Origin of the sequence: Rhizobium sp. 57MFTsu3.2 (genome assembly GCF_012932765.1) — a bacterium.
Taxonomy (GTDB): Bacteria; Pseudomonadota; Alphaproteobacteria; order Rhizobiales; family Rhizobiaceae; genus Rhizobium; species Rhizobium altiplani.
Window position 1 is genome coordinate 1 of record NZ_JDWI01000031.1, and the last position, 56575, is coordinate 56575.

At 60.9% G+C, this 56575-nt stretch carries 56 protein-coding genes, 1 tRNA gene and 1 pseudogene (1 of these 58 cut by a window edge); 39 read left to right on the forward strand and 19 right to left on the reverse strand.

All coding sequences use genetic code 11. The features are described 5' to 3' along the window. The 10 genes from AF71_RS25235 to AF71_RS25280 all read left to right on the forward strand — a co-directional run. Positions 1 to 324, forward strand: a 324-nt coding sequence (locus tag AF71_RS25235) for a carbohydrate ABC transporter permease (protein WP_169680144.1), incomplete at its 5' end; no start/stop codon positions are given. A gap of 4 nt (positions 325 to 328) precedes the next feature. Further along, positions 329 to 1444, forward strand: coding sequence for an ABC transporter ATP-binding protein (locus AF71_RS25240; RefSeq protein ID WP_025660749.1), 1116 nt, complete (start codon positions 329 to 331; stop codon positions 1442 to 1444). Positions 1445 to 1466: 22 nt separating this feature from the next. Further along, on the forward strand, positions 1467 to 3002 hold the full coding sequence (locus AF71_RS25245) for a GMC family oxidoreductase (RefSeq protein WP_029792364.1): 1536 nt from the start codon (positions 1467 to 1469) through the stop codon (positions 3000 to 3002). 4 nt (positions 3003 to 3006) lie between these two features. Next, on the forward strand, positions 3007 to 4662 hold the full coding sequence (locus AF71_RS25250) for a GMC family oxidoreductase N-terminal domain-containing protein (RefSeq protein WP_169683743.1): 1656 nt from the start codon (positions 3007 to 3009) through the stop codon (positions 4660 to 4662). A gap of 95 nt (positions 4663 to 4757) precedes the next feature. Beyond that, on the forward strand, positions 4758 to 5927 hold the full coding sequence (locus AF71_RS25255; RefSeq protein WP_018858683.1) for a Gfo/Idh/MocA family oxidoreductase: 1170 nt from the start codon (positions 4758 to 4760) through the stop codon (positions 5925 to 5927). A 28-nt stretch (positions 5928 to 5955) separates the two neighbouring features. Beyond that, entirely contained in the window at positions 5956 to 8037 is a 2082-nt protein-coding gene (locus AF71_RS25260) for an FAD-binding protein (RefSeq protein ID WP_018858682.1), read from the forward strand. Positions 8038 to 8361: 324 nt separating this feature from the next. Continuing rightward, complete coding sequence (locus AF71_RS25265; protein WP_029792761.1) at positions 8362 to 8877, forward strand: dihydrofolate reductase; 516 nt, start codon at positions 8362 to 8364, stop codon at positions 8875 to 8877. Between the two features lie 153 nt (positions 8878 to 9030). Continuing rightward, positions 9031 to 10122: an FtsH protease activity modulator HflK gene (gene hflK, locus AF71_RS25270; RefSeq protein ID WP_018858680.1), complete on the forward strand. Its 1092-nt coding sequence runs from the start codon at positions 9031 to 9033 to the stop codon at positions 10120 to 10122. A 3-nt stretch (positions 10123 to 10125) separates the two neighbouring features. Next, positions 10126 to 11055 carry a protease modulator HflC gene (locus AF71_RS25275; RefSeq protein WP_018858679.1) on the forward strand — a complete coding sequence of 310 codons (930 nt, stop codon included), beginning with the start codon at positions 10126 to 10128 and terminating at the stop codon, positions 11053 to 11055. 189 nt (positions 11056 to 11244) lie between these two features. Next, on the forward strand, positions 11245 to 12840 hold the full coding sequence (locus tag AF71_RS25280) for a DegQ family serine endoprotease (RefSeq protein ID WP_018858678.1): 1596 nt from the start codon (positions 11245 to 11247) through the stop codon (positions 12838 to 12840). 109 nt (positions 12841 to 12949) lie between these two features. Here AF71_RS25280 and AF71_RS25285 read toward each other — a convergent pair whose 3' ends face one another. Both AF71_RS25285 and serB read right to left on the reverse strand, forming a co-directional pair. Then, the gene (locus AF71_RS25285) at positions 12950 to 13516 is read right to left on the reverse strand and encodes a GNAT family N-acetyltransferase (protein WP_018858677.1); all 567 of its coding nucleotides are present in this window, start codon (positions 13514 to 13516) and stop codon (positions 12950 to 12952) included. Continuing rightward, positions 13513 to 14403, reverse strand: coding sequence for a phosphoserine phosphatase SerB (gene serB, locus AF71_RS25290; protein WP_169683744.1), 891 nt, complete (start codon positions 14401 to 14403; stop codon positions 13513 to 13515). Before serB ends, AF71_RS25285 begins: the two co-directional genes overlap by 4 nt. On the opposite strand from serB, the gene miaA reads away from it, so the two are divergent. Next, a complete protein-coding gene (miaA, locus tag AF71_RS25295) occupies positions 14402 to 15295 on the forward strand; it encodes a tRNA (adenosine(37)-N6)-dimethylallyltransferase MiaA (protein ID WP_169683758.1) in 894 nt (297 codons plus the stop codon). The genes serB and miaA overlap by 2 nt on opposite strands. A gap of 17 nt (positions 15296 to 15312) precedes the next feature. Here the strand turns inward: miaA and AF71_RS25300 are convergent, their stop codons facing one another. Then, entirely contained in the window at positions 15313 to 17394 is a 2082-nt protein-coding gene (locus AF71_RS25300; RefSeq protein ID WP_169683745.1) for an ATP-binding protein, read from the reverse strand. 345 nt (positions 17395 to 17739) lie between these two features. On the opposite strand from AF71_RS25300, the gene AF71_RS25305 reads away from it, so the two are divergent. After that, positions 17740 to 19533, forward strand: a complete 1794-nt coding sequence (locus tag AF71_RS25305) for an acetolactate synthase 3 large subunit (RefSeq protein WP_018858673.1) — start codon at positions 17740 to 17742, stop codon at positions 19531 to 19533. 26 nt (positions 19534 to 19559) lie between these two features. Further along, complete coding sequence (gene ilvN / locus AF71_RS25310; RefSeq protein WP_018858672.1) at positions 19560 to 20132, forward strand: acetolactate synthase small subunit; 573 nt, start codon at positions 19560 to 19562, stop codon at positions 20130 to 20132. Positions 20133 to 20206: 74 nt separating this feature from the next. Here the strand turns inward: ilvN and AF71_RS25315 are convergent, their stop codons facing one another. After that, entirely contained in the window at positions 20207 to 21184 is a 978-nt protein-coding gene (locus tag AF71_RS25315) for a LysR family transcriptional regulator (RefSeq protein ID WP_018858671.1), read from the reverse strand. 85 nt (positions 21185 to 21269) lie between these two features. On the opposite strand from AF71_RS25315, the gene AF71_RS25320 reads away from it, so the two are divergent. Then, entirely contained in the window at positions 21270 to 22394 is a 1125-nt protein-coding gene (locus tag AF71_RS25320) for an alkene reductase (protein ID WP_018858670.1), read from the forward strand. A gap of 54 nt (positions 22395 to 22448) precedes the next feature. Here the strand turns inward: AF71_RS25320 and AF71_RS25325 are convergent, their stop codons facing one another. Then, positions 22449 to 23297: an aldo/keto reductase gene (locus AF71_RS25325; RefSeq protein ID WP_018858669.1), complete on the reverse strand. Its 849-nt coding sequence runs from the start codon at positions 23295 to 23297 to the stop codon at positions 22449 to 22451. Positions 23298 to 23458: 161 nt separating this feature from the next. Between AF71_RS25325 and AF71_RS25330 the strand changes: the two genes are divergently transcribed. The 4 genes from AF71_RS25330 to AF71_RS25345 all read left to right on the forward strand — a co-directional run bounded on the left by AF71_RS25330 (position 23459) and on the right by AF71_RS25345 (position 25797). Continuing rightward, positions 23459 to 24052, forward strand: coding sequence for a LysE family translocator (locus tag AF71_RS25330; protein WP_018858668.1), 594 nt, complete (start codon positions 23459 to 23461; stop codon positions 24050 to 24052). 95 nt (positions 24053 to 24147) lie between these two features. After that, a complete protein-coding gene (gene nthA / locus AF71_RS25335) occupies positions 24148 to 24783 on the forward strand; it encodes a nitrile hydratase subunit alpha (RefSeq protein ID WP_026371980.1) in 636 nt (211 codons plus the stop codon). Further along, on the forward strand, positions 24780 to 25439 hold the full coding sequence (gene nthB, locus AF71_RS25340) for a nitrile hydratase subunit beta (protein ID WP_018858666.1): 660 nt from the start codon (positions 24780 to 24782) through the stop codon (positions 25437 to 25439). The genes nthA and nthB overlap by 4 nt, the downstream gene beginning before the upstream one ends. Beyond that, the gene (locus AF71_RS25345; RefSeq protein WP_169683746.1) at positions 25426 to 25797 is read left to right on the forward strand and encodes a nitrile hydratase accessory protein; all 372 of its coding nucleotides are present in this window, start codon (positions 25426 to 25428) and stop codon (positions 25795 to 25797) included. Before nthB ends, AF71_RS25345 begins: the two co-directional genes overlap by 14 nt. Positions 25798 to 25800: 3 nt before the next feature. On the opposite strand, the gene AF71_RS25350 is transcribed toward AF71_RS25345, so the two are convergent. From AF71_RS25350 to AF71_RS25360, 3 genes are read right to left on the reverse strand one after another with little or no spacing between them, the layout of a single operon-like run. Continuing rightward, a complete protein-coding gene (locus tag AF71_RS25350; RefSeq protein WP_018858664.1) occupies positions 25801 to 26583 on the reverse strand; it encodes an anti-sigma factor in 783 nt (260 codons plus the stop codon). Beyond that, positions 26580 to 27095 carry an RNA polymerase sigma factor gene (locus AF71_RS25355; protein WP_113471414.1) on the reverse strand — a complete coding sequence of 172 codons (516 nt, stop codon included), beginning with the start codon at positions 27093 to 27095 and terminating at the stop codon, positions 26580 to 26582. Before AF71_RS25355 ends, AF71_RS25350 begins: the two co-directional genes overlap by 4 nt. A gap of 10 nt (positions 27096 to 27105) precedes the next feature. Then, a complete protein-coding gene (locus AF71_RS25360; protein WP_018858662.1) occupies positions 27106 to 27486 on the reverse strand; it encodes a hypothetical protein in 381 nt (126 codons plus the stop codon). A 146-nt stretch (positions 27487 to 27632) separates the two neighbouring features. Between AF71_RS25360 and AF71_RS25365 the strand changes: the two genes are divergently transcribed. Beyond that, positions 27633 to 28760, forward strand: coding sequence for an ATP-dependent RecD-like DNA helicase (locus AF71_RS25365; protein WP_018858661.1), 1128 nt, complete (start codon positions 27633 to 27635; stop codon positions 28758 to 28760). A 17-nt stretch (positions 28761 to 28777) separates the two neighbouring features. Here AF71_RS25365 and AF71_RS25370 read toward each other — a convergent pair whose 3' ends face one another. Further along, positions 28778 to 29467, reverse strand: a complete 690-nt coding sequence (locus AF71_RS25370; protein WP_018858660.1) for a MerR family transcriptional regulator — start codon at positions 29465 to 29467, stop codon at positions 28778 to 28780. Between the two features lie 426 nt (positions 29468 to 29893). Between AF71_RS25370 and AF71_RS25375 the strand changes: the two genes are divergently transcribed. Continuing rightward, positions 29894 to 30646 (forward strand): pyridoxine 5'-phosphate synthase, encoded by a 753-nt coding sequence (locus AF71_RS25375; protein ID WP_113471416.1) that lies wholly within the window; start codon positions 29894 to 29896, stop codon positions 30644 to 30646. 54 nt (positions 30647 to 30700) lie between these two features. Here AF71_RS25375 and AF71_RS25380 read toward each other — a convergent pair whose 3' ends face one another. Further along, entirely contained in the window at positions 30701 to 31588 is an 888-nt protein-coding gene (locus tag AF71_RS25380; protein ID WP_169683747.1) for an SDR family oxidoreductase, read from the reverse strand. 119 nt (positions 31589 to 31707) lie between these two features. Between AF71_RS25380 and AF71_RS25385 the strand changes: the two genes are divergently transcribed. Beyond that, positions 31708 to 32124: a helix-turn-helix domain-containing protein gene (locus AF71_RS25385; RefSeq protein WP_018858657.1), complete on the forward strand. Its 417-nt coding sequence runs from the start codon at positions 31708 to 31710 to the stop codon at positions 32122 to 32124. On the opposite strand, the gene AF71_RS25390 is transcribed toward AF71_RS25385, so the two are convergent. From AF71_RS25390 to AF71_RS25405, 4 genes are all read right to left on the reverse strand, one after another. Continuing rightward, a complete protein-coding gene (locus AF71_RS25390; protein ID WP_112661148.1) occupies positions 32110 to 33339 on the reverse strand; it encodes an MFS transporter in 1230 nt (409 codons plus the stop codon). The genes AF71_RS25385 and AF71_RS25390 overlap by 15 nt on opposite strands. A 66-nt stretch (positions 33340 to 33405) precedes the next feature. Next, on the reverse strand, positions 33406 to 34023 hold the full coding sequence (locus AF71_RS25395; RefSeq protein WP_018858655.1) for a TetR/AcrR family transcriptional regulator: 618 nt from the start codon (positions 34021 to 34023) through the stop codon (positions 33406 to 33408). A 61-nt stretch (positions 34024 to 34084) separates the two neighbouring features. Next, positions 34085 to 35002, reverse strand: coding sequence for a helix-turn-helix domain-containing GNAT family N-acetyltransferase (locus AF71_RS25400; RefSeq protein ID WP_018858654.1), 918 nt, complete (start codon positions 35000 to 35002; stop codon positions 34085 to 34087). 66 nt (positions 35003 to 35068) lie between these two features. After that, a complete protein-coding gene (locus AF71_RS25405; RefSeq protein WP_169683748.1) occupies positions 35069 to 35788 on the reverse strand; it encodes an aspartate/glutamate racemase family protein in 720 nt (239 codons plus the stop codon). Positions 35789 to 35948: 160 nt separating this feature from the next. On the opposite strand from AF71_RS25405, the gene AF71_RS25410 reads away from it, so the two are divergent. After that, positions 35949 to 36413 (forward strand): Lrp/AsnC family transcriptional regulator, encoded by a 465-nt coding sequence (locus AF71_RS25410; RefSeq protein ID WP_018858652.1) that lies wholly within the window; start codon positions 35949 to 35951, stop codon positions 36411 to 36413. A 129-nt stretch (positions 36414 to 36542) separates the two neighbouring features. After that, complete coding sequence (locus tag AF71_RS25415) at positions 36543 to 37814, forward strand: NAD(P)/FAD-dependent oxidoreductase (protein WP_169683749.1); 1272 nt, start codon at positions 36543 to 36545, stop codon at positions 37812 to 37814. A 46-nt stretch (positions 37815 to 37860) separates the two neighbouring features. Here the strand turns inward: AF71_RS25415 and AF71_RS25420 are convergent, their stop codons facing one another. Beyond that, positions 37861 to 38907, reverse strand: coding sequence for an NAD(P)-dependent alcohol dehydrogenase (locus AF71_RS25420; RefSeq protein WP_169683750.1), 1047 nt, complete (start codon positions 38905 to 38907; stop codon positions 37861 to 37863). Between the two features lie 189 nt (positions 38908 to 39096). Here AF71_RS25420 and AF71_RS25425 point away from each other — a divergent pair, with 189 nt between their 5' ends. The 3 genes from AF71_RS25425 to ilvC all read left to right on the forward strand — a co-directional run bounded on the left by AF71_RS25425 (position 39097) and on the right by ilvC (position 41876). Beyond that, complete coding sequence (locus tag AF71_RS25425; RefSeq protein ID WP_169683751.1) at positions 39097 to 40002, forward strand: AraC family transcriptional regulator; 906 nt, start codon at positions 39097 to 39099, stop codon at positions 40000 to 40002. A 143-nt stretch (positions 40003 to 40145) separates the two neighbouring features. After that, positions 40146 to 40811: a TetR/AcrR family transcriptional regulator gene (locus AF71_RS25430; RefSeq protein ID WP_026371979.1), complete on the forward strand. Its 666-nt coding sequence runs from the start codon at positions 40146 to 40148 to the stop codon at positions 40809 to 40811. Positions 40812 to 40856: 45 nt separating this feature from the next. Then, a complete protein-coding gene (gene ilvC, locus AF71_RS25435) occupies positions 40857 to 41876 on the forward strand; it encodes a ketol-acid reductoisomerase (protein WP_169683752.1) in 1020 nt (339 codons plus the stop codon). A gap of 48 nt (positions 41877 to 41924) precedes the next feature. Here the strand turns inward: ilvC and AF71_RS25440 are convergent, their stop codons facing one another. Together AF71_RS25440 and AF71_RS25445 are read right to left on the reverse strand one after the other, a co-directional pair. Continuing rightward, positions 41925 to 42512: a class I SAM-dependent methyltransferase gene (locus tag AF71_RS25440; protein WP_018858646.1), complete on the reverse strand. Its 588-nt coding sequence runs from the start codon at positions 42510 to 42512 to the stop codon at positions 41925 to 41927. Between the two features lie 91 nt (positions 42513 to 42603). Beyond that, the gene (locus AF71_RS25445) at positions 42604 to 42861 is read right to left on the reverse strand and encodes a GlsB/YeaQ/YmgE family stress response membrane protein (RefSeq protein ID WP_007534948.1); all 258 of its coding nucleotides are present in this window, start codon (positions 42859 to 42861) and stop codon (positions 42604 to 42606) included. A 152-nt stretch (positions 42862 to 43013) separates the two neighbouring features. On the opposite strand from AF71_RS25445, the gene AF71_RS25450 reads away from it, so the two are divergent. Next, positions 43014 to 43463: a YidB family protein gene (locus AF71_RS25450; RefSeq protein WP_018858645.1), complete on the forward strand. Its 450-nt coding sequence runs from the start codon at positions 43014 to 43016 to the stop codon at positions 43461 to 43463. A gap of 235 nt (positions 43464 to 43698) precedes the next feature. On the opposite strand, the gene AF71_RS25455 is transcribed toward AF71_RS25450, so the two are convergent. Then, complete coding sequence (locus AF71_RS25455; RefSeq protein ID WP_018858644.1) at positions 43699 to 44799, reverse strand: branched-chain amino acid aminotransferase; 1101 nt, start codon at positions 44797 to 44799, stop codon at positions 43699 to 43701. 222 nt (positions 44800 to 45021) lie between these two features. Between AF71_RS25455 and AF71_RS25460 the strand changes: the two genes are divergently transcribed. Further along, positions 45022 to 46242, forward strand: coding sequence for a PLP-dependent aminotransferase family protein (locus AF71_RS25460; protein WP_018858643.1), 1221 nt, complete (start codon positions 45022 to 45024; stop codon positions 46240 to 46242). A 26-nt stretch (positions 46243 to 46268) separates the two neighbouring features. Here AF71_RS25460 and AF71_RS25465 read toward each other — a convergent pair whose 3' ends face one another. Next, positions 46269 to 47327 (reverse strand): aldo/keto reductase, encoded by a 1059-nt coding sequence (locus AF71_RS25465; RefSeq protein ID WP_025661747.1) that lies wholly within the window; start codon positions 47325 to 47327, stop codon positions 46269 to 46271. A 163-nt stretch (positions 47328 to 47490) separates the two neighbouring features. Between AF71_RS25465 and AF71_RS25470 the strand changes: the two genes are divergently transcribed. The 11 genes and pseudogenes from AF71_RS25470 to AF71_RS25520 all read left to right on the forward strand — a co-directional run. Further along, complete coding sequence (locus AF71_RS25470; RefSeq protein ID WP_169683753.1) at positions 47491 to 48468, forward strand: ABC transporter substrate-binding protein; 978 nt, start codon at positions 47491 to 47493, stop codon at positions 48466 to 48468. Between the two features lie 17 nt (positions 48469 to 48485). Next, a complete protein-coding gene (locus AF71_RS25475; protein WP_169683754.1) occupies positions 48486 to 50180 on the forward strand; it encodes an iron ABC transporter permease in 1695 nt (564 codons plus the stop codon). After that, positions 50168 to 51196 carry an ABC transporter ATP-binding protein gene (locus AF71_RS25480; protein ID WP_018858639.1) on the forward strand — a complete coding sequence of 343 codons (1029 nt, stop codon included), beginning with the start codon at positions 50168 to 50170 and terminating at the stop codon, positions 51194 to 51196. The genes AF71_RS25475 and AF71_RS25480 overlap by 13 nt, the downstream gene beginning before the upstream one ends. A gap of 68 nt (positions 51197 to 51264) precedes the next feature. Then, complete coding sequence (locus tag AF71_RS25485; RefSeq protein ID WP_018858638.1) at positions 51265 to 52374, forward strand: endonuclease/exonuclease/phosphatase family protein; 1110 nt, start codon at positions 51265 to 51267, stop codon at positions 52372 to 52374. Next, positions 52371 to 53117, forward strand: coding sequence for an NUDIX hydrolase (locus tag AF71_RS25490; protein ID WP_018858637.1), 747 nt, complete (start codon positions 52371 to 52373; stop codon positions 53115 to 53117). The genes AF71_RS25485 and AF71_RS25490 overlap by 4 nt, the downstream gene beginning before the upstream one ends. 68 nt (positions 53118 to 53185) lie before the next feature. Next, positions 53186 to 54097 carry a PhzF family phenazine biosynthesis protein gene (locus tag AF71_RS25495; RefSeq protein ID WP_018858636.1) on the forward strand — a complete coding sequence of 304 codons (912 nt, stop codon included), beginning with the start codon at positions 53186 to 53188 and terminating at the stop codon, positions 54095 to 54097. Positions 54098 to 54221: 124 nt separating this feature from the next. Continuing rightward, positions 54222 to 54297: transfer RNA gene (locus AF71_RS25500), tRNA-Lys, on the forward strand. 191 nt (positions 54298 to 54488) lie between these two features. After that, positions 54489 to 54767 (forward strand): hypothetical protein, encoded by a 279-nt coding sequence (locus AF71_RS25505; protein WP_210258390.1) that lies wholly within the window; start codon positions 54489 to 54491, stop codon positions 54765 to 54767. A 487-nt stretch (positions 54768 to 55254) separates the two neighbouring features. Beyond that, a complete protein-coding gene (locus tag AF71_RS31890) occupies positions 55255 to 55437 on the forward strand; it encodes a hypothetical protein (RefSeq protein ID WP_082728602.1) in 183 nt (60 codons plus the stop codon). A gap of 174 nt (positions 55438 to 55611) precedes the next feature. After that, positions 55612 to 55823 (forward strand): annotated as a pseudogene (locus tag AF71_RS25515) (DUF1236 domain-containing protein); the annotation flags it as partial. Between the two features lie 392 nt (positions 55824 to 56215). Next, positions 56216 to 56575 carry the 5' portion of a BA14K family protein gene (locus AF71_RS25520; RefSeq protein ID WP_018858634.1) on the forward strand. 237 nt of this gene lie beyond the right edge of the window, so the window shows 360 of its 597 coding nt (coding positions 1-360); it begins with the start codon at positions 56216 to 56218; the stop codon falls past the right edge of the window.

A 56575-nucleotide genomic window follows, 5' to 3' on the forward strand; every position in this document is an offset into this window, starting at 1 on the left:
GCGCAGGTCGACGGTGCCAGCTTCTTCCAGATCTTCCGCCGCATCATGCTGCCGAACTCGCTGCCGATCATCGTCGTCACCGTCATCTACCAGTTCACCAACATCTGGAACGACTTCCTGTTTGCCTCGGCCTATGCCGGCACGGGCGATTCCATGCCGATGACGGTGGCGCTGAACAACGTNGTCAACACCTCCACCGGTGTCGTCGAATACAACGTCAACATGGCGGCGGCGATGATCGCAGCGCTTCCGACCCTCCTCGTCTACATTCTCGCCGGCCGCTACTTCGTGCGTGGCCTGATGGCGGGCGCTGTCAAAGGATAATCCAATGGCTTTCCTCGAAATCTCAGGTCTCAAGAAGCGCTTCGGCTCGCTGGAGATCCTCAAGGGCATCAACCTTGACCTGGAAAAGGGCGGCTTCCTCGTGCTCGTCGGCCCGTCCGGCTGCGGCAAGTCGACCTTGCTCAACACCATTGCCGGCCTGGAATCGATCACCGAGGGCGACATTCGCGTCGATGGCCGCAGCATTGCCGACCTGCATCCGTCGAAGCGCGACATCGCCATGGTGTTCCAGAGCTACGCGCTCTACCCGAACATGACGGTGGCCGGAAACATCGCCTTCGGCATGGAGATGCGCGGCGTGCCGGTCGAGGAGCGCAACAAGGCGATCGACAAGGTCGCCAAGGTGCTGCAGATCGGCCACCTGCTCAATCGCAAGCCGAGCCAGCTGTCGGGCGGCCAGCGCCAGCGCGTCGCCATGGGCCGCGCCCTGGTGCGCGACCCGAAGCTGTTCCTGTTCGACGAACCGCTCTCCAACCTCGACGCCAAGCTGCGCGTCGACATGCGCATCGAGATCAAGCGGCTGCACCAGGCGACCGGCACGACGATCGTCTATGTGACCCACGACCAGATCGAGGCGATGACGCTGGCCACCAAGATCGCCGTCATGCGCGACGGCGAGGTGCAGCAGTTCGGCACGCCGGCCGAGATCTACAACAACCCGGCCAACATGTTCGTCGCCGACTTCATGGGCTCGCCGGCGATGAACCTCCTCGCGGGGACGATCGAGAAGGGGGCGTCCGGCCTGACCGTGTCGCTTTCGCGTCCGCAGGGCGAGCCGATCCGGCTGCCTGTCACGGCGGGCAACGGCGCGCTCGAAGCGCATACCGGCCGCGAGATCGTCTTCGGCATCCGCCCCGAGGCGCTGACCGATCCTGACGGTGCGGACCGCAACGCCAAGGCGCTGGCCGAAAGCGACTGCCTGATCGAGGTGGTGGAACCGGCCGGATCCGACACCTTCGCGGTCACCAAGCTCGGCGGCAAGGAGGTCGTGGCGCGGCTCAGGGCCGACGCCCGCATCCAGGCCGGCCAGCACGCCCGCCTCGCCTTCAACCTCGACAAGGCCGTGTTCTTCGATCCGCAAAGCCAAACCCGCATCGCTTAAACCAGGAGCCAGGATTCCAAACATGAACAGCTCTCCTGATATCGTCATCATCGGCTCGGGCGTGGGCGGCTCCACGGTCGCCGCCGGACTGGCGGCGACTGGCGCCGATATCCTGGTCCTCGAAGCGGGTGATTTCATCGCCGATCGTCCTGAGAACCGGGATCAACGCGCGATCTTTCAGTGCGGCCATTTTCGGCCGAAGGAAACCTGGTACGAAGCCGACGGCACCGGCTTCAATCCGGGCAACTACTACAATGTCGGCGGCAACTCGAAATTCTACGGCGCCGTGCTCTCGCGCTATCGCCGGGAGGATTTCGAGGAGATGCAACATGGGGAAGGGGTGTCGCCCGCGTGGCCGTTTCCCTACGAGGTTTTGGAACCTTGGTACAGCCGCGCGGAAAGTCTGTACGAGGTTCGGGGAAATCTGGGAGATGACCCGACAGAGCCCGTTCACTCGGGCAACTACGCTTACCCACCGGTTCCCGACGAACCGCCGATTGCCGATGTCAGGGCGCGGCTGAAGGCCAAGGGCCTGCATCCGTTCTCGCTGCCATTGGGAGTGGATATCGACGCCTGGCTGTCGAAGGCGAGAACGCCCTGGGACGCGCATCCCAATTCCCGCGATGGAAAGATGGACGCCGAGACGGCTGCCCTCCTCAAGGCTCTGGAGTATCCGAACGTCCGCCTTGAGACGAACGCGAAGGTCACGAAGCTCGAGGCGGGCGAGAATGGCAGGATCGAGCGCGTCTATTACCGCAAGAACGGTGAGGACCTTACCGTTGCTCCGAAGCTCGTCATTCTCTCGGCGGGCGCCGTTCAGTCCGCTGTCCTGCTGTTGCGCTCGGCCGATGCGCGTCACAAGAATGGGCTCGCGAATTCCTCCGATCAGGTCGGGCGGAACTTCATGAATCATAATTCCTCGGCCGTGATCGCGGTTTCGCCCACCTACCGAAACACGTCGATTTACCAGAAGACGTTCGGATTCAACGATTTCTATCTGTCCGATGGAAGCGGCGGCCCGCCGTTGGGGAACGTGCAGTTGCTGGGCAGGATTTCGGCGAAGGTACTGAAGGGGTCGCTGCCCTGGGCTCCGGAATGGCTGTTGCACACCATGACAAGCCACGCGATCGACTTCTATGCGATGAGCGAGGACGTGCCGAACCCGGAAAGCCGTGTGATGGTCGACGGCGACCGCATCGTGCTGCAGTGGCAGCGAACGAATTGGGACGCGCATCTCGCGCTTGTCGCGAAGCTGAAGGCGGTACTCAAGTCGATTGGATTCCCGATCGTCCTTTCAAAGCCCTTCGACAAGCGCACGCCGTCGCACCAGTGCGGCACCGTCAGGATCGGGAATGACCCGGCGAACGCGCCGCTCGACCCATACTGCCGCGCCTATGATCACCGGAACCTCTTCGTCGTGGACGCCAGCTTCCTGCCGACGTCGGCTGCGGTAAATCCCGCACTCACGGTGGCGAGCCAGGCGCTGCGCGTGGCCGACCATATCGCATCGCAGGATTTGCAAGTCGGCCCATTGTTCTCTCGCATCCAACAGGATTAGCAAAATGCGTTTCGACTACATCATCACGGGAGCTGGTCCGGCCGGATGCGTGCTTGCAAACCGGCTGAGCGAAGACCCGAACGTCAAGGTGCTGCTGCTTGAAGCCGGCGGCGGCGATTGGAACCCGCTGTTCCACATGCCGGCGGGCTTCGCGAAGATGACGAAGGGCGTCGCCAGTTGGGGCTGGGAGACGGTTCCGCAGAAACACATGAACGGCAGGGTGCTGCGCTACACGCAGGCGAAGGTGATCGGCGGCGGTTCGTCGATCAACGCCCAGCTCTACACCCGCGGCAATGCGGCCGACTATGATCTCTGGGCAAGCGAAGACGGTTGCGAAGGCTGGGACTATCGCGCGATACTCCCTTACTTCAAGCGCGCTGAAGACAATCAGCGCTTCTCGGACGACTATCATTCCTATGGTGGTCCGCTCGGCGTATCCATGCCGGCCGCACCTCTGCCCATTTGCGACGCGTATATCCGCGCGGGGCAGGAGCTTGGTATTCCCTACAACCCCGACTTCAACGGCCGCCAGCAGGCGGGTATCGGCTTCTACCAGGTTACGCAGCGCGACCATCGCCGCTCCTCGGCATCCATGGCCTACATCTCGCCGATCAAGAATCGCAAGAACCTAAAGGTGCGCACCGGCGCGCGCGTCTCGCGCATCGTCCTGGAAGGCAATCGTGCCGTCGGCGTCGAGATAGCAAGCGGAAACGGTCCGGAGGTCATTCGCGCCGAGCGTGAAGTGCTTGTTTCCTCGGGCGCGATCGGTTCGCCGAAGCTGCTTCTTCAGTCGGGCGTTGGTCCTGCCGACCACCTGCGTGCCGTAGGTGTAAAGGTGCTCCATGATCTTCCGGGCGTTGGCGGCAACCTGCAGGATCACCTCGATCTCTTCGTCATCTCCGAATGCACCGGAGACCACACATATGACGGCGTCGCGAAGCTGCACCGCACCCTGTGGGCCGGGATGGAGTACGTGCTCTTCCGCACGGGGCCGGTGGCTTCATCTCTCTTCGAAACTGGCGGTTTCTGGTACGCCGATCCGGACGCCCGTTCGCCCGACATCCAGTTCCACCTCGGCCTGGGATCCGGCATCGAGGCTGGGGTCGAGCGCCTGAGGAACGCGGGCGTCACGCTCAACTCCGCGTATCTCCACCCGAGATCGCGCGGCACGGTCCGCCTGTCTTCGTCCGATCCCGCAGCGGCACCGCTGATCGATCCGAACTACTGGTCGGACCCGCGCGACAAGAAGATGTCGCTCGAGGGCCTGAAGATCGCTCGCGAGATCATGCAGCAGGCGGCGCTCAAGCCCTACGTTCTGGCTGAACGTCTTCCCGGTCCGAAGATCATGACCGATGAGCAGCTCATCGAGTATGGCTGCGCGAATGCCAAGACCGACCACCATCCCGTCGGCACTTGCAAGATGGGGACAGGCCCGGACGCCGTCGTCGGCCTCGATCTCAGGGTCCATGGTCTCGAGGGGCTGCGCGTCTGCGATTCCTCGGTCATGCCAAGGATTCCCTCGTGCAACACCAACGCTCCGACCATCATGGTTGGCGAAAAGGGATCGGATCTCATCCGCGGCCTGCCACCGCTTCCATCGACGATCTTCTCGTACGAGCGCAACGATACGCGTCCGAGGGCTCGGGCCGGCGTTCGGTAGGACGGCAAAACACGTCACGCCTGCGCGACAACGCGGAACAGTTGAAACAGCAGTGACCGGTCATGAACGGACCGGCTTTCAGGGGAGTTTTCATAATGGCCGAAGTCAGGGTAGCCGTGCTGGGCGGCTCCGGCTGGATGGGCAAGGTTCATACCATGGCCTACCAGACGTTTCCTCATTTCCTGGGGGTGTCCGGCGGGACCGCGCGCGTGGTCGCCATCGTCGAGGCCAATCCGAAGGCTGCGGAAGATCTTGCCAGACGAGCTCCCGGCGCCAAGATCCTGCAGGACTGGAAGCAGGCGGTAACCGACCCGGACGTCGATCTCATCGACATCTGCCTGCCCGACAGCCTGCACTACGAGGTGGCCAAAGCCGCCCTGATCGCAGGCAAGCACGTCTACTGCGAGAAGCCGTTGGCAAACACCGCCGCTGAGGCTCGCGAACTTGCCGACATCGCCAGGGAAAAGGGCGTCATCACCCGCGTTGGCCATGCGTTTCCTCGTAACCCAGTCCATGACCTCGCCAAGGAGATCATCGAGGCGGGCGAGATCGGCGAGATCAAGATGTTCAAGGGCTGCCAGCATGTAGACATGTATGGCGATCCCATGACGCCCTTCATGTGGCGCGCCGACGGAAAGCTTGCTCCGACGGGCATCGTCGGCGACACCGGGTCGCACATCTTCAGCTTCATGGAGTTTCTCGTCGGCCGCGTCAGCTCGCTGATTGCCGACAACCTGATCGTCACTCCCAAACGCCCTGTTGTCGAGGGGCTTGCCTACGGCGAACAGGTCAAGCTCAAGGGCGACGAGACGTGGGCTGACATCACCAATCCCGATGCCACGAACCTCCTTTGCCGCTTCGAGAATGGCGCAGCCGGTATCGTCGACTTCAGTCGTGTCGCCACTGGCCGCAAGTTCATGCAGACCTACGAAATCTACGGAACCAAGGGCAGCATCGCCTACACCTATGATGAGGTGAATCGGCTCCGCTTCTACACGAACGACGACCGCACCGGCCGGAGCGGATTTCGCGAAATCGACGTAGGCCCGGAAAACTCAACCTTCAGGGCATTCCTGCCGCTTCCGAACTTCGCACTCGGCTACAACGAGAGCAAGATCATCGAAGCCGCCGAGGTGGTGAAATCGATTACTACCAAGACTCCCATGTGGCCGACGTTCGAGGACGGCCATCACATCTGCCAGATCGTCGACGCGTGCATGGAGTCTTCGCGCCTGAGGCGCTGGGTCGACATCCCGCTTGTTTGATCGCACGAAGATCCCAAGGACCAGTCCAATGACCATCGATGTCCCGCAGCACATCCTCGACGCCCTGACTGACGTCGACATGCCTCGGTTGGCGCAGGAAGCCGCACCCTCGGAGACCATTCGGCTCGCGGGTATCGACGTGCCTGTCTACAGGGCGGGATGCGTCGTCGTTGGATCGGGGGCAGCGGGACTGCGGGCCGCCGTGGAGCTCAATCGCCGTGGAGACGACGTCGCAATCATGAGCCAAAGTGCATGGGGTGGGACCTCAGCCTGTTCCGGATCGGACAAGCAGACGCTCCATACGGCGAATACCGCGGATCAGGGCGACAATTACAAGGCGATGGCACGGGCGATCCGGGCCGGCGGCGCGATGGACGAGGACACGGCCTATGTCGAGGCCGTCGGATCGGGCCGAATGATGGCGTCCCTGCAGTTCCTTGGACTGCCGCTGCCGCAGGAGCCGCTCGGTGGCACCCTCCGCTATCAAACCGACCACGACGAAGTGGGAAGGGCAACGAGCTGCGGTCCGCGCACCTCGAGGCTCATGGTCAAGGTTCTGGCCGAGGAAGCCATCCGGCTCGACATCCCGTTCTATAACCATACGACCGCCGTCAAGATCCTGACGGAAGGCGAGCAGGGAAGCCGGCGGGTGGTCGGCGTTCTCGCCGTTCGGGCAAACGACCGGACCGAGACCAATCCGCTCGGCGTCGCGTTGTTCGCCACGGAGGTGATCGTCCTTGCCGCGGGCGGACCGGGCGAGCTCTACCGCGACAGCGTCTATCCGAACGGCTGTTTCGGTTCGCTTGGGCTGGCGCTCGAGGCAGGCGTCGACCTGGTGAACCTGACCGAGAGCCAGTTCGGCATTGGAACGCGCCGGGAAGGCTTTCCCTGGAACCTGTCTGGGACGTACGTCCAGGCCATACCGCACATCTATTCCGTCGATGCCGAGGGCACAGAGCATCACTTCCTCGCCGAATACTACCGGACCACGCAGGAACTGGCGTCGAACGTCTTCCGCAAGGGATACCAGTGGCCGTTCCACTCCACGAGGATGCTCGACTTCGGTTCGAGCCTCGTCGACCTCGCGATCTATCGCGAAACTGCGGCCGGTCGGCGCGTGTTCATGGACTTCAATCGGAACCCGCTCCCGGTGCCAGGCGACCTGCCTTTCGATCTCGAGCGCCTCGATGACGTTGTGAAGCGCTATCTTGGGAATGCGGCGGCGACCCAGGATCTGCCGATCCATCGTCTTCGCCATATGAACCCGCTCGCGATCGAACTTTATCGCCGCTACAAGGTCGATATTGCTGCAGCCCCGCTGGAGTTTGCCGTCAACAACCAGCACATGAATGGCGGCATCATGGTTGACACCTGGGGGCGCAGCAGTCTCGCGGGGTGCTACGCGGTCGGCGAGGCGGCGGGTACGCACGGAGTGACGAGACCAGGAGGCGCGGCCTTGAATGCGGGGCAGGTCTTTGGGACGCGCGTTGCCGAGCATATCGGCGCAAGTGGCAGGGCTAAGAAGGCTCTCTCGAGCGACCTGCGGGTTGTCGCAGGCGCCGGCATCTTCGAGCTGCTGGGGATGCTGAAGGGCGACAGGCCGCTGGCCGCAAAGGCAATCCGTACGGAAGTTCAGGCGCGGATGAGCGACAAGGCTGGCCTGATCTGCGACGGCGAAAGCGTGGCCTCGGCCTTGGTCGAGGCGCGGCGGCTCAATGCCGAAATTCGGGCCAAGGGCATTGCCTACGAGCGCGCTGCCGAGGCAGGGCGGGCACTTCAATGGCGGCAGATGGCGCTCGCCTCGGAAGCCGTGTTGGCCGCGTTGGATTATTTCATTCGAAACGGCGGCGGGAGCCGTGGTGCGCGCGCGATATGCGATACTACGGGAGAGTCGCTTCCGCTTTCCAATGCCGGCCCGCTGGAGGAGTTTCGCTTCCGGAAAGAGCGCGACGCCCATCGCGAGGAGCAGATCGTCGTCCGACTGGAAGGCGACGCGATGCGGATAGCCACTCGCCCAAACCGCAAGTTCGACGAGGGTGCCAAGTCGTTTTTCGAGCGCGACTGGCCGGCATGGCTGACGGGCCGCATCTACGACCTCGACACGGTTTGAGGAGAGCCCGGCGTTTGATGGCACAGGCTGCGATCAGGCTATTGCGTCCGAACAGCCGCCTAGGTGACTGGAACATTGATGTGAGCAATGGCGAGACCGATCACAATCGATACGATGCCATCCTAACTTCCTCGGGATATCCGGAGGAAAGTTTAGACCACGCCAACGATTTTATGACACTATCGAATCGATCCCGACACCTCCGAACGAAGGCTCAATCAAGTGTACCGAGTACCCAGAAAAAATAATGGCGCAGACGGTGCGCCCGGCCACGAAGCCGGCGCCGGCGCCAATGCGTCGATCGTGGCCTGATCGGAGAGCTTGATGTCAGAAATTCGAAAGACCATCGTGGTTGCCGTTTCCGAGAACGGCATCATCGGGCGGGACGGGGACATGCCATGGCGGCTATCCACGGATCTCAAGCGGTTCAAGGCTCTAACGCTCGGTAAGTCCGTCATCATGGGCCGGAAGACTTATGAATCGATCGGAAAACCGTTGCCGGGGCGGGCCAATGTCGTGATCTCCCGACAGGCCGCTGCAATAGACCATCCGGATGTGCGTATGGCCCGATCCCTGACCGAAGCCATCGGTCTTGCCGAGGACATTGCGAAACGGAGCGGCGAGGACGAAATCTGCATCATCGGCGGTGGGCAGATCTATACGCAGGCGCTCGATCTCGCCGATCGATTGTGCGTGACGCATGTCGAAACATCCGTTGACGGTGACACGTCGTTTCCCACGATTGACCCCACGCTTTGGAGGGCGACGGAGACGATTGAGGTGCCGGCAGGCGACAAGGATAGCTATCCCACGAAATTCGTGGTCTACGACAGGCGCTAAGCGCTGAAAACCAACTATTTTCCAATAAATATTGCCAAGTTCCTCATGCTGCGTTGAAAGCAGATGCGGCGATACCTATAACGGTCACGACTGCCTACGTCCGCCGCCCCCGTGGAGTAGGCGGTCGTGAGTTTAACGAATAACGAGGTTTTGATGCCCTGGAGCAATCAGAATGGCGGCGGCGGCCCTTGGGGCGGTGGCGGCGGTAACAATCAGGGACCATGGGGGCAAGGGCCTAATCGCCCGCGCGGTGGCGGCGGTGGCAAGGGCGGGCCGCCTGATCTCGAAGACATCATCAGGCGCGGCCAGGATCAGCTTCGTAACATAGTGCCCGGCGGGTTGAACGGTGGCGTCCTCGTCATTGCGGCGGCGATTCTTGTGGTGTTCTGGCTCTTCCAGTGCATCTACATCGTCCAGCCGGACGAGCGCGGCGTCGAATTGCGTTTCGGTCGTCCCAAGGAAGAGATTTCCACGCCTGGCCTGCACTTCCACCTGTGGCCGATGGAGACCGTCGAGATCGTCAAGGTGACGATGCAGCAGCAGAACATCGGCGCGGCATCGACGTCCGCCTCTTCGTCAAGCGGGCTGATGCTTTCCGGCGACCAGAACATCCTGAACGTCCAGTTCTCCGTGTTCTTCACGGTTAGCGATCCGAAGGCCTATCTCTTCAACGTCGAGAATCCGGCCGAGACCCTCCAGCAGGTCGCTGAGAGCGCCATGCGCGAAGTCGTTGGTCGCCGTCCGGCCCAGGACGCGTTCCGTGACAATCGTCAGCCGATCGAGACCGAAGTCGCCAACATCGTCCAGGGGACGATGGACCGTTACCGGGCTGGTATCTCCATCGGTGCCGTGACGATCCAGGACGTGGCGCCGCCACGCGAAGTTGCCGATGCCTTCGAAGAAGTGCAGCGCGCCGACCAGGACAAGCAGCGGCTCGTCGAAGAGGCCAATCAATACGCCAACCAGAAGCTCGGTCAGGCGCGCGGTGACGCGGCCCAGATCCGCGAAGCGGCAGCGGCCTACAAGGACCGCGTCGTCAAGGAGGCCGAAGGTGAGGCCCAGCGCTTCTCGTTCATTAACGAACAGTACGCGAAGGCGCCGGACGTAACCCGGACACGCCTTTTCCTCGAAACGATGGAGCAGGTTCTGAAGAACTCCAAGAAGGTCGTGATCGATGAGAAGCAGGGGGTTGTGCCCTATCTGCCGCTCAACGAGATCGGCAAACCGGCACAGCAGGGAGGTTGAGCCATGACATCGAACAGGCTTCCTCTCATCCTAGGCCTTCTCGCCGTCGTCTTGATCGCGCTCTATTCGTCGGTCTTCGTTGTGAACGCGCGCGAGCAGGCAATCGTGGTCCGCTTCGGTCAGATCCAGTCGGTGAAGACCGAGCCGGGCATATACTTCAAGCTGCCATTCGCCTTCATGGATGCCGATCGCGTCCAGATCGTCGAAAGGCAGGCCCTTCGCTTCGACCTTGACAACATTCGTGTCCAGGTTCGCGGTGGTGCGACCTTCGATGTCGATGCTTTCGTGGTCTATGACATCAGGGACGTGCGCAAGTTTCGCGAAACCGTGTCGGGCGATCGCGAGGCCGCGGAGGCGCGCCTTCGCACGCAGCTCGATTCCTCACTTCGCCGTGTCTACGGTCTGCGCGACTTCGATGCCGCGCTGTCGGAAGAGCGCGTGGCAATGATGCTCGAGGTGCGCGACGATCTGCATCGCGATGCCGAGGACCTGGGCCTCAACATTCAGGACGTTCGCATCCGCCGTACGGATCTGACGCGCGAAGTTGCGCCGAAGACCTATGACCGCATGCGCGCCGAGCGCCTTGCCGAAGCTGAACTCCTGCGCGCGCAGGGTACGGAAGAGGGCCAGCGTCGCCGGGCTATCGCAGACAGGCAGGTCGTTGAGATCACTGCCGAGGCGCAGCGCGATTCCGAGATCCTCCGCGGTCAAGGTGACGCCGAGCGCAACAGGTTGTTTGCGGATGCCTTCAGCAAGGATCCGGCATTCTTCGAGTTCTATCGTTCTATGGCCGCTTATTCCACGGCACTGACGTCGCAGGACACCACGCTGGTGATCTCTCCGAACTCGCAGTTCTTCCGCTTCTTCAACGACGCAAGCGGTGCGCCAAGAAACGCGCCACCGCCGGCGATGCCGACTGCACCGACGAACTGATCGGGGCATCGGAACCTGGAAAACCAAGTGCGGGCCGGCAGTTTTGCCGGCCCTTTTTTATGTTGCGATTGGATGGCGGCGGCGCCGCGAATAGATTGCACGGGATTTCGCGAAAAGGTGATTTCGCCCTCCATCATTCCGCCGTATGCTGGTGCTCAGAGTGCGTTTTATTTGAAATGAGGATGCTTGATGGCCCCGACGACCCGCCCGACCTTCAGACGATCGCTCGCTCTCCTGGCCGGCGCCGCACTTCTGGTTAATGTTGGTTTCACCGGCTCGGTGCAAGCTCAGGGCACCACACCGCCGCTGAACGGTCCGGCATCCGTTGCCGATCTCGCCGAAGGGCTTCTCAATGCCGTCGTGAACATTTCGACATCGCAGAATGTCAAGGACGATGAGGGCGTCGGCCCGGCGCCGCGCGCGCCCGACGGTTCACCGTTCCAGGAGTTCTTCAACGACTTCTTCAACAAGCAGAAGGGCAACAAGGGCGGCAACCACAACGTCAATTCGCTGGGTTCCGGCTTCGTCATCGATCCGCAAGGCTACATCGTCACGAACAACCACGTGATCGAGGGAGCAGACGACATCGAGGTCAATTTCGCCGACGGCACCAAGCTGAAGGCGAAGCTGATCGGGACCGATACGAAGACTGACCTTTCGGTTCTCAAGGTTGAGCCGAAGGCACCGCTGACGGCCGTCAAGTTCGGCGATTCCAGCGTGATGCGGATCGGCGACTGGGTCATGGCGATCGGCAATCCGTTCGGCTTCGGCGGATCGGTAACCGTGGGTATTATTTCGGGGCGTGGACGCAACATCAACGCCGGCCCCTACGACAATTTCATCCAGACGGATGCGGCGATCAACAAGGGCAATTCCGGCGGTCCGCTCTTCAACATGAAGGGCGAGGTCATCGGCATCAACACGGCGATCATTTCTCCGAGCGGCGGATCGATCGGTATCGGCTTCTCGGTGCCGTCGGAATTGGCTGCTGGCGTCGTCGAGCAGTTGCGCGAATTCGGCGAGACCCGCCGCGGCTGGCTCGGTGTGCGCATCCAGCCGGTGACCGACGATGTTGCCGATAGCCTCGGTCTCTCGAGCGCCAAGGGTGCGCTGGTTGCCGGCGTCATCAAGGGCGGGCCGGTCGATGACGGTTCGATCAAGGCGGGCGATGTCATCCTGAAATTCGACGGTAAACCGGTCAACGAGATGCGTGATCTGCCGCGCGTCGTGGCGGAAAGCCCTGTCGGTAAGGAAGTCGACGTCGTCGTTCTTCGCGATGGCAAGGAGCAGACCGTGAAGGTGAAGCTCGGTCGGCTTGAGGACAGCGATCAGGCTGCCTCCAACGATGCCGATCCGAACAAGGGTGGCATCATCAATCCGGATCCTGATGAGAACCAGGATATGGACGAGCCCGATGATCAGCAGAGCCAGCCGATGCCGGATGCCAAGGGCAAGGCGGATCAGGCAACGCCTGATGCAACGAACCCCAAGAACGTGCTCGGCCTCTCGCTTTCGCAGCTCAGCGCCGAGACGCGCAAGACCTTCGGGATCGCGGAAAGCGTTGACGGGGTGCTGGTTGCCGAGGTCGCGCCCGGCTCGCTGGCGGCGGAGAAGGGCCTGAAACCCGGCGATGTAATCGTTGAGGTGGCGCAGGAGTTCATGCGCTCGCCCGAGGCGGTTGCCGCGAAAGTGCAGTCGCTTAAGCAGGAAGGCCGGCGCAACGCACAGATGATGATCGCGTCGTCGAACGGTGACTTGCGCTTCGTCGCAGTGCCGATGGAATAGCAGGACACAGCGCGGCCATCTTTTCACAAACTGCTGAGTGGTGCCTTCGCCGATGATCACAGTCGGCGCCGGGTCTTTCCGGGGTTTCCGTCGCGCACGACAATTGGCGTCAGCCGATTCCACGCTTCCATTGCTCACGGCTGATTGCATAAAGAACGTGGCGTTTCAGCTGCGGATGCGTGTCGGGAACCCTTGGATGGTCGAAATCGCGGGCGGGTTCGTGATGCAGGCCAAGTCGGCGCATGACGGCGGTGGAGCGATGATTGTCCGCCACCGCGAAAGAGACGATTTCGGGAGGATCGAACTCGGTGAAGCCACGCCGAAGGGCTGCCGCTCCCGCTTCCGTCGCATAGCCCTTGCCCCAATGTCTCTTCGCTAGACGCCAGCCCACCTCGATGGTGCCTGCCGGCAGGAAAGGCTCGAGTTCGGGTCGCCAGAGGCCGCAAAAGCCGATCGGCTCGTTGGTTTCCTTCAGAGCCGCTGCATAGAAGCCAAGACCTGTTTCGGCGATGGCATCGCGGATCGTATCCAGCATCGAATCTGCCTCGGTGCGGTCGCGACGGACGGCGAAGAATTCCATCACCTCGGGATCGGAATTGATCTCGTGGAAAAGCGGCCGATCCTCGTCAGTCCAATTGCGCAGAAGCAGGCGATCGGTCGTTAGGATCACTGTCATGGCGTTACGAAATCGGTCTTGCGGTAGCCCTGGATATAGAGGAGAGCGCTAAGGTCGCCGTGATTGATCTGTATTTTCGCCTGTGCGGCGACGGTCGGCTTGGCGTGCAGCGCGACGCCGGATCCGGCGAGTTGAAGCATGCCGAGATCGTTTGCACCGTCGCCGACGGCAAGGGCGTCCTTCGGTGAAATTCCCAGCTTTTCTGAAATGTCGTTCAGCGCATCGACCTTGGCTTGCTTGCCGAGGATAGGTTCGGCGACGTAGCCGGTGAGAACGCCGTTGTCTTCCAGAAGAACGTTCGCCCGGTTTTCATCGAAGCCGAGCGTCTTTGCGATGGGACCGGTGAAGACGGTAAAGCCGCCGGAGACCAGCGCCGTATAATGCCCCTTGGATTTCATGGTGGCGATCAGTCCGCGGCCACCTGGGGTCAGTGTGATGCGCTTGGCAATGACTTCATCCACGACCGATATCGGCAATCCCTTCAAGAGGGCGACACGCTCGCGAAGGGCAGGCTCGAAGGCAATCTCACCATTCATGGCTCGAGCGGTAATCGCGGCGACCCTTTCCTTCAGGCCGACTTCGGCGGCGAGTTCGTCGATGCATTCCTGGCCGATCATGGTGGAGTCCATATCGGCGATCAGCAGTCTCTTGCGGCGCGTCTCTGCGTCCTGGATGACAAGGTCGATCGCAGCGCTGCCGATGACGGCGAGAATGTTGGCGCGGGCGGCTTCCACGTCCGTCCCATCTCTCAGCGTGATATCGCAGGCAACGCCATCGGCAAGCCAGTATAGGCCGGAAGCATTCACGGCGTCGGATGCCTGCTCGGCAATGACAGGCGTGAGAACAGGATTTGACGGATTGGCAACAAGCGTGGCAACGAGAGCCATGATGGAAAACCTTCTAAGCGCAGTGAACGCGATCCTGATAACCGGGCCGACCGCCAGCGGCAAGTCCGCCTTGGCCGTCGAGTTTGCGAAACAGCATAATGGCGTCGTCATCAACGCCGACAGCATGCAGGTCTACGACACGCTTTGCGTGCTGACCGCGCGACCCTCGGACGAGGATATGCAAGGCGTGCCGCATTACCTCTACGGTCACGTCCCGGCGAAGCTGGCCTATTCGACGGGCGCTTGGCTGCGGGATGTCACCGAGCTTTTGCCGCGCCTTCATGCCGACGGGCGCAAACCAATCTTCGTGGGCGGAACGGGCCTCTACTTCAAGGCGCTGACCGGTGGGCTTTCGGATATGCCTGCAATACCGGAGGAGGTGCGAAACCGCCTTCGTTCGCGCTTGCAGGAGGAAGGACGCGACGAACTCTATCGGCAGCTGCGGGAGCGCGATCCATTGGTCGCCGAAAGTCTGCGCCCACAGGATGGGCAGCGGATCGTAAGAGCGCTGGAGGTCCTCGAGGCGACGGGTCGATCGATTGCCGATTTCCAGGCGCAGACCGGCCCTGTGATCGTCGATCCTTCGACTTCTCGCAAGATCGTCGTCGCACCTGATCGGGCCATCCTTCACCAGCGGATCAACGGTCGGTTCGAGAAGATGTTGGAGCAGGGGGCTGAGGACGAGGTGAAGACCCTGCTTTCGCTTTCGCTGCCGCCCGATATGCCGGTCATGAAGGCCATCGGCGTTTCGCAGATTGCGGCGATGTTGAGAGGCGAGCTTAGCCGCGACGAAGTGCTGGAGCGGGGGGCTGCGGCGACGCGGCAATACGCCAAGCGACAGATGACCTGGTTTCGCAACCAGATGGACGAAAGCTGGGAGCGCCTCCCGTAGAACCGCTCGGAGGTCGGCTATTCCTTGTTGTTCAGGCTGCTGAGCGGCTTTTTCAGGATGCTGTCACGAAGAGACACGCCAGGTTCCCGGCGGATGCCGCCCGTGGCAGTTGGTCTGTCACCTGGTCCGGAGGAAGGCTCTCCGCGCATTTCGCGCCTCAGGGCTTCGAGGCGGCTGTCGATAGATGTTTCCGATGCTGCGAGTGGTGCGGGCGACGCGGCGGCCGCAGCCTCGCGCGCAGAGCCCGCCCCCGGCAGCATATCGCGGCGATAGGGTTCGATCGGGGCCAGTGGCGGTGTTGTCGCTATGTTGGCCGACGGGTAGGAAGGGGCCGCTACCAATTCGTCGAAGTCGTCACCAAAGCTGTCTTCGTCTTCGTAGGTACCGCTGGGAGAGATGGCGGCCGAATAGCTTTGCTGGAATGCCGAGATGTCGGGACCGGCGACGGCACGCATGCGTGTCACGATCTTGCGCAGGTCGACGTTATCAGGATCCTCCTCGCTGACCTTGACGCTGGCGCCGTTCGCCTTGGGCAGGTACTGCACATCGACGCGCGAGAAGCGCATGCGCATCGGCACGCTGATGGCCTCGCCGAAGGCGATCGCTTCGCCGTTTCCGATCGAGGAGATGAAACTGGTCGTCGAGATCGACGAATTCGGGATGGCCGAGCGAATGATCTCCTGGTCCCGGTCATTGGCAAGGCGCATCGCAAAGAGGGTCGAGCACTGCGACAGGATCGTCTGGTCGAGTTCGCCGGGGCGCTGCGTGATGATCCCGAGCGATACGCCGTACTTGCGGCCTTCCTTGGCGATGCGGGCGATGGCCTGTCTTGTCGGGAAGAAGCCGAGATTCGGGTCGGACGGAATGTAACGGTGTGCCTCTTCGCAGACGACGAGCATGTGGATGGCGCCGTCGCTCCACAGCGCGATTTCGAAGGCCATACGGCAGAGGACCGAGGCAACCGAGTTCACGACTTCAGACGGGATGCCCGATAGCTGGAAGGTGCAGATCGGCCTGCTATCGCCGGGGATACGGAATATTTCCGCCACCGTCTCCATGATGGTGTCGCTGATCGTATTGCTTGAGAACATGAAGTGGTAGCGCGGATCGTTGATGGCGGCGACGATGCGCATCTTCAGCGATCTGAGTAGAGGCTTTTCGTCGCGACCCTCGAGCCTGCCGATGCGCTCGTCGATCAGCGCAAGCAGATCGGCCATGCGATAGGGAACAGGTGTATCAGCGGTAATCGAGCTTTTCTCGGTGGTGCGCCGCACGATCGAGTTGTCGCTGCCGCGAAAGCCGCGCTTGGCCTCCGGCAACAAGTCGCGCAGAATATCGACTTCCTCGGGGATGGGTGTTCGACCCCGGAAGACGACTTCCGCGAACTCTTCCAGTTTCATCAGCCAGAAGGGCAGATCGAGCGTGTCGGTGTCGATAACCACCGAATGTTTTGGGAAAGCGGCCGCGAATTCGTTGTGCGGGTCCAAGATCAGGACACGGAGCTTCGGGTCTGCCTCGATTGCCTTGTGCAGGAGCAGAGAGACGGCCGTCGACTTGCCGACGCCGGTCGATCCGACAATGGCGAAGTGCTTGGACAGCATCGAAGGAATATGAATCGCGGCATCGATGCTCTCGTCCTGAGTGAGCTTGCCGATGACCGCCGTCGTTCCGCTGCCGGCATCGTAGATCCGCATCAGGTCGCTCGCGCGAATGCGGTGGGCGATGGCGCCAAGATAGGGATAGCGCGAAATGCCGGTCGAGAACTGCTCGCGACCGTCCTCGTCGACGCGAACTTCGCCGAGCAACTCGGTCTCGATCTGGAAGTGGTTGTCTTTTCCTTCACCCCAGCTGTGACTGTCGGTGTTCATGGAGTAGACGATGGCGACCACACGATTTCGGCCAACGCTGATCGAAATCAGCTTTCCGACCGACCACAGTTCGGCAAGCTCCGTGCCCCCAGCTTCGGCGACGGCGGCGATGGTTGCGCGAGACCCGCTGCACGCAACAACGCGGCCGAGAAACCGGTTGCCCGGGGTCTGGTCATCGCGGCGGTCATGCTCGCCTGCCTTGCCTGACGTGTGCAAGTCCTTGTTCAGCAAAGGGCTACTCCCTGCGATAGTAAAGGAGGATATGAGCGAACGTTTAAGAAAGTCTTTTTGCGATAGGTGATCATTCCGGCACACGTTCGGCTGGTGCGATCGGGCTCGATTTTTTATTGCGGCATGCGTTGACGATGCGAAATTTTCTGTCTATCACTTCGCCCCATGAAAATCGCAGTAGCTCTTATCGTGGTGGGAAAGCGCATGGGCAGGATGGTGTAACCATCCGGCGATAGCCACCCATGCGCTAGATGACAGGCTCCCTCAGGGGCCTTTTTTTATGCCCGAAATTCGGGCTTCCGGACCACAGAACTCAAATCCCAGCAGTCAAAACGGAAAAGAAACATGACGGGCACGGACAATCAGGCAGCAGGCAATCGGATGACGGGAGCGGAGATCGTCCTCCAGGCGCTGAAGGACAACGGCGTCGAGCATATCTTCGGCTATCCGGGTGGCGCAGTGCTGCCGATCTACGACGAGATCTTCCAGCAGGACGAGATCAAGCACATTCTCGTCCGCCATGAGCAGGGCGCCGGCCATGCGGCCGAAGGCTATGCCCGCTCAACCGGCAAGGTCGGTGTCTTGCTTGTTACTTCCGGTCCGGGTGCGACGAATGCCGTCACGCCGCTGCAGGACGCCTTGATGGATTCGATCCCGCTCGTCTGCCTCACCGGCCAGGTTCCGACCTCGCTGATCGGTTCGGATGCCTTCCAGGAGGCCGATACGGTCGGCATCACGCGCCCTTGCACCAAGCACAACTGGCTGGTCAAGGACGTCAACGATCTCGCGGCGATCATTCACGAAGCCTTCCGCATCGCGCAGTCGGGCCGCCCGGGTCCCGTTCTCGTCGACATTCCGAAGGACGTCCAGTTTGCCACCGGTACTTATACGCCGCCTGCGGCCCATGCGATCCAGAAGAGCTACCAGCCGAAGATCCAGGGTGATCTCAACCAGATCCATGCGGCGGTCGAGATGATGGCGAGTGCACGGCGTCCGATCATCTACACCGGCGGCGGCGTCATCAACTCCGGCCCCGAGGCGACCAAGCTTCTGCGCGAGTTGGTCGAGCTGACGGATTTCCCGATCACCTCGACGCTGATGGGCCTCGGCGCCTATCCGGCATCAGGCAAGAACTGGCTGAAGATGCTCGGCATGCACGGCTCCTACGAGGCGAACATGGCGATGCATGACTGCGACGTTATGGTCTGTATCGGCGCCCGCTTCGACGACCGCATTACCGGCCGCATCACTGCCTTCTCACCGAACTCGAAGAAGATCCATATCGACATCGACCCGTCCTCTATCAACAAGAACGTTCGCGTCGATCTTGGCATTCGCGGCGATGTTGGAAGCGTTCTGGAAGACATGGTCCGCTTGTGGCGGGCTCTGCCGAAGAAGCCGGAGAAGAGCCAGATCGCCGATTGGTGGGCCGATATCACGCGCTGGCGGGCGCGCAACTCCTTCGCCTATACCAAGAACAACGATGTCATCATGCCGCAATATGCGCTGGAGCGCCTCTATGCGCTGACCAAGGATCGCGACACCTACATCACGACCGAAGTCGGCCAACACCAGATGTGGGCAGCGCAGTTCTATGGATTCGAGAAGCCGAACCGCTGGATGACTTCGGGCGGCCTCGGCACCATGGGCTACGGCCTGCCGGCAGCGCTCGGCGTGCAGATCGCGCATCCGGAAAGCCTCGTCATCGACATTGCCGGCGACGCCTCGATCCAGATGTGCATCCAGGAAATGTCGACGGCGATCCAGTACGAAGCGCCGATCAAGATCTTCATCATGAACAACCAGTACATGGGCATGGTTCGCCAGTGGCAGCAGTTGCTGCACGGCAATCGCTTGTCGAACTCCTATACGGAAGCGATGCCCGACTTCGTCAAGCTCGCCGAAGCCTACGGCGCCGTTGGCCTGCGTTGCGACAAGCCTGACGATCTGGACGGCGCAATCCAGGAAATGATCGACGTGAAGAAGCCGGTCATTTTCGATTGCCGTGTCGCCAATCTCGCCAATTGCTTCCCGATGATCCCGTCGGGAAAGGCTCACAACGAAATGCTGCTGCCGGACGAAGCCACGGACGAGGCGGTCGCCAATGCGATCGACGCCAAGGGCCGTCAGCTCGTTTGATATCAAGGTAGAGGAAACCCAAGACCATGAACGCACACCTTCAGCCGACGGGCTCTGCCTACTTCATCTCGCCCGAGACGGCGGCGGTCGAAAGCCATACGCTTTCGGTCCTCGTCGACAACGAGCCGGGCGTCCTTGCCCGCGTCATCGGCCTGTTCTCTGGCCGCGGCTACAACATCGAGAGCCTGACCGTCTCCGAAACCGAGCACCAGGCGCATCTGTCGCGTATTACCATCGTGACGCGCGGCACGCCCCATGTCCTCGAACAGATCAAGGCTCAACTTGAGCGCATCGTTCCTGTTCATCGGGTGGTCGATCTGACGGTACGCGCCCGCGAACTCGGCCAGGAGCGTCCGATCGAGCGCGAAGTGGCGCTCGTCAAGGTCATCGGTACGGGCGAGACCCGGGCCGAGACGCTCCGGCTCGCGGATGCCTTCCATGCGAAAGTGGTCGATGCCACGGTCGATCACTTCATCCTGGAGATCACCGGCAAGTCCTCGAAGATCGACCAGTTCGTCTCGATCATGAAGCCGCTCGGCCTCATCGAGGTTTGCCGCACCGGTATTGCCGCGATGAACCGCGGCCAGCAGGGGATGTAAGCCAATACAAGTACCGGACGCCAGGGCGCCCGGTACTTCTCCCATTCCGGCAATCCGGTGACAATCCGAGCGATCTATTCGGCGGCGACCAAGGCGATATCGGATCCTGCATTCGCCTGAAGGACCTTGGCGCGGACAGGCTCGAGCGCCGCAAGGACCTGTTGGCGTAGCCAGACGTGCCCGGCGTTGCGGTCGGACGAGGTGTGCCATCCAAGCGAGATGTCATAGGGCGGGATGTCCACCGGTCCTGGGCTGATGGCGAGGCCGAACACCGGCGCCCAGGCACGGGCGAAGCTTGCTGGCACGGCGGCAAGTACGTGCGTATCCCGAACCAGGATCGGCAGCGTGAAGAGGTGCGGCGTCGTCACTGCTGCGCGTCGTTTCAATCCACGCTCAGCTAGCACTTCGTCCACAAGGCGGCAGCGGCCGTCCTTGCTGACGATCACGGCCTGCGGGGTCGCGAGAAAAGTCTCGAGGTCGATCATGCCGGAGCGGCCGGTTGTCTCGGGATTGCTGAGGATGACATAACGCTCGGACCAGAGCTTGCGGCGTTTATGGAGTTCGTTGCCGGTTTCCACCTTGCCGATCGCGAGGTCGATCTCGCCGCTGTCCAGTAGATCCGCGGGATAATCCTGGTCGAGCGACCGTATCACGAAATTGACATGTGGCGCCTGCTCGCGAACGGAAGCGAGAAGCGGCGGCATCAACAGGCTTTCGAGATAGTCGGTCATTCCGAGCGTGAAGGTTCGCTCGTCCGTTGCCGGGTCGAATTGCTCCGGCTCGATCAGGCGGGACTGGATCGTGCACAGGATGCCGCTGACGGTCTCCGCGAGTTCCTGCGCCCGTGGCGTTGGTTCGATCCCACGCGCCGAGCGAACAAACAGTTCATCCGATAGAAGCGCGCGCAGGCGGCCGAGATTGTGGCTCAAGGCGGATTGGGATGTGCCGATACGCTGCGCCGCCCGCGTGACGTTGCGCTCGCTCATCAGGGCATCAAAGGCAACCAGCAGGTTCAGGTCGAACTTCAATATATGAGCGTGATCGATCGACATCATGATTTCCATCTGTTGGATTTCTGAATGCGGCAGAGATATCTGTTTGGTCGATGATAATCAACCGAATTGAGGAATTGCGCTCATGAAGTCTCTCTTTGAAGTCTACGACCTTCGCGGCCAGAAGCTTCGTAACCGTGTCGTCATGGCTCCGATGACCCGGGCCAGGGCGAAGGACGGTATCGCCGACGAGCAGACCGCCCAGTATTATCGCCAGCGCGCCGGCGCCGGTCTGATCGTTTCCGAGGGAACGCCGATCTCGCAAGAGGGAACGGGTTTCGCCTTTATCCCCGGCATCTGGTCGGACGATCAGGTTCGCGGCTGGCAGGGCGTGACGAAGGCCGTGCACGAGGAAGGCGGGAAGATCTTTGCGCAGATCTGGCACGTCGGCCGCATGTCGCATACCTCTCTTCAGCCGGCTGGCGGCCAGCCGGTCAGTTCCAGCGCCAAGCCGGCGCGCGACGATAAGAGCACGGCCTACGCGTTCAACGACGAAGGTGTTGCCGGTTTCGTTGAAGCCAGCGTGCCGCGACCGCTTGGGACTGACGAGGTCGCAAGGGTCGTAAACGACTTTGCGAATGCTGCGGCCAATGCCGTTGCCGCCGGATTTGACGGCGTCGAGATCCACGGTGCCAACGGTTATCTCCTGGAGCAGTTTCTCAATACTCTGATCAACGACCGCACCGACCGATATGGCGCAGGCAACGTCGAAGACAGGACGCGCTTCGTGCTGGAGATTGTCGACGCGGTGGTGGCGCGGATTGGTGCCGAGAAGGTCGGTATCCGGCTTTCGCCGTTCGGCAAGCTGTTCGACATGCCGCACCATCCTTTGATCGAGGAAACCTACCTGCATCTTGCGACTGCGCTTGCTGAACGCAAACTTGCCTATGTGCATCTGAAGGATCAGGGGCTTGCCAGCGCTCCGGCTCTTTCGAGGGATTTTCTGCGCAAGTTCCGCGAGAGCTATTCGGGCACGCTTATTCTTGCCGGTTCTCTCGACAAGCGCCGTGCAGAGCAGTTCCTGCAGGACGGCCTTATTGATCTCGCTGCTTTCGGCCAGCCGTTCATCGCAAATCCCGATCTGGTCGAGCGATTGCGGCGGGACCTGCCGTTGGCGACGCCGAACCGTGAGACGTACTACGGCGGTGGCGCCGAAGGGTACACTGATTATCCGGTATATGGGGGTAGCCCCGACATAAAAGCCGCCTGATCGCGGCCCTTGCCGGCACTAGTGCCAACCCGCGCCATCAAAATCCGCTGGAGATCAGAGCATCTCCAGCGGCCTTTTTCTTGCCGGAGGCGGGAAAGCGGCATCGAGCGCCGCCCAGTCCTCGTCGGTAATGTCGAGCGAGACTGCGTCCCGGTTTTCGGCGGCGCGGGCAGCGTTCGACGTTTTCGGGATGACGATCACGCCGTCGCGTTCCAGCAGGAAGGCAAGTGCCACCTGCGCCGGCGTTGCCTGATAGGCCTTGGCGACGCGGATCAGTTCCGGATGATGCAGAATGCGCCCCTGTTCGATCGGTGAATAGGCCATGATCGGGATCCGACGTTCCTGACACCAGGGCAGCAGATCATATTCAACGCCTCGGCGTGACAGGTTGTAGAGAACCTGGTTGGCTGCGACGTTCCCTCCGGCGGGAACGGTCCGCAGTTCCTCCATGTCGTCAGCATCGAAGTTGGAAACACCCCAGGCGCCGATCTTGCCGGATGCTTTCAGTTCCTCGAAAGCCTGGACGGTAGCAGCGAGCGGATGGTCGCCGCGCCAGTGAAGCAGATAGAGATCGATCCGATCCGTGCCGAGACGCGATAGGCTACGTTCGCAGGCTGCGATCGTTCCCGTCCGGGTGGCGTTCCAAGGATACACCTTGCTGACGAGAAACACCTCATCCCGTCTGCCCCGGATCGCCTCGCCAACGATCTTCTCCGCGCCGCCGTCGGCATACATTTCCGCGGTATCGATCAGCGTCATCCCGAGATCGAGGCCTGCGCGCAGGCTTTCGATCTCGCTCCTGGCCTCGGAAGATCTCTCTCCCATGTTCCAGGTGCCCTGGCCGATGGCTGGAACCTCTGCACCATTGGGAAAGCTGATGGTTGGGATGGCGTCGTCTCGCATGATGGTCGTTCCGGTTTTCGAAGAAGATTGGGAGGCGCGCCAATCTTTCAACCAATCGTGTCACCATGACAATGATAGCATGGAGCGGTGGATTTAGGTCAGTTAGATTGACCTAAATCGAAAAGTCCCGCCGGACCAACCGCGGGCCTCCGGGAGGTCTCATGCCGCTGGATACATTTCTGGCACTCGTCCTGTTTGCCTTTACCACATCGATAACGCCTGGCCCCAACAACATGATGCTCTTCGCATCGGGCGTGAATTTCGGTTTCCGGCGCACCGTTCCGCATATGCTGGGGATCGGGGCAGGGTTCTTCTCGCTGCTGATCGGCGTCGGATTCGGGCTTGGGGCGCTGCTGCATGCGGTGCCGGCTCTCTATCTGACGCTGAAATTTGCCGGTGGCGCCTATCTTGCGTGGATCGCCTGGAAGATTGCGACTTCACGGTCGCTAGACGAAGGCAAGAGCGGTGTCAGCCCGATGTCGTTCCTGTCGGCGGCAGCCTTCCAGTGGGTCAACCCGAAGGCATGGGTCATGGCTGTTACCGCGATGGCGACTTACACGATCCCGAATATCTACTTTGCGAGTGTTTTGATCGTTGGCTTCGCTTTCGCGCTGGTCAATCTGCCGAGCGTGTCGACCTGGGCGGGGTTCGGCTCGGCTCTGCGTGATTGGTTGTCGGATCCCGTCCGGCTCAAATGGTTCAACATCACCATGGCCGTGTTGTTGGTGCTCAGCCTTTGGCCGATGCTGAAATAGAGCTTGCGGCAGGCTTCGACGACATCCTGAGTGGGGCTTGGCGCTCCGGCTACAAGCGCTTAAAGATAAGCCGCCCATTGGCGGAGGATTATCTCGTGCACGACGACGATCACCATCACGACCACGACCATGACCATGACAACCGCTATACCGACATGCAGGCGCGGGTGAGGGCGCTGGAGACGGTTCTGACGGAGAAGGGACTGATCGATCCGGCGGCGATCGATGCGATCGTCGAGACCTACGAGACCAAGGTCGGCCCACGAAACGGTGCGCGTGTCGTCGCCAGGGCATGGAACGATCCTGAATTCGCGGAGTGGCTGCGGCGCGGCGCGACGGCGGCGATCGCGAGCCTTGGCTATGCCGGGCGTCAGGGCGAGCACATGCGCGCGGTGTTCAACACGGACGAGACGCATAATCTCGTCGTCTGTACGCTTTGCTCCTGTTACCCCTGGTCGGTCCTCGGCCTGCCGCCCGTGTGGTACAAGGCCCCCGCCTACCGTTCGCGGGCAGTTATCGATCCGCGCGGGGTGCTGGCCGAATTCGGCGTGACCTTGCCCGAGGATAAGAAGATCCGCGTATGGGATTCGACGGCGGAGCTCCGCTATCTGGTCATTCCGGAGCGGCCGGCGGGCACGGATGGATGGAGCGAGGAGCAGCTTGCAGATCTCGTCAGTCGCGATGCGATGATCGGAACGGGATTGGCTGCCGCGCCAGGAGATGCGGCATGAACGGCCCGCACGACCTTGGCGGTCAGATGGGTTTCGGCCCTGTCGCGCCCGAAAGGGACGAGCCGTATTTCCATGCGGAGTGGGAGAAGCGTGCGCTCGGCCTTACGCTTTCCAGCGGCGCCTTTGGCGCCTGGAATATCGACGAGAGCCGGCATACGCGCGAAAGCATTCCACCGGCGAGTTATCTTGGCGCGAGCTACTACGAGATCTGGACGCGGGCGCTGGAGGTGCTGCTGCGGCGCCATGGCTTTGTGACGGCCGAGGAGATCAACGCCGGTCACAAGCAAATGGATGGCGCGACGCCGAAGCGTGTCCTGAAGGCCGACATGGTGGCAGGCGTGCTCGCCAAGGGTGGTCCCTGCGACCGACCGGTGGCGACGCCGCCACGCTTCTCCGTGGGGGACAGTGTTCGAACCAGGAATTTCAATCCGACGACACATACGCGGCTGCCGCGCTATGCACGCTCAAAATTGGGCGTGGTAGAAGCTGTTCAAGGCTCCTTCGTCTTCCCCGACGACAACGCCCATGGGAAGGGCGAGAACCCTCAATGGGTCTATACGGTCTTGTTCGACGGCGGCGAAATCTGGGGTGAGGGAGCGGATCCGACGCTCTGCATCTCGATCGATGCCTGGGAGAGCTATCTTGAGCCAGTGTGAGACGCGGTCGCCGCTGGCGCAATCGCCGCAGCTGCCGAAATCGCCCGATGGAGAGCCGGTCTTTCCTGAGCCATGGGCTGCGGAAGCCTTCGCGATAACAGTGCATCTGCACGAACGGGGCCTGTTTACGTGGAACGAATGGGCTGAGACGCTATCACGGGAATTGCACCAGCCCGGCCGCGCCGAAGACGGCCGCGACTATTTCGATTGCTGGGTGGCGGCGCTTTCGGCAATTCTCGTCAAACTCGGCGTCGCTGACGCCGACATGATCCTCGATCTGCAGAAGAGTTGGCAGCGGGCGGCGGAGGCGACGCCGCACGGCAAGCCGATCGAGCTTGCCAACGACCCGCTGCGCTGAGGCTTACGACGGAAACTGCCTGTAGCATTCCTCGGCGACTTTTCTCAGCACATCGCGCGGAATCTCGCCGGTAACGGCGTAGCCGAGTTCGCCGTCGATCCAGTAGAAGGTTTCGACATTGCCCGATGACGCGAAGCGGAAACTGGTCGACCTGTTATCAGCCTTGCGCCCGACGAGGACCGTCAGTCGTTCGCCGGCCGGATCCTCGTACATGAACATTGCACCCGGCCTGCCCTCGACGGGCAACAGTCGCCCGCCGACCAGCTTGAAGCCGAGTTCCTGCAGGTTCGGAACCCGCAAGTTTTGAATGGCAAGCCGCTTGCCGAGCCAGGTCGCCAGATGGGCTTCCTCATTGGCAAAGACCTCGACGGGATGGCGGACTTCACCGGCATAAACCAGGAAGGCGTTGCGGGCTTCGTTGGGCAGGGTTTCGAGTTCCGTCAGTTGCAGATCCGGTTTTTGAAACAGTGCTGGGCCGTAGTGGCCGCTCAAGGCTCCCAGGCCGAAAGCCGCTATGATCGCAGCCACCGCCGCCAGGCGCTTCGGCCAGTTTGCTGGGCGTGTCCGGCCAGTGACGAGCGCTATGTCGGCGTCCGTGGATTTTTCATAGTCCGCGAAAAGCGATCGGATCTCGGCATTTTGCGCGGACCATTCCGCCACTCTGGCTGCATCGCCCGGATTGTCAGTGAGCCACGCCTCGATGCGTGCGCGGGCCTGCTCGGGAAGCTGCCCGTCGGCAAAGGCGTGAAGATCCGCTTCGGTCACGGTCTGGTTGATCTCGTTCATTTCGGTCTCCGAAGCGTAATGACATTGTCTGCCTTCATGCGCTCTCCCATCCGTTGGCGTGCGCGTGACAGGCGCGACATAACCGTGCCGATCGGGATGTCGAGTGCGGTCGCAACCTCCTGATAGGTATAGCCTTCGATGACAATCAACATCAGCACAGCGCGGTTTTCTTCCGAAAGGCTATTTAATGCATCCTCCAGCCGCGATCGCTCGAGCGGATCGGGAGCGGGATCGACGGATACGATGTCCTCGGCGCCATCGAGTTCCACGAACGGCGCGCGACCCGTCTGGCGACGGCTGTTGCGATAGAGGTTCGTCATGATCGTCAGCACCCAGCCGCGCAGGTTCAGCCCCCGCCATTGTCCGTGACGGGCGAGCACCTTCTCGAGGCAATCCTGCAGCAAGTCTTCCCCGTCTGCATCGGAGCGGGTGAGGCTCCGCGAGTAACGCCTGAGCGAGGGAAGGAGGGCCAGGATCTGGCCCTCGAACGTGTCGTGACCTGGTGCCTTCACGTCGCTTCGCTCACTGTTTGACGAGATCCCAATTGCCGCCGACACCGTCACCGGTGATATCGCCCATCTTCTTGTCCTTCACCCAGAAATAAAGCGGCATGCCGTCCTTGGCCCACTGCTTGCTGCCGTCTTTCCGTTCGACAATCGAATATGCACCCTCCGGCTTCGCGTCGCTAGCGGCCTTCAGCGGCGGCCAGTTCTTGGCGCAATCGTCGTAGCAATTGGAGACACCCATCTTATCCTTCTTGAAGGTATAGAGGGTCATGCCGTTTTCGCCGGCAAGAACCTCGCCCTTGGTGGACTTTACGGCCTTGACGGGCGGGGCCGCAAATGCGGACGTTGCGGCGGCGGATGCAATGGCAAAGGCGATCAGCATCTTTGCGGATTTCATGGGCTCTCTCCTCACGTGTAGGGCACGCTTGATTGCGTTGCCTGACATGAGACACCATCGATGCCGATTTTATTCCCTTTCGATTGCCCGCTTGCGCGGATTTCAGGGTTGCCTATGTCAGGCGAATCCTGCCAAGTCGATCCACGATGCAATTTGCTCCGCAACAAGATGAAGCCCTCAGGGCCGTTTCCCAATGGCTGAAGGAAGGGCGGACACCGCTTTTCCGTCTGTTCGGCTATGCCGGTACGGGCAAGACGACGCTTGCGCGGCATTTCGCGGAGTATGTGGATGGTGACGTACTGTTTGCCGCGTTTACGGGCAAGGCGGCCCAGGTGCTGCGGTCGCGCGGCGCCAGCAACGCGAAGACCATCCATTCGCTGATCTATCGTCCGCGCGGCGAGGAGGCTGTCGAGGACGAGGAGACGGGCAAAACTTCCATTGCGCCGATGTTTTCCATCAACCGTCAGAGCCCAGTCGCCAAGGCTGCGCTGATCGTGGTCGACGAGTGCTCGATGGTGGACGAGGCTTTGGGCCGCGACCTGATGAGCTTCGGCACACCGATCCTGGTGCTTGGAGATCCGGGGCAGCTGCCTCCGGTGTCGGGCGGCGGCTTCTTCACCAATCAGGAACCGGACTATCTGCTGACGGACATTCACCGCCAGGCGCGCGATAATCCGATCATCCAGCTTGCAATGCAGGTGCGTGAGGGCAACGAAGTCAGCTACGGAGACTACGGTACCGCGCGGGTCATCTCGAAGGGCGAGGTGAACCAGTCGCTGGTCCTCGATGCCGATCAGGTGCTCGTCGGCACGAATCGCACGCGACGCCGATACAATCAGCGTCTTCGCGAGCTGAAGGGTTTTGCGACCGAATATCCGCAAACGGGCGACAAGCTTGTCTGCCTGCGCAACGATCCGGCAAAGGGCTTGCTCAACGGCTCACTTTGGCAGGTGATGACGTCGTCCAAGGAGACGACGAAGCCTGGCATCAACCTGCTGGTCCGGCCCGAGGATGACGACATGGATCGCGGCGCGGCGAAGATCAAACTGCTGAAGCAGGCTTTCGAGGATGTCGAGGGTGAGATTCCCTGGAACACGCGCAAGCGCTACGACGAATTCGACTACGGCTATGCACTGACGGTGCACAAGGCGCAGGGTTCGCAGTGGAACAACGTCGTGTTGTTCGATGAAAGCTGGGCATTCCGCGATACACGCGAACGGTGGCTCTATACAGCGATCACGCGCGCGGCGGAAACCCTGACGATTGTGCGCTAGGCGATTTTCCGGGGGCGTCAGACCTGGACGACGCCGAGCATGACGGCCTTGGCTATGGCTTGAAAACGATTGTTGGCGTGGAATTTCTGGATGATGCCGGCCTCAAGTGACTGTGCATCGTCATTTCGAAGGTCGAGGGTGCGCGCAATACGCTGCGTGGAAAGCCCTGCCGCCATCAGCGCCAGGCACCGCAACTCCTGATCCGTGAGCATCGAGCCGCTCTGATTATCGTTGAGAAGCTGCTCCTCGGCTGCCTCGCGGTCGAGCAGGTCGCTCACCTGCTGCATCTGCCGATGCAATGTGGACATTTCCGCGCTGAGTTCGCGTTTGCGGGTCACGAGCGCGTCACGAAACAGAGCCTCGGCAGCCTCCTGCGAGTCGGCTTCTATGAGGTCGCTCATCAAATCCTGGATCACAGCAACCGCCATTCCAGCCTCGCGGCAGGCGTTGATGACAGCCATGCGCATCACGTCGCCCGGTTCATAGACGCGCATCAGGCCGATTCGGCTGGCCGAAATGAGCCCTTTTTCCTCATAGAAGTGGAGTGTGCGGTGGGTGACGCCAAAGGCATTGGCCATGTCGGCGATCGGAACTCGCCCGCGGGGCAAATCTGCGGGGCGGAGCGCCGCAGAAGGAAGAAAACGGTGCCGCGCTCGTGTTTGTGTCGCGAGGTCTGACGTGAAATCCTGCTTGTAACCTTCTGCCATGGTCCCTCCCGTTGTGCTCATTGTGCGTCTGCAAATTGCAAAAAGGGTGCGGTTGAGTGGGGTTCCTTCTTGATCGTTCCTGTTCAGGCATCAAAGCAACTGGCGGTGTTTGCTTCGATATCGCGAGCTTACGTTACTCGTGATTGACGTATTTTGTTAGTATCAAATTTAGTGACTTTTAATTTACAGCGCAATCCGGCGGGAAAGCTGCCCCAGGTGACGCGTTTCTCGCGAGAAATCAGCGCTGGAGAAACGCTTGATCGTTTAAAGCGCGAAGAACAAACCAGATCTACATTCAGCCGCCGCGTTGACGGACCAAACGCTCGCGTCATCACAGATTCACATGCATCCATGTACGAATCTCGTTGGCCGATGCCGACTCGTTGGCTTAGAAACGATCATCCTTCGCTTCAGTGGAATCCCGCCATGCAGACTACGCTTTCCGTCAATCTCAATGCCGTCGCGATGCTGCGCAACCGCCGCGATCTTCCATGGCCCAGTGTAGAGGGGTTGGGGCGGATTGCGCTGCAATCCGGCGCGAGCGGATTGACGGTCCATCCGCGACCCGACCAAAGACACATCCGTTTCTCGGACCTGCCCATCATCCGCAATCTGATCGATGACGAATTTCCAAACGCCGAATTCAATATCGAGGGCTATCCCACCGAGGAGTTTCTCGATCTCTGCGTTGGGGTGGCACCCGAGCAGGTCACGCTGGTTCCGGACGACCCCTCACAGGCGACCTCTGATCATGGCTGGGATTTCCGCAAGCACCGCGATTTCCTGACTGATGTCATTGCGCGGCTGAAGAAGATGGGCACGCGCGTATCGCTGTTTGCCGATGGCGATGGGGACGCCGAGGCCGTCGCGATTGCCAAGGCGGTCGGTGCTGACCGGATCGAGCTTTATACGGGGCCATATGGCGGCTGCTACGATGCGCCTGAACGGGTAGGGCCAATCCTCGAGGCGCTAGGTGAGACAGCGGACGCGGCGCTGGCGATCGGCTTGGGCGTCAATGCGGGGCACGATCTGACGGTTGCGAATTTGCCACCGCTCTTAAAGCGCATTCCGAAACTCGCGGAAGTGTCCATCGGGCACGGGCTGACGGCGGACGCGCTGGAATTCGGCATGGCCGAAACGGTTCGGCGGTTCTGCCGCGCATGCGGCCAGAAGATCTGAGAACTGCATGAGTGAGCCCGCTCCGGTGGTGCGAAGCGGGCTTTATCGACCGACTCAGGCCGTGAGGGCGGTCTTGTGTGCGACGAAGAAGCCCTTGAGCGTTTGAGGCTTGTTGCCAGTCAGCGTCTCGTAATCCGCCGTTACCAGATCAAAGTTGCCGGCGCGGATGTTGGCGTCGGCTGAGACCAGCATGTCCGCGACGAAATCGGGAAGACCCGCGCCGCGAATGCCTTGGCCAAGCTGCTCATCCGTGACGCTGACGGCCTTCAACGGCCTTCCAACCGCATCGGAGAGGACCGCGGCGATCTGGTCGGCGCTCAGCGATTCGGCTCCGGTCAGCGTATAGGTCGCGCTTTCATCGCTGCCGGAGGCAAGGGACGCTGCGATTGCCCGCGCGCAGTCTTCGCGCGAGATGTTCGCAACCTTGCCGCCGTCGCTGCTCGTGTACCAGTTTCCCGACTGGAGATTGTGCGGCATGCCATGGAGATAGTTGTCCATGTACCAGGCATTCCGAAAGATCGTGTAGGGGATGTCAGTGGCCTTCATGGCATTCTCGGTGCCAAGATGATCGGGTGCAAAGGTCACCAGAGATTTATCGGGCGAGGGCATCGAGGTGTAGGCGATGTGCTTCACGCCTGCCTTGGCTGCCGCGTCCACTGCCGCTTTGTGCTGCTTGAGACGTAGGCCGGGGACGGCGAGTGCGTCGGTGCTGATGATCAGCAACCGATCGACGCCCTTGAAGGCAGATTCGAGCGAGGCGGCGTCGTCGAAATCGGCCTTGCGGGTGATGACACCCTTTGTGGCAAGGTCCGCGAGTTTGGCCGGATCGCGCGTCGCGGCGATGATATTTGCCGCTGGAACCTTTTCGGTCTCAAGCAGGTGATGGATGATCCGCTGGCCGAGTTGGCCGGCCGCACCCGTGATGAGAATGGTCTCGCTCATGTGTCTTTCCTCTAGGTTTGCTGTTGGTCTCAAAAAGAGAGAAGCTCTAGATTAGGAATTGACTGCGCGCTGTAAAGAAGGCAGTTTTTTGGCTCTACGTTACCAAAAGGGAACCAAGAATGAGTGGCGCCGTCGTCAACCTGAAGAACAAGGCCCCCGGCATTCGTCGAGACGTCGATCTCAGCAACCTCGACTTCAACAATTGCCCGGTCCGGGACATGATGCAGCAGATTGGCGGCAAGTGGTCGACACTGATGCTCGAGGCGCTGTCGCAACGTCCGTATCGCTTCGGCGAATTACGGCGGATGATTCCGGATATCTCGCAGCGCATGCTGACACAGACCCTAAGGGATCTGCAGCGTGACGGTTACATCGAGCGGGAAGTGTTTCCGACGAAACCGCCGAGCGTCGAGTACCGGATGACTGATCTCGGCCGCTCGCTTTACAGCACGCTCGCCTTGCTACTGAACTGGGCGGAGGCAAACCATGACGCGGTTCGCGCCGCCCGGCTCCGATTCGATTCAGCCAGCCTCTGAGACTGCCTGCCGGCCGCGGCCTTCCGTCAGGAACAGAAGGAACGCAAAGGCTGGGAAGCAGAAGCCGATCCACGCGGTCATCGTCCAGCCGCCGGTCGCGTAGGCCCAGCCGCCCACGGCGGATCCGATCGCACCGCCCGTAAAGAACGTCGCCATGTAGAGACCGTTCAGGCGGCTGCGATGCTCGGCGCTGATCGCGTAGACGGCTCGCTGGCCGCAGACCAGATTGGTGGTTACGCCGAAATCAAGCAGTATTGCTGCAGCGGTCAGCAAAAGCAGCGCCGTCAGCGACCCATCGGTTGCGAACTGGCTGATGAGAAAGGCCGACATTCCAAGCAGCATCGCTAGCGTCGAGGCAGCCTTCGTCAGTCCGCGATCGGCGAGCCGCCCGGCAATTGGCGACGCAATGGCACCAGCCGCGCCAGCCAGCGCGAACAGGGCGATGCCATTCTGCGTCAGCCCGAACTCAGGGCCTGCGAGCAGCAGGGGCGTCGTGGTCCAGAATAGGCTGAACGCACCGAACATCCCGGCCTGGTAGAGCGCGCGACGCTGAAGAATGCGCGAATGGAGGGCAAGATCCGCCATCGAGGCGAGCAGTCTGCCGTAGCTCAGTCTGGTGTGGGGAACACGGACCGGAAGGTTGGCTCTCAGGATGACAACGAGCGCGATCATGAGCGCCGCGGTCACGAAGTAGACCATGTGCCAGGAGGTTGCTTCGGCAACGAAGCTGGCGAAGGGCCGCGCCAGCATGATGCCACAGAGCAGGCCGCTCATGACGTTGCCGACGACGCGGCCGCGCGTAGCGTCCGGCGCCATGTGGGCGGCAAAGGGAACAAGTACCTGGACGGCAACGGATGCAAGGCCGATGCAGAGCGACGCTAGTAGAAACATCATCGGTGTCGAGGACAGTGCCGCGCCGACCAAAGCAACCGCAGAGATGGCGATCAGCGTCAGCACAAGTCTGCGGTTTTCCAGGAGGTCGCCGAGCGGAACGATCAGCAGAAGGCCGAGGCCGTAGCCGATTTGCGTCAGGGTGACGATCAAGCCGGTTGCCGCCGGAGTGAATCCGAGGGATGCGCTGATCGGGCCGGCAAGCGGCTGGCCGTAATAGAGATTGGCCGCGACCAGTCCGCAGGCGGCCGCAAAAAGAAACGTCATTAAAGGCGAGATCGTCTGCGGCGCGACGGTTTCCCGCGTGGTGGTCGAAAGGCTCATATTAGGCTCCGGGGCTATCGGATCATCAAAAAGGTTGCGCGTGAGGCGGGTCGGTCGCAACCCGATTTACGCAAGAAGTTTCATTGCAATCTCGGCGACAGCGACCATTTCTTCCTCGCTACGCCCCGTTTTGCCAACCACTCGCATTCCATTGGTCACGCAAAGCAGGGTACGGGCGGTGGCGGCGACGTCAACGTTCGCGGCGATCGAGCCGTCGCTTTGGCCGAGGCGGAGGAGATCGCGGATCAGCGCCTCGTTGGCTGCAAACGCAGCCGCGACACGGTCTGCGGCCTCTTCGTCGAAAAGCGCCAGGTCGTTCGCACTGCTGACGACAAGACAGCCGCACCGACCGGAGGCACCATGCGAGGAGAGCGCATAGTGGGCCAAGACTTCGCGGATCTTCTCACGGCCGGTTGCGGCCTTCGCCATGCGTGCGTCCAGAAGGCCGCGACGAACAGCGCGGTATCGGTCGAAGGCTGCGAGGAATATGCCGCGCTTGTCCTTGAACGCCTTGTAGACGCTGCCGGAGGCAAGGCCCATGGCTTCGGTAAGCTCGCTGATCGACGCGGCATGATAGCCGCGCTCGGAAAATACCTGGAGCGCCCTGTCGAGCGCTGCGTCGCGATCGAATTCGCGCGGTCTGCCGCGTGTCCTGATCGTTTCAGTGAGGGTCGCCGTGGTCATGGTCGACTTAATTAGGAAATGATCGTTTCCAAATCAAGGGAAACTTTTGCGACGCAGCAAATCAGAGATCAAGAACCCAGGTTTGGCCGTTTTCCTCAGGGCCGAACATCCGGTGTCTCCCCTCGGAGACAAGGCGGAAACCGGCCTTCAAATATATGCCGCGCGCGGCATGCAGGATGTCGTTCGTCCATAGCGATATCTGTCGATACTGCTTTGCCCTGGCAAAGCGAATGCATTCGTCGACCAGCATCTTGCCGAGTCCGAGGCCGCGCGCCGCCTTGTCCACATAGAGCAGGCGAAGCTTCGCAACGCCATCGCCACCATTGGTGACAAGGATCGAGCCGACGTTGATGCCTCCACGCTCGGCAATCCAGCAATACTCCTTCGACGGATCGAAATTCGCCAGGAACTTGCCGGCGACCTCTGCAACGAGGCCCTCGAAGCGCATGTCCCAGCCGTATTCCCCGGCGTAAGCCTTGCCCTGGCTTTGGACGATCCAGCCGATGTCGCCGGGCCGGTGTGCGCGGATGATCAAGGGTGGGCGCGCGGCCTCGGGATCCAATAGCCCCCGAATGGCACTCATCGCGGCTACGACGCTTTGCGGTTCGCCGTCGACGAGGTTAGCGAAGCGCTCTGCTATCTGAGTGTTGGAGCGACGGCCCAGTTCCTCGAATTGATCATGTCCCTTGGTGGTGACGTTGATGATTTGACTGCGCAGGTCGTCGGGATCGGCCGTTGTTTCAATCAGGCCATTGGAGCGGAAGCGTTTGAGAATTCTGCTGAGATAGGCGGGGTCGAGTTGCAGGTCGCGTGCCAACGCGACCGCGGTGACGCCCTTGCGCGAGCCGATCTCGAAGAGGACGCGCGCGTCCGTCAGCGTGAAATCGGTGTCGAGGTAGGCCCGGTTCAGGACCCCCAGGAAGCTCGTGTAGAAACGATTGAAGTCGCGGGCAGCGTCGATCAAGCCAGGGTCAGACATGGACAAAACCTCCTGATAGGAGATTTTGTCCTGCTTTTATTTGACTGAGTCAACTAATTTGTTGACTCAAGCAGCCGCGATCACGCGTGCTTGTTCGTCGCCAAGTGCGAACTCGACGGCGGCGCGAGCATGGATCTCGGTTGTGTCGAAGCCCGGCAGCGGCAGATGCTTCGGGTCAAGGATCAGGCAGATTTCCGTGCAGCCGAGAATGATACTGTCCGCGCCCTTGGCGCGCTCGCGTTCGATGATCTGCATGAGCTTGTCGCGCGAGCTGTCGAGCACCTTGCCGGCGCAGAGCTCATTGAAGATGATGTCATGGACGGACGTGCGGTCGGCGGCTTCGGGAACCACGACGTCAACGCCCAGGCTCTTCATGCGATTGGCATAGAAACCGTGTTCCATGGTGTATCGTGTGGCGAGCAGGAGCGGGCGCTTGCGCCCGGCTGCCTTCAGAGACTTCGCGGTCTCGTCGATGATGTGGATCAGCGGCACGGAGATGCGGGAGGCGACCTGATCGGCAATCAGATGCATCGTGTTCGTGCAGATCAGCATGCAGCGGGCGCCGGCAATCTGCAGGTGCAGAGCCACGTCGCCGAGCCGGCTTGCTGCAGAGTCCCAGTCACCCGCCTTCTGCATGGAGACGATCTCGTCGAAATTGATGGAATGCATCAGGAGGTCAGCCGACGTGAGCCCGCCGCGGCGCTCGCGTACCATTTCATTGATCAGGCGATAGTAGACCGCCGAGCTTTCGAAGCTCATTCCGCCAATTAGTCCGATTGTCTGCATTTTTGTTATGCTCCCGTCTGGAATTTCGTAGTGGCGAGATCATGCATCGAACCTCGCGCAAATGGTTTGCTTTCTTTGTCTCAAACTCTTCATTGGCGCTGCATTTTTGCGTATAATCTCCAAACTGCGCAAACTGCAGCCGTGAAATTTCCGAGGCACCATGCTTGATGACCGCGATCGACGAATCCTAGAATATTTGCAGACCGATGCGGGCATTTCGGTGACGGAGCTTGCTGAAAGGGTCGCACTATCGGTCTCTGCCTGTTCTCGCCGCATCCAGCGGCTGGAGGAGAGCGGCCATATCGCGCGGCGGATCGTGGTGCTTGACCGCGAGAAAATGGGCGTGCCGACGACGGTATTTGCGCTGATCAAGACGGCACACCATGCCGACGAGTGGATCGAGGCGTTTCGCCGGGCGATCAGCAGCATACCGGAGATCGTCGAGGCGCATCGGCTTACCGGCAACCACGACTATATTCTGAAGATCGTGCTCCCACGCGTCGAGCACTACGACGTGATCTATAAGCAGATCGTCCGCAAGATCGAACTCTTCGATGTGTCCGCGTCCATATCGATGGAATTGCTGAAAAGCGGGACATCGATCCCTGTTGCCTATGCAGACTGATTGACCCCGACACCAAATTGAGCATTCGTGACTACCGCCTAGAGCAGGCGAGCTATGCCCAAACAGTGATTGAAAGCCGCGCGCGACCAACGACATTGGCTATAGCGAAGTGGCACGGAAAGGCAGCTCATGAGCGAACACCATGTTGTGGTTGTCGGCGGCGGCTTCGGCGGCCTGCAGTTGGTCAACGATCTAAAGGGTGCGGGCATCCGGATCACGTTGATTGACCGGCGCAATCATCATCTCTTCCAACCGCTCCTTTACCAGGTGGCGACGACAATCCTTTCCACCTCTGAGATCGCCTGGCCCATTCGCCATCTCTATAGCGACCGCCAAGACGTGACGACGTTGCTGGGCGAAGTCGTCGGTGTCGATACTGACGTAAAGGAAGTTTCTTTACGCGACGGCACTACGTTGCGTTATGACACGCTCGTCCTCGCCACGGGAGCAACGCACGCCTATTTCGGGCGAGACGACTGGGAGGCGGTGGCCCCCGGTCTGAAGACGCTGGAGGATGCAACGACGATCCGCCGGCGCATGTTGCTCGCATTCGAGCGGGCGGAGACCGAGACCAATCCTGCCGTGCGCGACGCATTGTTGACCTTCACTCTCGTCGGCGCCGGGCCGACGGGGGTCGAGCTTGCCGGGATCATCGCCGAGCTTGCACGCAAGACCCTGCCGCGCGAATTCCGCAATATCGATACGCGCAAGACACGGGTCGTGCTGGTCGAGGCGGGGCCGTGCGTGCTTCCGACCTTTGCCGAGGAGCTTTCCGATTATGCCAGCAAAGCCCTCCAGGAACTCGGCGTCGAGCTGCATATCGGCGAGCGTGTCCTGGAGTGCACGGCAGACGGTGTCGAGACGAGCGAGGAGTTCATTCCGAGCCGCACGATCGTCTGGGCTGCAGGCGTACAGGCATCGCCCGCAGCCAAGTGGCTCGGTGTTCCGGCCGATCGAGCAGGGCGCGTCGTCGTCGAGAAGGATTTGACGGCACCGGAGCATCCGGATGTCTTTGTTGTCGGCGACACGGCTTCCGTCATTCGGGAAAGTGGCGCTCCCGTCCCGGGGATCGCGCCTGCGGCCAAACAACAAGGCGCTTATGTCGCAAAGGTCATCCGCGCGCGTCTTGCGGGAAACCCTGCGCCCGCACCGTTCCGCTATCGCCATCAGGGCAGTCTTGCGACGATCGGTCGAAGCGCGGCCATCATCGATTTCGGTCGGATCAAGCTGAAAGGCTGGATCGCCTGGTGGATATGGGGCATCGCCCACATCTACTTCCTGATCGGGACGCGTTCGCGTTTTGCCGTGGCTTGGAGTTGGCTCTGGATTTACCTGAGCGGCCAGCACAGCGCGCGGTTGATCACCCAGAAGGAAACGATGCGCGACGATAGCAGCGCATAGAAAGGGCGGCTCAAGGCCGCTGGCTCAAGGCCGCCCTTTCCCATTATCAAGCTGCCAGCGAGGCGATGTCGATGACGAAGCGGTAACGAACGTCGCTCTTCAGAACGCGTTCATAGGCCTCGTTGACCTGCTGGATGTTGATCGTCTCGATCTCGGAGACGATGTTGTGCTTGCCGCAGAAGTCCAGCATTTCCTGGGTTTCCTTGATTGAGCCGATCATCGAGCCGGAAATGCTCTTGCGGCCCGGGACCAGCGAAAATGCATGAACCGGGACCGCGTTTTCCGGGATGCCGACGACCACAAATGCACCGTCCACCTTCAGAAGGCCAAGATAAGCGTTCCAATCGATCTCGGCGCTGACCGTGCAGATGATCAGGTCAAATGTACCGGCAAGCTTCTTGAACGTCTCCTCGTCGCTGGTCGCATAGTATTCCTTGGCACCGAGCTTGAGGCCGTCTTCCTTCTTGGAAAGGCTCTGCGAGAGGACGGTGATGTCAGCACCCATGGCCGCGCCGAGCTTGACGCCCATGTGACCGAGGCCGCCCATGCCGACGATTGCGACCTTCTTGCCTGGTCCGGCATTCCAGTGACGCAGCGGCGAGTAGAGCGTGATGCCGGCGCAGAGCAGCGGGGCCGAGGCGTCGAGCGGAAGGTTGTCCGGAATGGACATGACGTAACCTTCCTTGACGACGATCGAGTCGGAGTAACCGCCTTGAGTGCGCGTCTTGCCATCGGCTTCGAAGTCGTTGTAGGTGCCGACCAGGCCGGGCATATATTGTTCGCGGTCGAGGTCGCGGGCTGCACAGCCGACGCAGCTGTCGACGAAGCAGCCAACGCCGACACGGTCGCCGGCCTTGAATCTGGTGACGGCCGAGCCGACGGCCGAGACGATGCCGGCGATCTCGTGGCCCGGCACGATCGGATAGACCGCATTCTTCCATTCGTTGCGGACGGTGTGGATGTCCGAATGGCAGATGCCGGCGAACTTGATGTCGATCACGACGTCATCGGCATTGGGTTCGCGGCGCTCGAAGGTGAAGGGCGTAAGCGGCTTGGACGCGTCGGTGGCAGCATAGCCTTTTGCAATGGCCATCTGAGACTTCCTTTCGGGTTGCTGAGGTGATGGCAGACCATGCACCGGATCGATGTCGATGCGTTAGAGCGATACTCCGAGCTTCTTGCACGATCCTGCAAAAGTGACAGGCGGGCCTATTCTCGCGGGAGCAAAGCTGTCCTACATAGTGCGCATCTCTCCGAGGCGATACATAAAGGGTTCGCTCGTATGACTCTGCCGTTCAATCCCTATCAGGAAATCGTCTCCATTGCCGCGCGCCATCTTGGCGACGACGGGGAGTGCAGGACCGCGATCGAAAGCGTGGGGATAAGTCGGCGCACTTCACCAAGCGCCCCCTGCCACGGCAGCTACCGCCCTTGCATCGCCCTTGTTATCCAAGGCGCCAAGAGCCTGCGCCTTGGCACCGACGTCATCAATTACGGGCCTGGCGACTACCTGCTGACATCGCTCGACCTGCCGGTGACATGGCGAGTGGTGGAGGCAAGCCCCGAGGTTCCGCATTTCTGCCTGACGCTCGCCATCAACAGCGAGAAGGTTCTCGATCTCTTGAGCCGCGCCGAAATCCCGCGGCCAACCGCGCCCGTTGGAGGACGCGGGATCGTCGTAAATGTCGCGACGCCAGAGCTCTTGGACGCGGCAGTGCGGCTGCTACGTTTGCTCGATAGTCCAAAGGACATCGCGGCGATGGCGCCGCTGATAGAGCAGGAGATTCTATATCGGGTTCTTACCGGCCCGGACGGTGGCCGGCTGATCAATATTGCGGTCGCCGACAGTCACGGCAACCGCATTGCACGCGCCATCGCATGGTTGCGGCAGAATTTTGCCCAGCCGCTGCGCATCGAGGACCTCGCGGAGCAGGTCAACATGAGCGTGTCGTCCTTCCATCACCATTTCAAATCGATCACCGCGATCACGCCGGTGCAATACCAGAAGCAGCTGCGGCTGCATGAGGCGCGGCGTCTGATGCTGATCGAGCGGCTGGATGCAGGGACGGCGGGGCATCGTGTCGGCTATCAGAGCCCGTCGCAGTTCAGCCGCGAATACAGCCGCGTCTATGGCATGTCCCCGGTGAGAGACGTCGAGGCGGCGCGCGAGCCCGCTGACGGCGCCTGAGTAATGCGCTGTCGGCGGCGGCGGTTGGAGCGTAGCGACGGTCGCGTCGATATCGCGCAAGGACGCTGAAATTTTCGTGCCATGCCGCTTGACGCGCACAGTGGTTTGCAGCATAAAGCCTACGAACCGTACCGTACGGTACTATTGGGAGTGAGGCCGTGTCCGTCGATAATTTGGAGCCCAGCGAGTTTTCGCCGCGCCAAAACGCCGTCCTGGAGCAGGCATTGCAGCTGCTCGTCGATGGCGGCGAGAAGGCGCTGACGACATCGGGCGTTGCGCGCGCGGCGAACTGCTCCAAGGAAAGCCTGTACAAGTGGTTCGGCGACCGCGACGGCCTGCTGTCCGCGATGATCGCCTATCAGGCGAGCAAGGTGCGCACCTTCGAGCGCAATGGCGAGCGGCTGACGTCGGCGAGCCTCCACGACCACCTCGTCATCTTCTCAAAGGATTTGCTTGAAGTTCTCGCCGGCGATGTCTCGCTGGCGCTCAACCGTCTCGCCATCGGCCAGTCGCATCGCGACGGCTCCAAGCTCGGCAAGCTGCTTCTGGAGCGGGGTCGCCGTCAGATCGATCGCCGCGCCATGGGGCTGATCGATTCCGGCAAGCGCGCTGGGCTGCTGCGCTTCCATGATGCCGACGAGGCATATCACACGCTTTATGGCCTGATCGTTTCCGATCTGCATGTTCGCATGCTGCTCGGCGAGCCGGGTCTCAAGGATACCGCGCGTCAGGCGGAGAGGGCGGTTTCCGCCTTCCTGCGCCTCTATGGCACGGAAAAGGTTTTGGCGGAGATGCCGCTCGTCGGCTGATCCCCTCTTACAAGTCACAGGACAAGCAAAGGGAAGGAAATTCAAATGCGCGTCTATTACGATCGTGATGCAGATCTCAACCTCATCAAGTCGAAGAACGTCGTCATCGTCGGCTACGGCTCCCAGGGCCGTGCGCACGCGCTGAACCTCAAGGACAGCGGCCATGCCAACGTGACGATCGCTCTCAAGGCTGGCTCGGCAACCATCAAGAAGGCAGAAGCCGACGGCTTCAAGGTCATGACCGTTGCCGACGCTGCCAAGTGGGGCGACCTGATCATGATGGCAACGCCTGACGAGCTGCAGGCCGACATCTACAAGGGCGAAATCGCCGGCAACATCCGTGACGGCGCTGCAATCGCCTTCGCACACGGCCTCAACGTTCACTTCGGCCTGATCGAGCCGAAGGCGTCGCTCGACGTCGTCATGATCGCGCCGAAGGGCCCGGGCCATACGGTTCGCGGCGAATACCAGAAGGGCGGCGGCGTTCCCTGCCTCGTTGCCGTTCACCAGAACGCTTCCGGCAACGCTCTCGAACTCGCTCTCTCCTACGCTTGCGGCGTTGGCGGCGGTCGTTCGGGCATCATCGAAACCAACTTCCGCGAAGAGTGCGAAACCGACCTCTTCGGCGAACAGGTCGTTCTCTGCGGCGGTCTCGTCGAACTGATCCGTGCTGGTTTCGAAACGCTGGTCGAAGCCGGCTATGCGCCTGAAATGGCCTACTTCGAGTGCCTGCACGAAGTGAAGCTGATCGTCGACCTGATCTATGAAGGCGGTATCGCCAACATGAACTACTCGATCTCGAACACGGCCGAGTGGGGCGAATACGTCACCGGCCCGCGCATCATCACGGCTGAAACCAAGGCTGAAATGAAGCGCGTCCTGCACGACATCCAGACCGGCAAGTTCACGTCCGACTGGATGCAGGAGTACAAGGCAGGGGGTTCGCGCTTCAAGGGCATCCGCCGCATGAACGACAGCCACCAGATCGAAGAAGTCGGCGCGAAGCTGCGCGGCATGATGCCTTGGATCGGCAAGAACAAGCTGGTCGACAAGTCCGTCAACTAAGCGGTTTCACACTGCTGAGTCAGCAGGGCCGGGGCGAAAGCTCCGGCCTTATTTTTGCGTCCGTACCGCAAGCCAGCGGGTCGGCTTTCCGTCGTAGCCGGTCCCATCGCCTTCGCTGATCACAATGTTGTGCCAGCCGCCATTGCTCAGCATTTCCGAAAGCAGTTCCGCCGACGGATAGTTGTAGTAGCGACCGAAGCCGTCGTGCCCCTCGGCCTCGCCCGCCTTGAAGGTGGCGTGAAAGGCGCCGCCGGGCCGCAGCGCCGTGCGGATCCGTTCCAGCACATCAGGGAGGTCTGCCCGGGGGACATGCAGCAGGCTGGCCTCGGCCCAGACGCCGTCGAAGGCTTCCTCTTCGTCCAGATCCTCGAAGCGCAACACCGCGACGGGACGCTCAAGAAAGGTTTCGGCCTGCTCCGCGATCGCCGGCGATCCGTCCGTTGGCGTGACATCGAAGCCCTTTGACAGCATGTAGGCGCTGTCCTGTCCGCCGCCGCATCCCAGATCGAGGATGGCTGCACCTGGCGGCAGCATCAACAGAAAAGCGTCTAGGCGTCGAACCGGCAGCGTGCGTTGCCGCGAAGCATAGGTGGCCGCGTTGTCGTCATAGAATGAAGATGTACTCTCGTCTGCCATGATCGTTCGCCCAATGACCCAAGGCCGGAGTTACACGCATAAGGTCGCCGCCTTTGAGGCAGCGCTCATTCCGTCGATACAAAAGAGCGAGCTAGATGGAACGGCGCCCGCTGATGGCGTGGTACAGCCAAAGAACCACGACCGCGCCGATGACGGCGACAACGAGGCTGTAGATATTGAAGCCCGTTATGCCGGATGCGCCGAAGAAGCTGAAGATGACGCCACCGACGATCGCTCCGACGATGCCGAGGACGATGTCCATCAGCATGCCTGCGCCCGACTTGTTCACAATCTTGCTGCCGATGAATCCTGCGATCAATCCAAGGATAATCCACCCGATAACAGACATCTGCCATTCCCCTCCTTGATTGGTTGAATATTCAGACCATCTTCCCGTTTAAGCTAAATAGCTCGTCGGGGAATTCAAGGTTCGCGAGAACCTTGTTCTTTCATTCTACAGTTGTTGTTCAATGAAATGAAGCAACCGAAAAGGAGGATGTCATGGGTATTTTTGATGACGCCGTTCCGGGCGGAAGTATCTCGAAGCCGATCATGGTCGCGCTTGGCGCGTTACTAGTGGGAAAGCTTCTTGGTGCTGGAGGCAGCCAGACGGATCCAGCCGCTCAGCAGGCTAATCCCCAAGCTGGTGACGGCGGGCTTCTTGGTGGGCTCGGCGGTCTCGGTGGTCTTCTCGGCAAGCTGACGGAGGCCGGGCAGGGCGATACGGTGGATTCCTGGGTCCAGCCCGGACAGAACAAACCGATCGCGCCGGGCAGCCTCAACGATGCGCTTGGGTCGAAGACGATCAGCGATCTCGCACGCCAGGCGGGAATCAGTGAGCAAGAACTCCTGAATCAACTTTCGACAGTCCTGCCCGGAGTGGTCGACAAGCTGACACCCAGAGGCCAACTGCCGACACAAGAGCAGATCGCCTCCTTGTTCCGTTCCTGAGCGCGGTACGATCGAGCTGCAGTATCGCAGAAGACTCGCCCCGTTTCCCGGTCGGAAGCGGGGCGAACGAGTGTTTTTTCCATGCCGCCCCTGATGATTTTGCGACCGGCCGAAGCCTCGCGCCTCTCTGCGCTCTTCCTCTGGTCCGGCCACAAAAAAACCGGGCGTTGCCCCGGGCGTTGCCCGGTTTTCGAGTTTTCTGAATTGCTGGGCCGACTACTTGCGGCCGCTGACCTCAGACCAGGATGCGGCGTGTCCAGCCACGCTCATCGTTCGTCACGCCCTTCTGCAGGCCGACCAGCTCCTGGCGCAGCTCGGTGGTGAGCTTCCCGGTCTGTCCGTCTCCGATCAGGAATTCGCCACCAGCGTGTCGCACCAGGCCGATGCCCGCGAGTACCGCTGCAGTGCCGCAAGCGAAGGCTTCCACGAGCTTGCCACTGACGGCATCGGCCTGCCATTCCGCGAACGAGTAGGGGCGCTGCTCGACGCGCAAGCCCTTTTCTTCGGCGAGAACGATAACCGAGGCGCGGGTGATGCCCGGCAGGATCGTGCCGCCGAGCGGTGGCGTGACGACGGATCCGTCGTTCATCACGAAGAATACGTTCATCCCGCCGAGTTCCTCGACCCAGCGGTGCTCTGCCGCATCGAGAAAGACGACCTGATCGCAATTCCTCTTCGAGGCCTCGGCCTGCGCGATGAGGCTTGCGGCGTAGTTTCCTCCGCATTTTGCAGCACCGGTGCCGCCGTTGGCCGCCCGAGTGTATTCGGTCTCGACCCAAAGGGAGACCGCTTTTGCTCCACCTTTGAAGTAGGCGCCGACCGGAGAAGCGATAATGCAGAAGATATATTCCTGAGCCGGACGAACACCCAGGAATGCCTCGTTGGCGAACATGAAGGGGCGAAGATACAGGCTGGCGTCGCCCGATGGAATCCAGTCCTTATCAACACGGACGAGTTCTTCCACCGCCTTCAGGAAAAGTTCGTCCGGCACGGGAGGCATCGCCATGCGGATGGCTGACTGGGCGAAGCGGCGGGCGTTCTCTTCAGGCCGGAAGAGCAGAATGCGACCATCGTCCGCCCTGTAGGCTTTCATGCCCTCAAAGATTTCCTGCGCGTAGTGCAACACCGCGCTGGCAGGATCGAGTTCCAAGGGCCGCCTGGGCGTTACCTTCGCATTGTGCCACCCTTTGTCAGGAGTCCACCGAGCCAGAACCATATGATCCGTGAAGACCTTGCCAAAGCCGGGCGACTCCAGGGCCTGAATTCGGTCGGCGTCCGAGACCGGCGACGTGTGGAATTCGATCTTGATTTCAGGAGTGTTCGACGACGCGGGCATTGCTGGCACCTTCATAGCATATTTGATAGTGGCGGCGACACTACTGCCACGGAGTGGGTCTTGAAAAGATCGATTTTAGCCAGTTCTGGCTTCTGATCACGGAAGTGACCTTCGCTTCCCAAAATTGTCATGGTAGCAAACAAATAGGTCAGTAATGTTGACTTATTATTTGTTGCGTGGTTCTGTCGCCTAAAGACAAAAAAAAATTACGAGGAAATGCCCATGCTGAATTGGGAAAGCATATTCGCGACGCGTTCTTCCCGTATGCGTGCTTCGGAGATTCGCGAGCTTCTGAAGCTTCTTGACCGCCCAGATATTATTTCCTTTGCCGGTGGTATTCCGGATCCGGCGCTTTTCCCCGATCAGGAATTCAAGGCGGCCTACGTCGATATCTTCGATAGCTCGGCCGTGAACTCGGCGCTGCAGTATTCGGTCAGCGAGGGCTACAGGCCGCTCCGCGAATGGCTGGTCAAGCAGATGGCCGCCATCGGCATCCCTTGCGAACTCGATAACGTCTTCATCGTTTCTGGCTCGCAGCAGGGCTTGGATTATCTCGGCAAGCTTTTCCTCTCGCCCAATGACACGGCGCTGGTCACCTGGCCGACCTACCTCGGTGCGCTCCAGGCCTTCAATGCCTATGAGCCGGCCTACGATCAATTGACGCCGAACGGCAACCGCACGCCTGATTCCTACAAGGCGCAGGCCGCGAGCGCGGGCGGCAAGGTGAAGTTCGCCTATCTCTCGGCCGACTTTGCCAATCCGACGGGCGAGACTGTCGATCAGGCTGGACGAGAGAAGGTTCTTGCCCTGGCAGAGGAACTCGATATCGCAGTCATCGAAGATGCCGCGTATCAATCACTCCGCTACGATGGGACGCCGATCGCGCCGATTCTGGCGACGGAGATCGCGAAGAAGGGGCACATCAACGATACCCGCACGATCTACTGCGGCAGCTTCTCGAAGACGCTTGCGCCGGGCCTGCGCGTTGGCTTCATCGTCGCCAACGCTCCCGTTATCCGCAAGCTTGTTCTGATGAAACAGGCGGCTGACCTGCACTCCTCGACGATCAATCAGATGGCGATCGCGCATGTCGCGGAACGCGGTTTCGATGCACAGGTCGCCAAGATCAAGTCGGTTTATAGTCACCGCCGCAATGTCATGCTGGCGGCGCTTGAGAAGTACATGCCTGCAGGCACGAGCTGGACGAAGCCCGAAGGCGGCATGTTCATCTGGGTGACGCTGCCTGATGGCATGGATGGCGCGAAGCTGCTAGCCAAGTCGCTGGAAACGGCCAACGTCGCCTTCGTCCCGGGCAAGGCCTTCTTCGCCGATGGTTCGGGTGAGAACACCTTCCGCGTCAGCTTCTCCTGCGCGAACGATCAAATGATCGAGGAGGGGATCAGCCGCCTTGGTGCGTTGATCGCCGGTGAAATCGGCGGTTGATCAGCCGCCGACCTCTTCAGAGCCAACTATCGATTGAGGTGTGGGCCGAGCAATTCGAGGTCCGCCTCACTCAGCCGGTCGCTGGCCGTGTTCAGCTGGTGCCAATACGGATAGAGCACGGGCGGCAGGCTGACCGCGTCCAGTCGACTGCGCTCCTGCTCGGTCAGCTTCAGCTCGGCCGCGGCGAGATTGTCCTTGAACTGGGCTTCGGTGCGCCCTCCGATGATGACAGACGTGACCGCCTTGCGGCCGATCAGCCAGGCAAGCGCCACCTGGGCTGCCGAGACACCGCGCTCATCGGCGATTGCCACCAGCGTTTCCACGATATTCCAGAGGCGGTTTTCATCGCGGATCGGCGGCTCGGTCCAGCCTGAGAACTGCCGCGAACCCTCAGGTGCTGCCCGGTTGCGTCGATGCTTGCCCGAAAGCAGGCCGGCAGCAAGCGGGCTCCAGACGAGGACACCGAGGCCCTGGTCGATGCTGATCGGAAGGAGTTCATATTCCGCATCGCGTGCTTCGAGCGTGTAGTGGATCTGCTGGCTGACGAATCGCTCCCGCTTTTCCCTCTCGCTGACGCCGAGCGCCTTCATGATATGCCAACCGGAGAAATTGGAGCAGCCGACATAGCGGACCTTGCCCTGGCGCACGAGTGTATCGAGCGCCTCCATGGTTTCCTCCAGTGGCGTCTGCCCGTCCCACTCGTGAAGCTGGTAGAGGTCGATGACGTCAGTCTTCATGCGCCGCAGGCTGGCCTCGCAGGCGCCGATCAAGTGATAGCGCGACAGGCCGGTGTCGTTCGGGCCGTCTCCCATGCGAAAGCGCGCCTTGGTGGCGATGAGAACGCCGTCCTTGCGCGGCCCGCCGATGATCTCGCCGAGGATTTCCTCGCAAACACCCTGCGAGTAGACGTCGGCAGTGTCGATCAGGTTGACGCCGGCGTCTATGCACAGGTCGACAAGCCTGCGTGCCTCGGTAACGCCGAGATCGCCAACCATCTTTGCCCAGCCTTGGCCACCGAATGTCATGGTGCCCATCGTCAAGGTCGAAATCTTCAGGCCAGAACGGCCAAGAAGCCGGTATTCCATTTGCGCTCCTCCAAAATGCACAAGTCAAAACGTGCGGTAGAAGATAGGGGCGGGGAAGGTGGGTCAAGGGCAGATGTCCGACGTCTTGGTACCGAAGCCGACTGTCACAATCATGTTATCCGCGATGGCTAAGGAACGGGTCTCCTACCACCGAGGACCAATCATGAAGACGATCGTTTCCGCCGCCGCGCTACTCGCAGCGAGCTTGCTTGCAATCCCAGCCTCCGCCGCCAATCTCGTCCTCTATACGAGCCAGCCGAACGAGGACGCGCAGGCAACCGTGGATGGCTTCATGGCAGCCAATCCGGACGTCAAGGTAGACTGGGTGCGCGATGGCACGCCCAAGATCATGGCGAAGCTGCAGGCGGAGATCGAGGCCGGCAATCCCGTCGCCGACGTCCTGCTGATCGCCGACACGGTGACGCTCGAGCGTCTGAAGAAAGCCGGCAAACTGCTCGCCTACAAGTCGCCGGAAGCTGGCAGCTACGACGCGGCACTCTACGACGGTGACGGCTACTACTATTCGACCAAGCTGATCACGACAGGCATCGTCTACAACACCTCTGCCGCGTTCAAGCCGACCAGCTGGAAGGACCTGACGAAGGCCGAAGCCAAGGGTCTCGTGACCATGCCGAGCCCCTTGACGTCGGGTGCAGCCCTCATTCATGCGCAGACGCTGGCCGGCGTCAGCAGCCTCGGCTGGGATTTCTACAAGGATCTTGCCGCCAATGGCGCGACCGCCGCAGGTGGAAACGGTGCTGTGCTCAAGTCGGTTGCCTCGGGTGAAAAAGCCTTCGGCATGATCGTCGACTACATGCCGATCCGCGAAAAGGCCAAGGGCGCGCCGGTCGCATTCGTCTTCCCGACGGAAGGCGTCTCCGCCGTCACGGAGCCGGTCGGTATTCTCGCAAGTTCGAAGAATGCCGATGCGGCGAAGAAATTCGTCGATTACGTGCTCTCTGAAAAGGGGCAGGAAGGCTTCCTCAAGCTCGGCTATATCCCCGCCCGCAACGGCATGAAGCTGCCGGAAGGCTTCCCGGCTCGTGACAGCATCAAGGTGCTGCCAGTCAATGCCGCGGAGGCGCTGAAGACTACCGATCAGGACCTCAAGACCTTTTCCGGCATTTACGGCTCGAACTGATCGCCGCCGGAAAGCAGATGCGCGGATATGTTCGTCCTGGAGACAGTCAGCGTGCTTGGCTGTTTCCTTTTGTCGTTATCATTGTCCTGATACTTAGCGTGCTGCCGCTAGCGCGGCTCGCGATGACAGGCATTGCGGCGCTCGCAAAGGGCGGCGTCGGCGCGGTGCTCAGCGATCCTGCCCTTTGGTCGGCAACCTACTACACGCTCGCCACGGCCATTCTTGGCACACTGATCTCGCTTGCCATCGGCTGCGCCTTCGCGTTCCTGCTGACGCTGACGGATATCAGCGGCAAGGGAGCGCTAAGCTTCCTGTTCGTCCTGCCGATGATGATCCCGCCGCAGGTGACGGCGCTTGCCTGGGTGCAGATGTCCGGGCCGTCAAGCCCACTGCTGAAGGCGTTGCACCTTGCGCCTCCGCTTGGATCGCCGCAGCCGCTTTATTCGGTCGGGGGCATTTCGCTGCTCTACGGAGTACAGCACGCGCCGCTCGTTTATCTCGCCCTCCGTGCAGGCCTGATGGCGTTGCCTCGCGATGGTGTCGAGGCGGCGCGTCTTGCTGGGGCGGGCAGCTTTCGGGTCTTCCGCGATATCATCCTGCCGCTTTCGTTGCCGGGCATCATTGCCGGTGCCGCAATCTCTTTCGTATCCTGTACAGGCAACTTCGGCATTCCCGCCATTCTCGGCATACCCGCCTCGATCTACACGCTTCCGACACTTATCTTCACTAAGTTCTCCGCCTTTACGAGCCGTACTTTCGGCGACGTTGCAGTGCTTTCGGCACTGATCGCGATCATTTCCGTTGCCGGGCTTGCCATTCAGGATCGCGCCCTGCGCGGACGCGACTACCGCGTCCTCGGGCTTTCGGGCGCGACCGCGGCCTTCGAGTTGGGGCGCTGGAAGCTCCTTTTGCAGCCGCTGCTCTGGCTCTGCATCTTCTTCATGCTGGTATCGCCATTCTTCGCTCTCCTCGCCGGTGCACTCGTGCCGGCCTATGGCGTGCCGTTGACCTTCAAGACCCTGTCGGCAAGCGCCTTCTACGAAATTCTCTTCCGTCAGGCGGTCACGCGTACGGCTTTCGCCAATTCGCTCTCTCTCGCGGCGGGGACGGCGCTATGTCTCCTCTTGGTGACCGTGCTGACGGCTTACGCGTTGACCCGGCGGAAGGACCTGCTGGGCCGGATCGTTTCGAGCCTGATCGAGATTCCCTATTCGCTGCCCGGCATCGTCATGGCCGTGTGCTTCATTCTGGTGTTTGCCGCACCGCTTCCGATCCTGCATGTGACGCTCTACGGAACGATCTGGATCATTCTGATCGCCTACCTCTCCAGTTTCTTTGCCGTTAGCCTGAAGCCTGTCGTCAGTGCGTTCCATCAGCTCGATCCGGCACTGGAGGAGGCGGCAAAGCTTTCGGGAGCGGGCTTCTTCCGGCGGCTCGCCGACATCATCGTGCCCTTGATCGCGCCCGCTGCCGGCGCGTCGGTGATCCTGGTCTTCCTGATCGCTTGCAATGAGCTGACTATTTCCGCGCTTTTGTGGTCGGCCGGGACGCAGACGCTTGGCGTCGCCATCTACAATCTCGACGACAGCGGTAGTTCCGATCTCGCGTCGGCGCTCTCCGTGCTCGTCGTTCTTATGGTCGTCTTCATGATGCTTCTCCTGGAATTGATGGCAAAACGCCTGCCGAGAGGAGTCGTACCGTGGCGGAACTGATCCTCAACCATCTTGCCAAGGACTTCGGTACCGGGCGCGCGGCGGTCGCCGACTTCTCCCTGAAAGTGCGGCATGGCGGCTTCCTGGCGCTGCTCGGACCGTCTGGCTGCGGCAAGACAACTGTTCTGCGCATGATCGCCGGTTTCGAGGCGCCAACCGACGGCTCTATCCATCTTGGCGAGCGGCTGCTTGCAGACGCCTCGAGGTCGCTACCACCGGAACGGCGCAACATGGCAATGGTGTTCCAATCCTATGCGCTGTGGCCGCATATGAGCGTCGCAGACAATGTCGGCTATCCTCTGAAAGTGCGCGGCATCTCCGGCGAGTCCTACAGACAGAAGGTCCGCGAGGCACTGGCGACGGTGAGGCTCGCCGACCATGCCGAGCGGCGTCCCGCCGATCTCTCCGGCGGCCAGCGACAGCGCGTGGCATTGGCCCGCTGCCTTGTCTCGTCACCTGATGTCGTGCTGCTCGACGAGCCGCTCGCCAATCTCGACCGGCACCTGAAGCAAGAGATGGAGGAAACGTTCCGCGAATTCCACCAGCGCTCCGGAGCGACCATGGTTTATGTGACGCACGATCAGAGCGAGGCGATGGCCCTTGCGACTGATGTTGCGGTCATGTCCGAGGGCCGCCTTCTGCAGGCTGCGCCGCCTGCGGAGATCTACGCCCGGCCAGAGGGCCGGCTGGTCGGTGGGCTGATCGGTCGCGGTGCGATCCTCTCGCTTTCATCTCCAGTTGGTGACATCAGGCTTCTCGATTGGAGCGCTCTCGAGTCCATGCTGTCTCACGAGGCGAGGCACCAGCCGAGAGTGGATGTGTTGGTGCGCCAGGAAGACGTCTTGATTGCTGGTGAAGGCGTTCCAGCACGCGTCGAGTCGATCCTCTACGAAGGCGAACGCTACGCCGTGAAGTTGCTGCTTGGTGACGGACAGGTGCTTCGCGCATTCAACCGTGAGCGATTGCGGGTCGGCGAAAGCGTGTGGGTCGTTGCGCGCGCCGCCTGGCGTCTCTGATCGCGAAACGTCTTTCCGAAGCGGGGCTTAGCCACTACTAATGGCATAACGCCAATTGGAAATGTTCGATGTCGCTTCGCATTGCCACCTTCAACGTCGAAAACCTCATGACGCGTTTCGACTTTACCGGCTTCCGCAACCAGTTGCGCCAAGACCGGGTCATCAAGCTTTTCGAAGTGCGCAGTGAAGGCGTCTACCAGCAGCTCGAGCAGGCGCGGGTGATCGCTTCCACCGACGATACCCGACAGATGACGGCGCTCGCGATTGCCGACGCCGACGCCGACATTCTCTGCCTGCAGGAAGTCGACAACATGGAGGCGTTGCAAGCCTTCGAATACGGCTATCTCTTCAGGATGGTCGGCAACGGTTACCGGCAAAAATATCTCGTCGAGGGCAACGACAGCCGCGGGATCGACGTCGCAGTCCTGATGCGGGAAGAGACACGTGACGGGCAGAAGATCGAGCTCAAGCAGATCAAGAGCCATGCAATGCTCACCTATCGCGATCTGGGGCTTTTCAACGACCAATTGGCGCTGACCAACCGCATCGACGACAAGATCTTCAAGCGCGACTGCCTGGAACTGGAGCTCGAGATCGGTGGTGTCGCGCTGTCGCTCTACGTGGTCCATTTCAAGTCGATGGACGGGCCGCGCACGAATGGCGTCGACAGCAGGCTCGGCACCATGCCGATCCGGCGGGCCGAGGCGCTGGCGGTTCGCCGTATCATCGAGGACCGCTTTCACGGTCATACCGATGACAAGAGGTTCGTTATATGTGGTGACATGAACGATTATCAGGAGCGCGTCGACGTCATCGGGCGCCGCCAAACGGGCTACCGCTTCGAGCATCAGGTCGAGAGCATCAGCGCGCTCGACGTCTTCAGTCGCGACGGCTTTTTGGAGAATGTCGTGCGCCGCCGTGATCCGCTCGACCGCTGGACGCTCTACCATGCCCGTGGACCCGAAGAGCAATGGCTGTGTCAGCTCGACTACATCTGGCTCTCGAAGGCGCTCGCCAGAACGAATGTCGGACGCCTGCCGGAGATCGTTCGACATGGACAGCCTTACCGCACGGCCTTCCCGCCCGGCCAGGAGGTCGAGCGTTATCCTCGCACCGGCTGGGACCGGCCAAAGGCCTCCGACCATTGCCCCGTTGTCATGACACTGGATTTGATATGAACCTGCATTTCTCCGAGGATTTCGCCGGCTGGCCGCCGGAGCAGACCGTATTTCCGATTGCTGGGCTGGACCTTCGCGTTCTCGCCGGGGACCATTCCTTTTATGTCGCGGAGCACGAGGCGATCCGGGAGAACTGGGCGAAGGAAACGGCTGCAAACCCGGCGCTGTTCGACGGCCGCATGGTCTTTCAGGAGCGGCTGGCTCTAACCGATGCCGGCATAGCAGGCGAGGGCCATGTCATCCCGTTTTCTACATTCATGTGGTGGCGTCGCCAACCGAGCCGGCAAGGCGGCATCCATCTGTTCGCCTATCCGGTCCTCGAAACCTCGGACGGCGCGCTGGTGGCTATCCGCATGGGGAGCCATACGGCCAATCCCGGCCAGGTCTATTTCGCTGCCGGTTCCCTCGAACCCGAGGACGTCAGCGAAGGTCGTTGCGACGTCGAAGGCAATATGCGTCGCGAGGTGATGGAGGAGACGGGGCTTGACCTCAACGAGGCCAAGGCCGGCGATCGCTACTACGCGAGCCATGTCAGGCGCACGGTGACTGTGCTGCGTCTCTTCCGCTTCGACCTGACCGCCGATGACATGATAGAGAAGATCCACGCACACATGCTGGTTGCCGACGACAAGGAGATTGCCGGCGCGGTTGCTATACGTTCGGCCGACCCGAAGGCACACCCCTACAATATTGCGATGCTCCCCGTCATCGACTGGTACTTCCGGGAACGGCGCGGCGCTTAACGCCTTGCGCTCGGTCGTCCGGTCGGGCAGGTTGGCGAAACGAGGATCGAGACCATCAGGAGGCCGATGTGGGGCGAAGCTACAGCGTCTATGACGTGTTCACCGACCGCAAGCTCGCCGGAAATCCGCTCGCCGTTATCTTCGATGGTGACGATTTGAGCGATGACGCCATGCAGGCGATCGCCAAGGAAATGAGCCTCTCGGAAACGGTCTTCGTGCAGCCGTCGGGTAATCCCGCTTACACGGCGAGAATCCGCATCTTCACGCCCGGGCGGGAGCTTCCCTTTGCAGGGCATCCGACCGTTGGAACGGCGATCGCTCTCGCCGAGCAGGCGCATGGCGGCTCGAGCATCGATCTCGTTTCGGTGCTGGAGGAAAATGTCGGACCGGTGCGTTGCGCCGTTCGCCTGCGGGAAGGCGAGGCGAGTTTTGCCGAGTTCGACCTGCCGCGGAAGTCGCAGCAGATCACGATGCCGCTCGACAAGCTTGGAATCGCCAATGCTTTGTCGTTGAAGACGACCGAGATCGGCTTTGAGAACCACGTACCGTCGTTGTGGAGCGCCGGCGTGCCGTACCTGATGGTGCCGGTGCACGACGTCGGCGCCGCGCAGCACATGGAGTTCGACCCGCAACTTTGGGAAGAGACCGTTCCCTTCGTGGATGGCGCGCTTGCCTCGGCCTATATCTACTGCCGGGGCGGCGTGAACCATGTGGCGAAATTCCATGCGCGGATGTTTGCGAGCGGCATGGGGATCGTGGAGGACCCTGCGACCGGGTCGGCTGCCGCCGCGCTCTCCGGCACCATTCACTATTTCGACCGTCTGACGGACGGGCACCATGGCATGACGATCGAGCAGGGCGTGGAAATGGGCCGGCCATCCTTCATTCATCTGCACATGGATGTTGAAGGCGGAACGATCTCAAATGCCCGGATCGGCGGGCAGGCTGTGCGCATCGCAAGCGGAACGCTGGACCTTTGATTTCATTGCATTTCAGCCATGCGCAAAAATCTTCGCATTTAACCAAAGAATTTTCAGGCAGGCGCTAGACAAGCCGAACGATCCTGTTTATACGCCCCCTCACACCGCGCAACACGGCGGTTACGGGTGATTAGCTCAGTTGGTAGAGCAGCTGACTCTTAATCAGCGGGTCGTAGGTTCGAGCCCTACATCACCCACCAAAAACCTCAAGAAAAGTAAGCAGTTAGAAAAAAACTCCCAAGCGGGAGTTCTGGCCATTCTGCCAATTCTGTCACAAACTTTGTCACAAAATCGAAAGTGGCTTCCGTCATCCAAGCCCCGCGCCTGGACACAGGCGCGTGCATCCCGTCGGCGTTAAAGCAGCGAGTTCTCATTAGAGCAGCGTGGAGGTTTGCAGCTATCGCCGGCGGCTAATGCGGTGCATGTCGACAATGCGGCCGTCAGTTCGACGGATTGCGATCTCGAAGCGGGTGTTGCCTCGCCACGCACGATAGATGAAGAACCTGCCACGGCAGTCGACCCGACGAACATCGCGGAAGCCGCGATTGCGAAGCAGTCGTTCACCCTGACTACAGGTTATCCCTCGACCTCTATTGAGGCTGCTACCGATCCCGATGTGTATGCTGATGTCGGTTTGGGCAATCGCTTCACGGGGAAGCGCCACCGGTGACGCCACTATTGCCAAGGCGAGCACTGATGAGACGAGCGAAGATCCACGCATTATTGTGACGATACTCATAATCATCCTCACTGTTTGACCCATGCCGGTCCTGAAAAACGCCCAACATGACCGTTTCGGCCAGACCATCGCGAGGAAAAGAACGCGATAGTTGCATAGGGCGAGGCCGGCTAGGCCTGACCGTGGCGGCTCCCAGATTATCAGCAAATGTCAGAATCCGTAATCGTGTCGGTGGGTTGCAAACCAGAGACTGGTTCGGCGAGCGATGAAATGGACGATAATTGCGTCAGCGACTTTGAGATGACGAGCTTTCAGCTTGACACGGTGTCAATTGGCAGCCACCGGTTCGAGGCGAAGGCATTGATCGGCGCATGGGTTGTGTGAAGCTTGAATGGAAGCAGGGGACAGCGGTTTAGCGCGGGGCCGCTTTCGTCTAACATCTCTTTCTCGTAAACCGCTGCAGCCAGGAGAAGCATGAATGAGCAGATTTCGGGCATTTGTAGCAGCTGGAGCGATGATCAGTCTTTCCACGCTTCTGTCGGCCTGCGGGACGCCCCCGAACTCGATGGGCAATGCGTCAGGCTATGAGCCGGGAGATTCAATGAATCGAGCCTGCTCCGACGGCTTCAGACCCAGCGACGGCCGGTCCTGCAGTTACTGACGGGCGGTAGCGCCTGCCGAAGGGCGATTCGTCCGACGGCTGCGCGCCCTCGTTGCACGGGATCCTCCCGTCGCCTCTCCAGCAATGGTTTGCGCGCCCTCATCGGTTAGATGACCTTCGCCCGCTGCCATTCCATCACCAATTCCGGGTGCGGCAGTTGGCGCCATGCTTGAGCCGCCGCAGACTTTTGTCACCAATGTCCGCGAGGTCCCGGCTCCGCAGGCACGGGTCGTCGTCGAGGAAAAGATCGTCGTCGGTCAGCCGCTTCCGGAGACCATTGTCCTAACACCTGTTCCCGACAATCCGAATTTTGCTACGCGGTCGTGAACGACGAGCGTGTGATCGTCGAGCCTTCGTCGCGCAAGGCTATCCGGGTTCTCAACTGATCCTGGTTCGAGAGCGCGGCTATGCTGCGCTCAACCAACTCCAATCAAATTTGACGTCAAGGACATACGCTGCGGCTCGATGCCGTACGTTGCGTGCGCCTTGTCGTCCACGGAGAAGAGACATGGAACACAAGAAACTATCCATGATTGTTGGGCAGCGGCGATCGGATAGACGCCGCCGGCGGCGCTTGGCTCGGGTATTGCCGGCAAGACGATAGTGACGCGGAACAAAGTTCCCTCGCACGGGTTTCTTGGCTGATCGCGATTATCTCGACCAGGCCTGCGCCGCCTCGCCATGGGGCATCCGCAAGGCGCCATTTTAAGGCGTCGTGCGGCTCCGCAGATCGAGCGCAGAGGGCGCATGCATCAGTCATGAGGGTAGGGAAGCTGTCATGAGAGCGATTGCAACGATGCTGTTCGGCATTGCCTCGGCTGTCGGGGCCTGTTTCATCGGGGCTGCGGCCGCCACGTACATCCTCGCCGTGCCTGATGGGCGGCAGTTCGCGAATCTGGATACACCGAACCTTTGGACTGCATCTCCCGAGCGGGTTGATGCACGTAGTCAGAAGTTCGAGCGGATTGCGCCCCTTGTGTCAGCGGCCTATCCCGTTACATCCGCAGCACCCAAGCCCAAGGCGGACGTGGTAGCAAATTCCGCGTCCGAGGACGCATCGACGGACGCCGCCTCGGCGTCACTGCGTAACGAGCATCAACAATGGTGCGCGTCGCGATACCGGTCCTATGATCGTGCC

Coding starts and splice junctions, on each gene's coding strand:
- AF71_RS25240 (WP_025660749.1), top strand. CDS start 329: ATGGCTTTCCTCGAAATCTCAGGTCTCAAGAAGCGCTTCGGCTCGCTG.
- AF71_RS25245 (WP_029792364.1), top strand. CDS start 1,467: ATGAACAGCTCTCCTGATATCGTCATCATCGGCTCGGGCGTGGGCGGC.
- AF71_RS25250 (WP_169683743.1), top strand. CDS start 3,007: ATGCGTTTCGACTACATCATCACGGGAGCTGGTCCGGCCGGATGCGTG.
- AF71_RS25255 (WP_018858683.1), top strand. CDS start 4,758: ATGGCCGAAGTCAGGGTAGCCGTGCTGGGCGGCTCCGGCTGGATGGGC.
- AF71_RS25260 (WP_018858682.1), top strand. CDS start 5,956: ATGACCATCGATGTCCCGCAGCACATCCTCGACGCCCTGACTGACGTC.
- AF71_RS25265 (WP_029792761.1), top strand. CDS start 8,362: ATGTCAGAAATTCGAAAGACCATCGTGGTTGCCGTTTCCGAGAACGGC.
- hflK (WP_018858680.1), top strand. CDS start 9,031: ATGCCCTGGAGCAATCAGAATGGCGGCGGCGGCCCTTGGGGCGGTGGC.
- AF71_RS25275 (WP_018858679.1), top strand. CDS start 10,126: ATGACATCGAACAGGCTTCCTCTCATCCTAGGCCTTCTCGCCGTCGTC.
- AF71_RS25280 (WP_018858678.1), top strand. CDS start 11,245: ATGGCCCCGACGACCCGCCCGACCTTCAGACGATCGCTCGCTCTCCTG.
- AF71_RS25285 (WP_018858677.1), bottom strand. CDS start 13,516: ATGACAGTGATCCTAACGACCGATCGCCTGCTTCTGCGCAATTGGACT.
- miaA (WP_169683758.1), top strand. CDS start 14,402: ATGATGGAAAACCTTCTAAGCGCAGTGAACGCGATCCTGATAACCGGG.
- serB (WP_169683744.1), bottom strand. CDS start 14,403: ATGGCTCTCGTTGCCACGCTTGTTGCCAATCCGTCAAATCCTGTTCTC.
- AF71_RS25305 (WP_018858673.1), top strand. CDS start 17,740: ATGACGGGCACGGACAATCAGGCAGCAGGCAATCGGATGACGGGAGCG.
- ilvN (WP_018858672.1), top strand. CDS start 19,560: ATGAACGCACACCTTCAGCCGACGGGCTCTGCCTACTTCATCTCGCCC.
- AF71_RS25315 (WP_018858671.1), bottom strand. CDS start 21,184: ATGTCGATCGATCACGCTCATATATTGAAGTTCGACCTGAACCTGCTG.
- AF71_RS25320 (WP_018858670.1), top strand. CDS start 21,270: ATGAAGTCTCTCTTTGAAGTCTACGACCTTCGCGGCCAGAAGCTTCGT.
- AF71_RS25325 (WP_018858669.1), bottom strand. CDS start 23,297: ATGCGAGACGACGCCATCCCAACCATCAGCTTTCCCAATGGTGCAGAG.
- AF71_RS25330 (WP_018858668.1), top strand. CDS start 23,459: ATGCCGCTGGATACATTTCTGGCACTCGTCCTGTTTGCCTTTACCACA.
- nthB (WP_018858666.1), top strand. CDS start 24,780: ATGAACGGCCCGCACGACCTTGGCGGTCAGATGGGTTTCGGCCCTGTC.
- AF71_RS25350 (WP_018858664.1), bottom strand. CDS start 26,583: ATGAACGAGATCAACCAGACCGTGACCGAAGCGGATCTTCACGCCTTT.
- AF71_RS25360 (WP_018858662.1), bottom strand. CDS start 27,486: ATGAAATCCGCAAAGATGCTGATCGCCTTTGCCATTGCATCCGCCGCC.
- AF71_RS25365 (WP_018858661.1), top strand. CDS start 27,633: ATGCAATTTGCTCCGCAACAAGATGAAGCCCTCAGGGCCGTTTCCCAA.
- AF71_RS25370 (WP_018858660.1), bottom strand. CDS start 29,467: ATGGCAGAAGGTTACAAGCAGGATTTCACGTCAGACCTCGCGACACAA.
- AF71_RS25375 (WP_113471416.1), top strand. CDS start 29,894: ATGCAGACTACGCTTTCCGTCAATCTCAATGCCGTCGCGATGCTGCGC.
- AF71_RS25380 (WP_169683747.1), bottom strand. CDS start 31,588: ATGAGCGAGACCATTCTCATCACGGGTGCGGCCGGCCAACTCGGCCAG.
- AF71_RS25385 (WP_018858657.1), top strand. CDS start 31,708: ATGAGTGGCGCCGTCGTCAACCTGAAGAACAAGGCCCCCGGCATTCGT.
- AF71_RS25390 (WP_112661148.1), bottom strand. CDS start 33,339: ATGAGCCTTTCGACCACCACGCGGGAAACCGTCGCGCCGCAGACGATC.
- AF71_RS25395 (WP_018858655.1), bottom strand. CDS start 34,023: ATGACCACGGCGACCCTCACTGAAACGATCAGGACACGCGGCAGACCG.
- AF71_RS25400 (WP_018858654.1), bottom strand. CDS start 35,002: ATGTCTGACCCTGGCTTGATCGACGCTGCCCGCGACTTCAATCGTTTC.
- AF71_RS25405 (WP_169683748.1), bottom strand. CDS start 35,788: ATGCAGACAATCGGACTAATTGGCGGAATGAGCTTCGAAAGCTCGGCG.
- AF71_RS25410 (WP_018858652.1), top strand. CDS start 35,949: ATGCTTGATGACCGCGATCGACGAATCCTAGAATATTTGCAGACCGAT.
- AF71_RS25415 (WP_169683749.1), top strand. CDS start 36,543: ATGAGCGAACACCATGTTGTGGTTGTCGGCGGCGGCTTCGGCGGCCTG.
- AF71_RS25420 (WP_169683750.1), bottom strand. CDS start 38,907: ATGGCCATTGCAAAAGGCTATGCTGCCACCGACGCGTCCAAGCCGCTT.
- AF71_RS25425 (WP_169683751.1), top strand. CDS start 39,097: ATGACTCTGCCGTTCAATCCCTATCAGGAAATCGTCTCCATTGCCGCG.
- ilvC (WP_169683752.1), top strand. CDS start 40,857: ATGCGCGTCTATTACGATCGTGATGCAGATCTCAACCTCATCAAGTCG.
- AF71_RS25440 (WP_018858646.1), bottom strand. CDS start 42,512: ATGGCAGACGAGAGTACATCTTCATTCTATGACGACAACGCGGCCACC.
- AF71_RS25445 (WP_007534948.1), bottom strand. CDS start 42,861: ATGTCTGTTATCGGGTGGATTATCCTTGGATTGATCGCAGGATTCATC.
- AF71_RS25450 (WP_018858645.1), top strand. CDS start 43,014: ATGGGTATTTTTGATGACGCCGTTCCGGGCGGAAGTATCTCGAAGCCG.
- AF71_RS25455 (WP_018858644.1), bottom strand. CDS start 44,799: ATGCCCGCGTCGTCGAACACTCCTGAAATCAAGATCGAATTCCACACG.
- AF71_RS25460 (WP_018858643.1), top strand. CDS start 45,022: ATGCTGAATTGGGAAAGCATATTCGCGACGCGTTCTTCCCGTATGCGT.
- AF71_RS25465 (WP_025661747.1), bottom strand. CDS start 47,327: ATGGAATACCGGCTTCTTGGCCGTTCTGGCCTGAAGATTTCGACCTTG.
- AF71_RS25470 (WP_169683753.1), top strand. CDS start 47,491: ATGAAGACGATCGTTTCCGCCGCCGCGCTACTCGCAGCGAGCTTGCTT.
- AF71_RS25475 (WP_169683754.1), top strand. CDS start 48,486: ATGCGCGGATATGTTCGTCCTGGAGACAGTCAGCGTGCTTGGCTGTTT.
- AF71_RS25485 (WP_018858638.1), top strand. CDS start 51,265: ATGTCGCTTCGCATTGCCACCTTCAACGTCGAAAACCTCATGACGCGT.
- AF71_RS25490 (WP_018858637.1), top strand. CDS start 52,371: ATGAACCTGCATTTCTCCGAGGATTTCGCCGGCTGGCCGCCGGAGCAG.
- AF71_RS31890 (WP_082728602.1), top strand. CDS start 55,255: ATGAGCAGATTTCGGGCATTTGTAGCAGCTGGAGCGATGATCAGTCTT.